Here is a 44,688-nt window from a genome sequence, read left to right on the forward strand (position 1 = left end):
TAGCGTTGCTGAAATGACGGTATTGGTGGGTGGATTACGCTCACTAAATGCTAATCATAACGGCGGCATGCACGGCGTGTTTACTGATAAACCGGGCACTCTAAACAATGACTTTTTTGTGCATTTGTTAGATATGTCGACAGTGTGGAACAAAGCGTCTGAGGCGGGCGTATATGAAGGTCTTGACCGCAAAACCGGAGAGAAAAAATGGACGGCAACCTCTGTGGATTTGATATTTGGTTCAAACTCAGAGCTGCGTGCAGTAAGTGAAGTATATGCGTACGACACGTCTAAAGATAAATTTGCCCAAGACTTTGTAAAAGCATGGGTAAAAGTGATGAACTTGGATAGATAATATCGAGCTTGATTATTCCATTGCTGGGGTTTGATGCCTCAGTGATGGGATAGTCTTTATTGCTACTCTCATCTTATCAAACCAAGTATGCTAATTAAGCGCTTGGTGTCTACAACCGCCATTTCGCTATCAATATTATTTGCTGAATCTACACATTGGGTATCTTGCGTTTAGTAAGATAATTATCACTGTTGGTATAGTACTTATTACAAAATCACCATTTACGTATGCTCAAAAAAGTGAAACTGAGTTAGGTAATATTGCCGAAAAACCCAGTAGTGCCGGTCAATTTGAAACCTTACTTATTGCAACAGAGGCCACAGGACTTGTACCCGCTCTAACAGACCCTAGTCTTTAACAAGCTCTGGATGCGCTAAACCCAGCTAAAATGAGCTAAGCAAAAGATACCTAAAAGGTTTACATGCATAATCACCTAACATTTGGGCTAGGTCATTAAAAAATCGAGGTTTTTGTGCTACATTGCGCAAAGATAATTAAGACAACTACTAATAATTCCCAAGGGGAGACTTTTAATGATTAATCTTAAAACTGCACTGCTACTAACCTCAGTTTGTACGCTAGCCGCATGTTCGCCTTCTACGCCTTATGAGACTTCTACCTCTTCTGCGCCAGATAGCACAAGTATAGAGCGTGATATTCTGACCGCCTCAGGCGACGTCTTGGGCACCCTAAGTCTCGTAGATTTAGGTGAAGAAGGAACACAGGTGACCGTTAGTATCAGTGGACTTGAAGGCGCTGGCACTCACGCTATGCATTTTCATGAGTTTGGTTTGTGCGAAGCGCCAGGTTTTACCTCGTCGGGCGGGCATAAAAATCCAATGAATATGGACCATGGTAAAATGTCGCCGAATGGCCCGCATGCCGGTGATATGATGAACATTGAAGTGGGCAGCGACGGTACAGGCTCGCTTACAGTTATCAACGAATTTGTATCAATTAATGGTGATCACGGTTTACCCGCTTTATTGGACGATGACGGCACTGCCCTTATTATTCATGAAAAAGCTGACGACTATATCACTCAGCCAACAGGCGCTGCGGGCGGACGTATTGGATGCACCGTTATTTAGAAAAATTAGCGACATTCTGTTGCTGAGGCGAAAGGAGTTTGACTGCCAAAGGTGTCGCGCACTGCAACATCAGTTGCAATGCGGCACATAAGATGTGTTGGTAACCACTGGTTTTTTGCAGGCGTGTTTTAAGCCTGACTAGCCACTAACGCCTGCTCAATATCAGCAAGAATATCGTCGATATGCTCAATACCTACTGAAATTCTTACCATTTCTTCTGATACGCCGGCGTTGGCAAGCTCTTCGGGGTTTAATTGGCGATGCGTGGTGCTAGCTGGGTGGCAGGCTAGGGACTTTGCGTCGCCGATGTTAACTAATCGCAAAATCAAATTCAGTGCGTCTATAAATTTGCCTCCCGCCTCAATCCCGCCTTTTATGCCAAAGCTAATGATGCCAGCCGCTTTTCCTTTGCATATTTTTTGGCAGGTTTCGTAGTAGGGGCTATCAGGAAGCGCCGCATAGTTCACCCAACTAACTGATTCATGCTGCTGAAGGTAGGTAGCAACTTTTTCAGCATTTTCACAGTGTCGTTCCATGCGCAAAGAGAGGGTTTCAAGGCCTTGCATAATTTGAAATGCACTAGTGGCCGATAACGAAGCGCCAGTGTTGCGAAGCGGTACTACGCGACAACGGCCAATATAGGCTGCCGGGCCTAAGGCTTCTGTGTACACGACGCCATGATATGATGGATCAGGTGTGGTCATCATCTTAAAGCGCTCTGCATTCGCCGCCCAGTCAAACTTACCTGAGTCGACAATAATCCCGCCAATAGTGGTGCCGTGACCGCCGATGTATTTAGTTAATGAATGAATGACGATGTCGGCGCCGTGATCAAATGCTCTGCATAGGATTGGGGTCGCAACGGTATTGTCAACAATAAGCGGAACGCCTGCAGCATGCGCAATTTCTGCCCAGCGTTCAATATCTACAATGTTGCCTGCCGGGTTGCCAATAGATTCACAAAACAGAGCGCGGGTGTTTTCATCAATCAACGCGGCCACTTTCTCGTAATCATCTGATTTGGCAAAGCGGGTTTCGATGCCCTGACGCGGAAAGGTATGCGCGAATAAATTATAAGTGCCGCCATATAGCTGGCTGGTGCTCACAATGTTGCTGCCTACATCTGCGATCGCTTCAATGGCGTAGCGAATAGCCGCCATTCCTGATGCCACTGCCAATGCGCCGATGCCGCCTTCAAGCTGAGCTATGCGTTCTTCTAATACCGCATTGGTTGGGTTCATAATCCGGCTGTAAATATTACCGGGTACCGCTAAATTAAACAGATCTGCCCCATGCTGGGTGTCGTCAAAGGTAAACGAAGTAGTTTGGTAAATGGGGACAGCGGCTGCTTTGGTGGTTGCTTCGCTGGTATAGCCCGCATGCAGGGCAATGGTTTCGGGTCTCATGTGTTCTCCATAGTGAGTGCGTGTATGTTGAATAAAATTGAAGAAACACTTTACCGATGATAGGCATAAGCGCAACGATTTGCCCATAAAAAGACACAAATAGTGATGGGTATCCTAAGAATTTGGTTTAAGGCTTGACTAATGCTGAAGTGAGCGCCTCCCGCAATTTGCCTGAGATTGGTTCTGGTTGCTGTGTTTTACGGTCCACAAACACGTGGGTTAGACTGCCTTGTGCGCAAGCCAATGCTTGGTTTTCAGCAAAAATGGCCACGCCGTACTCCACCGAGGTATTGCCCAAACGGTTGACGCGAAACGCCCCACTGATTTTATCTGGAAATGCGATGCTTGCATGATAATTACATTGCGACTGAACCATTAGACCGATGGTTGCGCCTTGATGTATATCTAGTTCACCGCGTTTGATTAAAAACGCATTTACGATGCTGTCGAAATAGCTGTAGTAAACTACGTTATTCACGTGCCCATAAATATCGTTGTCCATCCATCGGGTAGTGATTTCAAAGAACTCATAATAATCATCTTTGCTATGACGGGCTGGTTTGGTCATGGTGTCAATTTCTCTCGAGTAATAATGTTCGCCTGAACGAATATGGTGGATTAGAAACCTTTAAAATGCCCGCTTGTAGATGGCTAATGCGTCTACATACGTCATTTCTTTTGGGTTGTTTATGAGCAAGCGCGTTTGCAACATCGCGTCTTTTGCTAGCTTGGGCAGGTGTTTTTCTTTTACCCCTAACATATGTAATTTATTAGGTATTTTTAGTCGCGTGATTAAACTTTCAAGGTGTTCAATAAAAAGCTGACTCAGCGCATGCGGTGTTTGCTCTTGTTCAACACCCTTGATAACAAAGGGTGTAAGTTCTGCATATGCTTTAAACGCGATTTCTTCATTAAATTTTAATACATGTGGCAGCACTAGCGCATTACTTAAGCCGTGAGGAATATGAAAATGACCTCCTAATGGGTAGGCTAAAGCATGCACTGCAGCCACCGGAGCGTTAGCAAAGGCCTGACCTGCTAAACAGGCACCAAGCAACATATTTTGCCGAGCGTTAAGGTCGTGACCATTAAACGTAGCGGTTTCGATGTTCTGCGAGAGTAAGCGCAAGGCTTCTTTTGCGAGCATGTCAGAATAAACGTTCTTTTTTATTTTACTAGTATAAGCTTCAATAGCGTGAACCATCGCATCTATGCCGGTTGCAGCGGTAACATGTGCGGGTAAGCCGGTGGTTAATTCAGCATCTAGCAGCGCAATATCAGGCAGCAGTTGTTTTGAAACAATACCCGCTTTGGTGGTCTCTCCGGTAGTGACTATGGCAATTTGAGTGACTTCAGAGCCGGTGCCTGCGGTTGTGGGTATGAGTATTAGCGGTAGGCGTGTCCCCGCAACCTGATCAACGCCGTAAATATTTTGCAGTGTTTGTGGCGTGAGGTTTTGCTGCTGGCTTAAAATTGCCACGATTTTAGCGGTGTCCATGCTGCTACCACCGCCAAAACCGATGATTCCATCAGCGTTGTGAGCCTTGGCAAAGTCAACAGCATTTTGCACAATATCTTCGCTCGGATCGGCCTCCACTTTATCAAATACAGCAATAGCATCGTCAGTAAACAAATTGTGCAAATTATTCAAAAGCGTGGCTAATAAACCGCAAGCGACGATACCAGCGTCAGTAATAATGACTGGGCGCCCTATGTTAAGCGATTGACACTGTTGAGCTAGCAGCTTAATTGCGCCAATCTCACACAGTATTCGCTTGGTAGTATTAAATTCGAATCCTTGCATATATATTCTCGGTTATATGATTTTGCCAACCGCATGATACTAACGTGTTTAATGCTTAGTGTCAGCGTTCGTATTTTGGCTGGTTCATGGTCTATAATACGATTAACAACTTTAGTGTGTACTCGCGCTTATTTATTCAGTTTTGCTGAGGATCGCGAAAAACGCATATTTAGCTCCTTCGATAAAGAGGTCATAACTAAATGAAAGAAGATGAACTCCACGCATTAAAAATTGCATTTACATTTATGCCGCAAGCAATTGAGGTGAATAAGTATGAATATGGTGATGACTACAAGCGTATTCTTGAGCAAATTGACTTTGTTCGTGGCGTCCTGCTTGAGCTAGATGTCGACCCAGATGAAGTAGCTGGAGATATTAATCCAGATTCAACACCAAACTCTTGCTATTAACGCGATACTAAACTGACAGGCTCTTATCCAAATTCCTATATACAGGTGGATACGAGCCAAATTAATGCTTTTGTGGATAAGACGCTGAGGATAAAAATAGTCGACTCTTATAAAGAGCTGATGGATGTTTATAGGATCCGCGCATTAACCGCGTGTCTGCGGATTACAATGATATAAAAGCAGTGGCGTTAGATTATAATTGACTTGAAAAGCGTGAGTGCGGACGCGCTAGATAGCCACAACTCCCGACGCTAATATGTCTTAATCCTTGTAATACAATATCTTAATATAAATAAACATTTTACATTCTTCTAAATTGGGCGTATAGTGCTGTTCAGCTAGAGAGAAGTCTATTCTTGAACCTACATTACGCCGTTTTATTCGTACTACACGTCCTGCAGTAACAAAGTATCAGTCTCTAATTTCAGCTACAAATCGCCCTTTTGCGTTTTGCAAATTGGCACAATTAATTAATTTTTTAAAAACAGGATATTATTATGTCTAACAGAACTAACGGTACAGTAAAGTGGTTTAACGAATCTAAAGGCTTCGGCTTTATCGCTCAAGAATCTGGTCCTGACGTGTTTGCACACTTCAGCGCAATTTCTGGCGACGGTTTCAAAACCTTAGCAGAAGGTCAAAAAGTTGAGTTTACTGTTACTGACGGTCAGAAAGGACCTCAAGCAGAAAACATCGTTGCGGTATAATTACCCAATGAATTAATCGCCTGCTTTGCAGTGCGTTTAAACTTTTCGAAAAAGGCGACTACTAGTCGCCTTTTTTATTGCCTGTGATAAAGCTCTTAATAATTAATTGAGACTGCTACTCAATATGTGGCACTCTTGTACCTTATTTCATCTTCACATGCCTAGGTTGGCCTTCGTATTGAATAACCCACGAAGTAAAACTGCATTTTTTAGCATCAATGGACTTCGCATTTGTGGGAGCATTTTTGTGTGCTTGTTAATATTCGTATCTAACGCAAACAGCAAACAGCAATCTAACTACCAAGCTCTCCTTACCGTTGCCGTTGCCAGTAATTTTTATTACCCCTTAACGAGATTACTAGATACATCTAAAGATTGGGGGGCGCACAATATTAGATTGGTATCAGGCTCTTCTGGTGTGCTATACGCTCAAATTGTAAATGGTGCTCCGTACCATGTTTTTTTATCGGCAGATGCGATGCGTCCGCAAATACTTTATGAAAGCGGGAAAGGACTCAAACCGATAAGCTATGCAAAAGGACGCTTAGTGCTATGGCCCGCAGACCCTGCAAGCTCTGCAATAGAAAATCTGTCACAAAGCGCTGGGCGGATCGCTATAGCAAATCCACAAACTGCACCGTTTGGTGCAGCAGCATTAGACTATTTAAGTAAAATTCCTAAGTATGCACAGCTTAAATCTCGATTAGTGTATGGCAATAACATAGCTCAAGCTTTTCAGTTTGTTGATACCGGTAACGCCAGTATAGGACTAATTGCAAAATCGATGTTGATACAGGCCCAAGCAAAATTTCCAGACAAACAGGCACATTATGCAATGTACATAGCAATTGATGATGCTCTTTACCCAGAGATACTGCAGCAAGCTATTGTCTTAACATCGCCTAAGCAAGATGAGCATGCCCTTGCAGCCGCGTTTATGGCGTTTTTACTGTCTACTTCTACACAAGAGCAGCTCAGCTCGCTTGGATATCAAGGAGTAAGTCAGTGAGCGACTTTTCTTGGCTTAGCATTGAATGGCAAGCTATCGTGCTGACGCTTAAATTGGCGTTTTTTACCGTCTGTATTTTATTTTTAGTGGGCTTACCTTTAGCCTGGTGGTTATCTCGTTACCATGGCAAGTTTCAGGCGCTGTTTGAAGCCTTAATAACCTTGCCGTTAGTATTGCCGCCAACTGTGTTAGGGTTTTATCTATTGGTCGCGTTTTCGCCAAATACCGTGCTAGGTCAAAGTTGGCTTGCGCTAACCGGAACCCAATTTGTGTTTAGTTTTGCCGGTATTTTACTAGGCTCGGTCATTTACTCATTACCTTTTGTAGTACAGCCATTACTACAGGCCTTCCGGAGCCATGGCAATCAGGTCATGTTAAGCTGCGAAACCTTAGGGATGTCGCGCTTCAAAGCATTTATATTTGTGCTACTGCCAGCAATAAAACCCAGCATGATTAGTGCGGTAACCTTAGGTTTCGCTCACACATTGGGTGAGTTTGGCCTGATCCTCATGATTGGAGGTAATATTCCAGGCGAAACTCAAGTCGTTTCTATCGCCTTGTTCAATCAAGTGGAGATGCTTAACTATCAACAGGCACATGGTCTTGCTGGAGTGCTTCTCTTGTTTAGTTTGCTGAGTCTTATTCTGCTATATCGGTATAACGCTCAATACCGACCGAGGCTTTGGTAATGACAAGCAGAAAGAGTCTGAACACCTTAGTGTTCAATAGCAAAGCATTGATCCCGTCTTTAACGGAATCTGAAAAGCCACATCCAACAGAATATCCGGTAGCCCTCAACTGGCGTCTTGATCAGAACATTATCGGAATTCTAGGCAATTCGGGCTCCGGAAAAACGACGCTACTAAAACGCATCGCCGGTTTAAAACCTCAGATAGAGTCGGTACTCAGCATCAATGCTAAAAACATTAATCTGCGCAAGGCGAGCACTAATCCATGCGTATATGTCGGTGCTGACACCCCTTTGTTTGAGCATCTAAATTTGCGCGAAAATCTGCTGCTGACCGCATCAAGGTCGCAGTGGACGGATGCTGCAAAACGCACAGCTCTTGGCTTGTTATATGATATAGAGGCACCGCCCTTACTGACTTTAGAGCAGGTTGCTGAACTGTGCGAAATTGAGCATTTACTGGATCATCATGCTGCAACTCTATCGGGTGGAGAAAAGCAGCGGGGTCAATTAGCTAGAGCTTTACTTTCAGGTAAGCCGATACTGTTGTTAGATGAAGCGTTTTCAGCGATGGATTGGGCCCTACGAACCCGATTGCATCAACGTTTTATAGGTTTAACGCGAGAACAAACAAGAGGGATTGTTGTGGTGAGCCATTCCTTGCGTGAATTGGCATTGATGACCGATCATTTAGTACATATTCAGAGTGGTTTAGTTGTCAGTGAAGGCCCAACTCTTCAACAGGTCGAGTCTGTGCAGCATAGCCAAGGTATCGTGTTTTCAGCACTGCGAGTAAGGCATGTAAGAGACGATATTGACTACGATCTAAACGTCTTTGAGCTCCAAGGGAGTAAGCAAAGTGGCAAAATCTACGCAAAAAAAGCTGGATATTCAAACCTTACAGACAGATTGCTAGTGGATGCCAATACCGTCGTTTTATCAAAACAAAAAGAGCCATTTTCGAGTATGTTAAATCAGTTAGAGGCGCGAATTGACAGCATTATAGAAAGCTCTAATGTTGCGGTAGTATGTTTGGATATAGACGGTCAGTGTCTTTATTCTCACATATCAAAAAAATCACGCTTTGATATGAAGTTGTTCGCGGGTGAGACTATTTATGCGCTTTTCAAGGCGGTTTAAGCTAAAATAGTTAGTGCTTACTGTCTATTATCAAGCTGTTTGAAATCAATGTTCTTTATGAGAAGACTGCCAGTTTCCTGATTTACCGCCCAATTTTTGTAAAACCCTGACGTGTTCAAAATGCATTTCGGGGTCAGAAGCTTTACACATATCAAAAAGTGTTAGCAAAGCGACATTCACGGCGGTAAGCGCCTCCATTTCTACTCCTGTTTTACCGCTTAGTTTGCACGTCGATGTCACTCTGAAGCGCAGTTTTTCGGCCTCAGGGGTAATCTCTACTGCTACCTTCGATAACATCAACGGGTGACACAGAGGGATTAAATCTGCACATTTTTTTGCGGCCATGATCCCTGCTATCTTTGCTGTTGCGATAACATCTCCTTTTTTGTTGCTGTGTTCAATCACGGCATCAAAGGTCATTTTATTCATATAAATAAAACCCTCAGCCGAAGCGCTGCGTGACGTTACGCTTTTATTGTCGACATCTACCATATTGGCTGCGCCTGAGTCGTCTACGTGGGTAAGTGGATTCATAAATGTTACCTCATGATGATTGTTATTTTGTTAGCCTATTCGTATTCACTTATACATCTTTGTGCCGACTAATATAGTATTAATTAAACGATTAATTAAACGATTAATTATGACGAATAAAGATAGTGAGTGCTTACTGGGTGAGTGCTTTTTATATTCGAAACCGCAAGTTCAGCGTTTATCTTTAGTGAGTAATAGACAGGTATGTTACTGGCTATTGCAAGAAAAGACGAACAGATTTAGGTGGTACTGCCTTTTTATTAGTGGCTCGGTAATATGAGATTGAATCATTGTGTATATAGCTTCTGTGACTAAGCTCATAACGCATGCTTAGATAAAGCAATATACACTAGTTGCTTATTAAAACTCGGTCGCGTGTATTGTATTGAATCACGCCTATGCATCGTATACTCTCTCCTAACTCATCTAAAAGTCATTGATGTGATAGCTCCCATTGATAAAAATAATAACTGACCAAAGGCATATAGAGTTAGCCTTAAAGAGGACGATGATATGAGCACAAAAAAAACCGCTAATGCTTTGATATTAAGCATTAGTTTCGCGCTGGGCGCGTTATCTGCCCCAATATTCGCCGATGAACATTCTGCTGACGACAAACATGCTATGTCTTATCAGGATATTTTCAATCTAGAGTATGCTTCCAATCCTATTATCATGCCTGATGGCAAAACCGTTCTTTATGAACGCAACAGCATGGATATAATGGTTGACGCAAAGCGCACCAACTTGTGGACGGTTAGCCTCGATGGCAGTTCCCATATGCCTTTGTTGTCGAGTAAAGAGAGTCACTATGGCGCCACTTTCTCTCCAGACGGCTCTAAGATGGCTTATCTTTCGGGTAAGGAAGGTGCAACACAAATATATGTGCAGGACTTGCAAACTGGCAGAACTGCGCGAGTAACCGATGTTGCAATGCGGCCCAATGGTTTAAGTTTCTCGCCAGATGGAAAGCAATTAGCATTCGCTATGTTTACCCCGTCCAAACCAACATCCCTGTTTAAATTAGATTTTAAACCGGAAGGTGCTACTTGGGCTGAAGAAGCTCATTACATAGATCAAACGCTTTTTCAGCGAGATGGCGCTGGCATGAATCGACCAGGCAATTCACAGGTATACGTGGTGCCAGCTTTTGGCGGAACGCCTCGGCAGATCACCTCCGGTGATTTTAACTATGGCGGTAAGTTGATGTGGACCCAAAGCGGCACACACATTGTAATGTCAGCTAACATTCGAGAAGACAGTGAATTTGACGTCTTTAATAGTGATTTACTGTCTGTAAATATAGAAGACGGAAGTGTTAGCAAGTTAACCGATGCTACCGGACCTGAGAGTAATCCAACATTAAGCCCTAATGGCAAGTTGATTGCTTTTACGGGTTTTGATGACAACGGAAAATCAAACCAGATCAATCAATTGTTTGTCATGAATATTGATGGCTCGGATGTTAAAGGCTTAAGTGCTGACTTAGATCGCGATGTAAGTGACGTGCAGTGGGCAGACAACGGAAAAGGTTTATATTTTAGCTATGATGATCAAGGCAAAAAGCATGTTGCTTATGTGAGCTTGTCGGGCAAATTGACGGTTAAGACCGATGCATTAGGGGGCCTAAGTATTGGTCGCCCATATACTTCGGGTGATTACGATGTAAGTGATGATGGGCATCTAGTTTTTACTCTATCTACCGGTGACCGTCCTGCTGATTTAGCGGTCCTAGACAAGCGCGGAAAAATGCTAAAACTTACCGATCTTAATAGTGATATTTTCGCTCATAAAACCATTAACAAGCCAGAGTTGATAAGAGTAAAAAGCAGTTTTGACGAGCGTGAACTATTGGCTTGGGTAGTTAAACCACCACAATTTGACCCATCTAAAAAATATCCGCTTATTTTAGAAATTCATGGTGGTCCACATACCGCTTATGGCCCGGAGTTTTCCACAGAAGTACAAATGTTTGCTGCCGCTGGCTATGTGGTGGTGTATGGCAATCCTAGGGGATCAACGTCGATGGGTACAGAGTTTGCCAACTTAATTGACAAAAATTACCCATCGGAAGATTACAATGACCTTATGGATATGGTCGATGACGTTATAAATATGGGCTATATCGATGAAAGTAACCTATTTGTTACGGGTGGATCAGGTGGTGGTGTATTGACCGCGTGGATCATTGGTAACACAGACCGCTTCAAAGCTGCCGTAGTGGCGAAGCCCGTTATTAATTGGATCAGCATGATTGGGACCAGCGATATCTACACCTTTATGGCAAGATATTGGTTTACCGACCTGCCTTGGAACGATGTTGACCAATACTGGAAGCGCTCTCCTTTAAGTTTGGTCGGCAATGTGAATACGCCTACTATGGTGCTTACCGGCGAGTTAGATGTGCGCACGCCCATGGGCGAGAGTGAGCAATACTATGGAGCGTTGCGACTTGAGGGTGTTGAAAGCTCCTTAGTGCGCATTCAAGGTGCGTATCACGGCATCGCCGCCAAGCCTTCGAATTTAAGCCGTAAAATTGGCAACATTCTCGCCTGGTTTGATAAGTATAAAGCAATAGAAAGAGTTAACGTGAAAGACGAATAGTCCTTAGCGGTATTCAAAAATATCAGTCATGTTTTCATGTAGGGCACTTAAAAGTGCTCTGCATGAAAACGAAGATGGTCTTCGATAAAGGTCGCGATAAAGTAGTAGCTATGATCGTAGCCTTTTTGCATTCGCAACTGATAAGGATAGTTAACTTGCTCAGCAGCGGAGACAAATGCTTCAGGTTTAAGTTGTTCGCTTAAAAAATTATCACTCTCACCTTGGTCAATCAGCATTGGTAAGTGCTTACTTGCTCTTCCGAGCAATACTGACGAATCATAATCTTGCCAAGTTGTCGTGTCCTCTCCTAAGTAAGTTGAGAACGCTTTGACTCCCCAAGGACAACTCATAGGGTTACATATGGGCGAAAAGGCCGAAACTGATGAATATCTATCCGCATTTTTTAGCGCAATACTAAGCGCTCCATGACCACCCATCGAGTGGCCAGAAATTGCTCGTTGTTCACTGACCGGAAAATTAGCTTCGATAAAGGCCGGTAGCTCGCTTACTACATAGTCATACATCTTATAGTGCTTCGCCCACGGCATGCGTGTAGCATTAAGGTAAAAGCCTGCACCTTTACCTAAATCATAGCTGTCGGCGTCAGCAACATCATCGCCGCGCGGAGACGTGTCTGGGGCAACAATCGCAAGCCCTAACTTTGCGGCAATACCTAAGGCACCTGCTTTTTGCATGAAGTTCTCATCGGTACAAGTAAGTCCTGATAGCCAGTAAAGTACCGGTACTTTTTTGTCATTGCTTGCACCGGGAGGCAAATAGATTGCAAAACGCATGGTGCAATGATTGCTGTCGGATACATGAGAATATTGAAGATGCCGACCGCCAAAACACGCTGCGCTGCTAATTTCAGTTAGAGACATGTCTGGCTCCTATTTATCGTAATGAATAACAGTGCGAATAGACTCACCTTTATGCATCAGTTCAAAAGCATCGTTAATACGATCAAGGGCCATGGTGTGGGTAATAAAGTCGTCTAGTTTGAATTCACCTGCTAAATAACGCTCAACATAGTCCGGTAGCTCAGAACGACCTTTCACGCCGCCAAAAGCACTGCCTCGCCAAACGCGGCCAGTTACCAATTGAAATGGACGTGTGGATATTTCTTGGCCCGCTCCAGCTACGCCGATAATCACTGACTCTCCCCAGCCTTTGTGACAACATTCGAGAGCACTGCGCATCACATTTACATTCCCAATACACTCAAATGAATAGTCTACGCCGCCGTCGGTAAGCTCGACAATTAACTCATGTATGGGTTGCTCATAATCGTTTGGATTGATGCAGTCTGTGGCACCTAACTGACGGGCTAAATCAAACTTACGTTCGTTGATATCGATTGCAATGATGCGTTTAGCTTTTGCCATCGTTGCACCGATGATAGCTGATAAGCCAATTCCGCCCAGACCAAAAATAGCGACGGTTGCCCCCGCCTCTACTTGGGCTGTGTTCATTACCGCGCCCATACCGGTCGTCACTCCGCAACCAAGCAAGCAGACTTCATCTAATGGTGCACTTGGGTTGACTTTGGCGATCGCGATTTCTGGTAAAACCGTGTATTCCGAAAAGGTAGAGGTACCCATGTAATGGTAAATAGTTTCACCATTTATTGAAAATCTCGAAGTACCGTCGGGCATAAGGCCTTTGCCTTGCGTACCTCTAATTTTTTGACACAGATTCGTCTTACCAGATTGACAAAATTTGCACTCTCCGCATTCTGGTGTGTAAAGGGGAATTACATGATCACCTATGGCTACACTGGTTACACCTTCGCCAATAGATTCGACTATACCGCCACCTTCATGACCCAAAATGCTCGGAAAGACACCCTCTGGGTCGTCACCTGAGAGTGTGTAGGCGTCGGTATGGCAAACGCCTGTAGCAACCAGCTTTACACGAACCTCGCCGGCTTTTGGTGGTGCAACATCAATGGTTTCTATTTTAAGCGCTTGCCCTGGGCCCCACGCAACTGCCGCTTGGCATTGAATTGTTTTTGCTATCATTATTTCCAACACTATTGTCTACAATAGAGTTAGTGTTGTCGAAATAGGCCTAAATATCAATGATGTTTGTAAAGAAGACTCCAATTACCTCAGTAAGTACATGGTATTCAAGCCGATGCGCTAAATTTTGAACAAAACAATATCGGCGCTGAAGCTACGCCATGGTTATTAACGCAGGGTAGACAATAACTGACCCGATTACCTTTGTGCACTTATTAGGTAATCGGGTTGCAGGCTTACTGTAATCAATAGCGACGCTCGACTTTATCTAGCATAGCGCTGTCGGCAAAATCGAATTCAACTTCTTTAAATATGATAATTTTGCCCTTGATGTCAGAATTCGCATCTACCTTCAGAACGGGGGGGCGATTCCGCCAGTTATTTTTCTTTGCTTTGCCTTCGAAAATAACATCGCCATTTACCACGGAGCCATCGTTTAGATAAACGCTACCGTTAGTTGTTTCTACATCCTGACCCACGCTTACTCCTGTGAGCTCTATATTACCGTTTACAGTCTCTATATTTTGCGCAACGCTGCTCTTTTTGCCTATCGTAATATTGCCGTTCACCGTTTCAACAGACTCAGCAGCACTAAAGTTTTCACCGATACTTACTTTACCATTTACTAGCTCAACACTGCTGACAGTAACATTGTCGCCTATTTTGACCCTGCCATTAACACTGCTCACTTCTTTTGCGATTACGCTGTTGCTGAGGGTGACCGATCCGTTCACAGATGATACATCGCCAACATTTAAACCTTCGCCCACAGATACGCTTTTATTTGTTGAAGAATAGCTAGAGTTGTTACCTGAAGAATAACCGCCGTTGCCATCGCTTGCGCCTACATGGATCACGCAACCTGCTAGCAACACGCTAGTCACAATCAGCCCCATAAATGTATAAACTGGTAGTAATGTGTATTTTGTCATTTCGTTTGTCCTTTTTAGTAAGGTGCCGCTTTTGTCAAATCGTGCAAAAACGTGTTGATTAACATAGATTTGCACACGGCGTGCCAAAGCATTAAATGTATATAAATCAATGTTATAAATTATTTTTAAGAAAGACAAAAATGCAATTGTGGCGAAATGCCCTAACATATCGTAATTTTCATCACTGTTGTTATGTCGCAGATAAGCCCTAAAAGGTTTAGCGGTATGTTTATGCGCGCCGAGATGCTGAATAATGCGAAGTCCTAGAAGTCCTAACAGCAAGCCAGAGACCTTTCTGCCGCTTTATGCTACAAATTCACATAGCGGTGCTGTACCATTAAGAAAACATGAAAAACAAACGCACACTTTTTAAAACCGCTGCCTAGGAGCCGTTTTGCAATCACCCGACACCGCCTTAGTATTGATTCAACATGCGCTCACGCCCGTATTTTTGATAGTAGGCATTGGCACCTTATTAAATTCCCTTACCGCGCGTTTGGCACGAATCGTCGATAGAGTGAGGTGGTTTGACATGCCTGAGGCTATCGGCTGTAAATTTGATCGTGAAGTCGAATTAACCGCGCTTGCAAGGCGCATGAAGTGGGCTAACGCTGCGATTAACTTCTTAACTGGGGCCGCTGTAGTCGTTTGTATCAATATCTTTCTGCTGGTAATTGAAGGGTATTATGACCTTCCTTTGAATCCATATATTATGCTGAGCTTTGTTACATCAGTGGGTCTATTATCCCTTGGTATGGTCTGCTTTTTTGTTGAGGTAAGTATTGCCACAGCTTCATTAAAAGTAACTAAAACTACTAATAATGATGATGCACAAAACAGTCAAAATGGTCGAGTTGGCACACAAGATTTATGAATCAAATTATCAAGCAACTGGTTATTCCAGAATCGGAGTATGAGTTAAGTGCGATTCGTTCGGCGGGCAATGGTGGTCAGAATGTCAATAAAGTCGCCACCGCTATTCACCTGCGCTACAACATTAACGATTGCTCACTTGCCGAAAAATACAAATACCGCTTACTGCACCTGCAAGACAGTCGTATTACTAAAGACGGCGTCATCATAATTAAAGCGCAATCGTATCGCACGCAGGAGCTAAATAAAGACGACGCTATAGGGCGTTTAAAGGCCTTAATTGCGTCGGTGATGGTGGAGCAAAAGCCGCGTCGGGCAACTCGTCCAAGTTTAAACGCAAAAAAGAAACGTGTGGATAGTAAAAAACGGACCGGTACTAAAAAAGTCTTGCGTGGCAAAATTGATTTTTAAGCCAGACCCAGCAGGCGCCATTCTCTATAAAGCTTATCTGTTGAAAAAACCTATGAAAAAGCACCTATGAAAAAAACCATTAAAAAACTCGATAGTCAGGTGGTGAAAGCGTTAACGATTGCCTGCGAAATTGCCAAGCAAAAAGTAAAGGGCTTTGAGTGGCTGACTCATACTGCCGACTATTCAAATTTTCCTGGGAGTCTACTGGTGCGCTGTGTGTTTGACACTCAAGCCTCCCTAGCTGAGGTTAAAAGTGACGCTCAAGATGAGCTGTTTGTAAAGCTGATACATGCCGAACTATTGAGAGTAGGGATATTATTAAAATCCCCCAAACGTCATGTTGTGTTTGATACTGAAGAGGCATGCACTCGCGATAACAACGGAAGTTGGAAGCAACGCCTTGGCAATCTGCACTAGCGCTGTAATCAAAGGCGTAAATACTCTTAAACTTTCGTGGTTGCCGAGCTTCCTATTGAAGCGACAATTACTAATAAAACCGCTAACCATTGCCAAAAACTGAGCAGTTCACCCAAGATCATAAAGGCAGCTAGTGCGCCTATTGCTGGCTCTACGCTCATCATTACACTGAATCCTTGCGCGGGCATTTTGCGTAAAGCAACCATCTCTAAGCTATAAGGAAGCGCGCTAGAGAGCACGCCAATCGCAATGCCGATAGGAATGAGCGACCAATTTAATAGCGCCATCCCCTGAGATATTACACCAACAGGCACAATCGCAATTGCCGCGATGCTCATGCCGATGGCAACGATGACGCCAGACGATCCGGCTGAGCCAGTTCGCTTCCCATAGAGGATATAGCCTGCCCAGCATGCCCCTGCAAATAAGGCTAAGCCAACACCAACCGGGTCTAGACCATTTACATCGCTGATATCGGGTAACAATATCAGCACGCCAGTAATTGCCAAGCCCACCCATATTAAATCGAAGCGATTCTTAGATGAAAATACCGCCACACTCAAAGGCCCTAAAAATTCTAGAGCAACCGCTAGGCCAATAGGGATCCGTTCTATTGAGTAATAAAAAGACAAATTCATGCCGCCTAAGCACAAGCCATAAACGATTAATGAAGACCAATTGCTGGGCAGTCGACGCCAAGGCTTAAAAATTAAACAAAGAATAATGGCTGAAAAGCCGATGCGATAAGCGGTAGTGCCTTCAGGACCGATATAGGGAAATATCGTTTTTGAAATAGACGCGCCGACCTGAATCGCCACCATGGCGATGATTACGCAAGCAACGGCAATAATGAAATCACGATTGATAAATGGCATAAGGGCCTTAACGAGCGACTTGTTTGGCAGTTAATACCGCCAAATGTACGCGTAAATTTGATTCTGAACTATACATTTAAAATCTGCATAAGGCAGATGGCGATACTGCCTTATTATTAAAGATTGCTGATCTTACAGTTGAACTCGCCTCTCAGCACAGTGTGTATGTAAAAAGTCATACAAATAACGCCAAAGGTTGAGCAATTACTTGGGGCGATTCTTGCTCAATACATGGCCTAGGCTCGCGTATTGATTTGCGCCTAACCTTGCCAAAGGGTCAACTTTTAGTGCATCGATTTGCACCCGACCGTTTACCTCAGTCACGGCGTTATCGTCAACAAACAGCTCTAAGGCTTCTACAAATACTATTTGCTGAGGAGTATTGCCTATAAGCTGCACGCTGTGGACTTTGCATAAATACGCAATCGGGCAGGCGCTAATGCGCTGTAAAGGCCAGTTCTCATGCGCAGTTAAGGCAATGTTGTTGCAGTCTACTTCACTCACACCATAGTCTAAAGTGGCGGCGGTATTAGTGACCTGCTCAGATTGAGCCACATGAGCAATATGGACGACACAATGTGCACCCACCATGAGATTTGCCGCTGTGTCTTTGATATTACCATCGGGCTTTTTCCCCATCGACAGCATCAGCAGCGGCGGGTCGCTGCATACCGCGTTAAAGTACGAAAACGGTGCAAGGTTAACGCTATCATCGCGGTTGCTCGACAACACCCAAGCAATTGGGCGAGGAATGACCGTTTGCGTCATCAGGTGATATATCCCGTTAGCAGATATATTCGACAAATCAATATTCAAATTATTTTCGTCCTCTTATTTTATTGCCCGTAATTTTGGTGCTACTGGCCTTATTTGTTTTGCTAGGCCGCCCTTTGGCTGAAATGCTTTTTAGCAAACTTCTGCGGTCGCTGACTTCAAAGCCCTCTTTAACCACGCGCTTTATAGATGTGCCGATAAGGGTTTCGATACGATGCACCGTGCGCTCTTCTTCGCGACTAACAAACGACAGCGCATTGCCCAATTTGCCTGCACGACCGGTGCGGCCGATACGATGCACGTAATCTTCAGGTAAATAAGGTAGGTTGTAATTGACCACGTAGTCAAGGCCTTCAATGTCGAGGCCGCGAGCGGCTACTTCAGTGGCGATCAATACCTGCAATTTGGCTGATTTAAAATCAGCGAGGGCGCGCCGGCGAGATCCTTGACTTTTATCGCCGTGACACACTGCCGCCTCAATCTTACTTTGCTTCAATGCCGCCATGAGCTTGTCGGCTTGCTCTTTGGTGCCTGTAAAGACTAGTACTTGAAACCAGTTATGCTCTGCTAATAAGGCTTTGAACAAATCAATTTTGCGCGACTCTTCAACCGGATACATAATATGATTCACGGTATCTGCGGCAGTATTTATTTTGCTTACGCGGACTTCACGATGGTTTTTCAGTATTTTATGGCACAGCTCATTTACCGCGGGTGAGCTAGTTGCAGAGTAGAGTAGGGTTTGGCGCTGTTTAGAGGTGTGTGCCATGATATTGGTCACGTCGTCAATAAAGCCCATATCCAACATCCGGTCGGCTTCATCAAGGACAACAAATTCAGCGTTCGCTAAGGTGAGGTTGTTTAGCGCCATGTGCTCTAACAAACGGCCCGGTGTGGCAATAAGTATGTCGGTGCCAGCTTTGAGCTTGTTGCTTTGCCCACCCATTTTTACGCCGCCATACATCGCGGTGACCGATATCTCAGTAAACTGCGCATAGCGACCAAACGCATTTGCCAGTTGTTCAGCAAGCTCTCTCGTAGGCGTTAATATAAGCGCTCTTGGGCTGCCACTAATAGTGTCTTTTGGTTTGTCGAGTATTTGTTGCAAAATAGGCAAGGCAAAGGCAGCTGTTTTTCCGGTACCGGTTTGTGCATGCACCAATAGGTCTTGACCTTTGCGGGCGCTAGGAATGGTTTTCTCTTGGACGCCGGTCATTACACTGTATCCACAGGCATCGATGGCCTGTTGAATCGGTTCTGCTAAATCTAAGGTTGAAAATTTCACTTGGGTACCCTCTGCAACTGCTTTGCTCAAATTAAGTAATTTAATGGCGTGCTTGCCTTGTCGGTAAGAGCATCACTCAAAAAATGAACGCGGAATATACAGTATTTTACCTCACTGCGTTCGAATTTCTGATGTTTTTATGTGCAAATGACCAGTGAATGCCTTGCTTAGCCGTGCAAGCAAAGCACAAAGTAACAATCGTTCAGCAACACCATGTAGTACACTGTCTGCTCTGTCTTTACTGGTCACATTAAATAAGAGTTGCTCAATGGCGCTTAAACCCACAATTTATAAATTTAACATCGCGTTAGCAGATCTGAATCATCACCATTATCCCAACCTTCAGCTCACGCTTGCTCAGCATCCGTCTGAGACCGTCGAGAGAATGCTGGTGAGGTTGCTCGCCTATTGCCTACACTCTCATGAGAACGCCGATGAGCGGATGGCCTTTACCAAAGGTTTGAGCGCTATAGAAGAACCCGATATTTGGCACAAAGGCTATGATGATCAGATTAATATGTGGATTGATATTGGCGAGCCCAGTTTCGATAGAATGAAAAAGGCATGCCGCTTGGCTAAAAAAACAATTATTTATAGCTTTAACAGCAAATCTGATGTGTGGTGGAAGCAAGGTCAGGAGCAGTTCTCTGGATTACCCATTTCAGTCATTGGCTTTAATTGGCTGCAAATACAGGATTTAGCGGCGCAAATTGAGCGCACTGCAACGTGGTCTATTACGATTAGCGATGAATCGCTATTTATCAGCACAAAGGCTATGCAGGTAGAGACGGCATGGCGCATATTACAGTAGTTATCTATTGGGCCCGCGTGCAGGGCCCAATAGATAAGGTTTTGCTTTTACTGGTTCGCAAAATCACCAATGACCTGTTTTGCAGTGCGATCTGAACGATAAATACCCCAATTCTTTTCTGCGATGCCGTCTGGCTGATCTTCTCCGCCTTTCCACTTTTCGTCAAAGGCCTCGAAATAGAATGACACAATTTTATTGTCGTCTAACCACTGATAATAGTCTTTAAAAAATATCGACTGCGCGTTTTCGCTGGCCTCACCAATGATCAAGCTTTCATCGCCATTATCGCTCATCGAGCTAGTAGCCCAGCCAGATTCACCCAGTACAATTTGCTTTGTCGGGTGCAGTTGGTCTATATCTTTATATACTTGCTCGGTCCAAGCTACCGCATTCTCTAGGGTTTGCGAGTTCCACATTGCATAAGCGTGCAATACTATAAAGTCTAGTTGCTCTGCGATGGCTTGGCTCCATGCTTTGTTCCAAAAGTTGTAATCGTCGGCGAGTGTTACCGGCACGTTCACGGCACGTTTAACGCGTTCAACCCACTCCAAGTACATCGGGATTTCGTCGACTTCAAATTTATGCGCCGACCAATCAACAAAAATTTCGTTGCCTAAATTCACCGCAACAATAATATCGCTGTATTCATTCGCCATGCGAATAAGCTCGTCTATTTGTTGATCGTTTTCTTGAAAAGAATCTTGACCGTTAAGCCATGCGCCTTGCATGACTTTGACGGGCAGCTTATGCTTTCTAATTGTTTTTAGTACTTGCTCGCTAGCACCATCGGCCGCGTACATTCTAATTAGGTTAAAACGCAAATCTTCAGATTCGGTCAAGATGCGCATGTCCTCTAAAATGTCCTCTTCAGAGCTTACGCTGTCTTTGTCGGGGCTTTCGCCATCACGATAGCTGCCATAGGAAATACCCAAACCAATCCATTCGTCGTTGATAAGGGGGTTAAATGCTGCTTTCATATCTACCTCGGCCTCTTTATTTGGCTCTGCTTGTGTACATCCATAGAGGCTCATCATTATAAAACTAAAAAATATAATACTGAAAATCGATTTCATACAATGCTCTAGCGAAATTTTTTTTGACAAACTAGACACGTCATCACGCATTCGCAATGATTTATCGACATAACGGACTTTTAGCGCGATTACACCAATCCTGCTTTTTGTAGAGTGTCGTGCACTGCTTTGATGTGTGCTGGCCCAATTTCGCAGCAGCCACCAATAATTGAAGCCCCTTTTGTTGCCCAAGCTAAAGCATGCTCTGCGTATCGCTGCGGATTAAGGTCTTGACGTGCTTCGAGTGCCTCCACTGTGCCGCCCGGGTGCAACTTCGCCACCGACACAAAGCCATTGGCGTAGGCACCTAATTTTTGATTGATATGACGCAGTTGTGACCATGAGCTGTTGATCGCCTCGGGTTGACTACAGTTAAGCAAAACTGCTTCAGCGCCAAGTGCAATTACTGCATTGGCGACTTCGGCAATTGCTTCTTTGCTTCGCAATACACCCGGCTCGCTATCGCTTACGGTGAGCGCTACCCATACTGGTTTGCCGCTCTCTAACGCCGCTGTGCAAGCAGCGGTTGCCTCTGTCATAGACGCCATCGTTTCACACAGAAATATATCACTGGCGGGCGCTTGTAACTCAACTAAACGGCGATAGCTTATCAGAGACTCTTTAAACGAGCGCGATACATCAGGTCTATAGCTAGCGACAAGCGGCGGCAGGCATCCAGCGATACTTACGCCTTCAATCTCTGCCAAGTCAATTGCGGTTTTGGCTGCATGCATGGCCGAACGGTGCAGCCCTGGGAGTTTATCTAACTGGTTCTCATGACCCAAACGCTCAGGGGTCGCAGTATAGCTATTAAGTGTGATTACCCGAGCCCCGCTAAGAATAAAATCACGATGCAAGTCGCGCACAAGTTCGGGCTCATTAAGCATGATGTCTGCAGACCATAGACGTGTTATTGGTCTGGCGCTTCGGCTTAACAATTCTTGCCCCATGCCACCGTCTAAAATGGTCACTGCATTCATGTATTTATTCGCTTCGTATAAAAGTGTTCACGAGGATAAAAGCTCTGCCTAAACAATGCAACTAACGCAGAAAGTACAGCAAATTAATTGTGTATGAATAATGCGTATATACTCAGATTCAAGGAAAGGCTATATTACAAATCGCACTTGACCCTGATTTACAGAGTTTAAGAGCTTATTAGCGCTTCGATGCCCCGCTCCCCGAGGCAGAATATTCATTAAATAAAGTCTCAACAATTCATTTAATAAAGTGTTGGCTTGGCCAACAAGTCTCTACATTAGGCTCATACAATTATTAAGGAATGAATATGTCTATCGATTTCACGAATAAAACAGCGATTATTTCAGGTGCTGCCGGTGGTATTGGGCTTGCTATGGCTCGCGAGCTGGGTCAGTTAGGAATGCGCATTGTGATGGCGGATATAGATGAGCCAGCGTTGCAAGCTTCTGCACAAACCCTTAGCAAAGAGGGCATCAGTGTTCTGGCTTGCCAACTCGATGTGACCAATTTTGCGCAATGGCAAGCAGTCGTCACAGAGGCAAAAGAGGCCTTTGGCGGTATACATATGTTGATCAACAATGCCGGTGTTGGCGGGATACCGGCAAGTATCGACCAATCTGATAACGCTATTTGGCAGTGGGTCGTCGATGTTAACCTAATGGGCGTAATGTACGGTGCGCAAGTTGTGACGCCTGCGATCAAAGAAACTGGTGAAGGCGGCTGGATAATCAACGTCGCTTCGATGGCAGGCATGAACGGTGTGCCTTATTCATCAGCCTATGCCGCAACCAAAGCCGCAGTAGTCTCAATGACCGAGAGCTGGGCGGTTGAGCTCAAAAAGCACAATATTCATGTGTCAGCGCTGTGCCCCGCCTTTGTTAAAACCAGAATTCATGAATCGTTGCGCACCAAGCAAGAAAAGTATGGAACCGACCGACCAAAGGGCGATCCTGAAAAACTGAAAAAGGGCTTTGGACAAGCCGCCGCGTTAGTTGAAGCCGGCATCGCTCCTGAGCTATTAGCCAAACGTGTGATTGAGGCCTTAAACAGTAAACAGCTATATATCTTTACCCATCCGAACTTCCGTGACGCTATTGCCACAAGAGGTAAGTTTATTGATAAGGCGTTTGAAGATGCGGCACATAGCCCCTTAGTAAAGCATTTAATAAACGATGAAATTCAATCTCTTTAGGCAACATCAACGTTTATATAAAATAGGGTAACGCATCCAGATAGTAATCATCTTGCATGCGTTACTCTTATTTGCACGTTCACTTGGGCTGTGGTGCGTGCCGCAAAACACTATTAAGTAAGAAGCAATATAAATGTCAGACACCGTCCCAAACAGTTTTAAATCACCTAGATTCTTGCAGTCGCTCATATGCTTTAGCGTGATCATCATGCTCATTGCAGGCGGGCTTTTTGGCCTTGGCATTAGCTTGCACACGCTAATGTTTTTATGTCTATTATGGGCGGGTGCTCATGCATATAGTTTGGGTTATCGCTATTTGCAAATCCGAGAGTTGATGAGTAATGCACTTTATAGAGCGATGCCCGCTATTTATATATTCATACTTATTGGCATGGTTATTTCAAGCTTTATGCATAGCGGCACCATTGCCACGCTCATGTATTACGGACTAAGTTGGCTAAGCCCAACCCTGTTTTTAGCGATAGGCTTAGTGCTCTGCGCGATAATGTCGGTAGCCACAGGCACTTCTTGGGGCACAGTGGGCACTCTCGGCGTGGTGTTTATGGGTATCGGTGCAGCAATGGGTATTCCGCTTCCTATAGTGGCAGGGATGGTAGTGTGCGGCGCTACCTTTGGCGACAAACTTTCGCCCATTTCAGATACCACAAATTTAGCAGCAATGAGCGCTGGCACAGATCTATATCGGCACATTTATGCCATGCTGTTCACTACGATCCCAAGTTTTATAATCGCCTTTGTGATTTTTTTAGTGCTCGGATATCACTATGCCAACAATAATCCAGTATTGCTTGAGGTTAGCTCAATCCAAATCGCGCTTGACAGCACTTACCGTCTCAGCCCTTTGATTACGCTTCTGCCGTTGGTATTGCTTGGAGTATTAAGCATTCGTAAAGTACCAGCTGAAGTGACCATGTCGTGCAGTATTATACTTGCCGTGTTAATTGCTATTGTTTATCAGGGTCAAAGCAGTATTGCCGTGCTGAATGCACTATGGGAAAACACCCCAGCGTCAACCGGGATTGCAAATTTAGATGCTCTGCTGGGCCGCGGGGGAATAAGCAGCATGAGTTGGACGCTGTTGTTGGCTTTGATGGCAATTGCATTGGGCGGCATTTTGCACGGTGCGGGCTTTTTAGCCACCTTGCTTGCGGGCATTATCACCAGAGTAAAGCGCACTGCTAGCTTGGTAGCCACCACCATTGTTTCGGGATTTTTAGGCAACTTAGCGATGGGCGAGGCCTATATTTCGATCATACTAAATTGCCAGCTATTTAAGCCAAAATATGAACAACAACAGATAGACAATGCAGTGCTTTCTCGCTCTGTAGAAGAAGGTTCAACGATGACAACAGGATTAATTCCGTGGACGACCGCCGGCGCATTTTACGCAGCGACACTGGGCGTAGACGTGCTTGACTACGCACCTTATGCGTTTTTTAATTATATGAATGCTATTGTTGCGGTCATTATGGCTAGTCTTGGTGTTGGTCTGCTTAGTGCTAAGGCTCATCAAAAAGAAATATCCGTTTAGCTGAGTCTATAGTGCATCGCGTTTTGCCTAAGCGCTCAGCATCATTTTATACAGGAAATAAACTATAAATCTATTATATGCAGTATTTGCGGCTTTCCATGAGCTTTGGATGTAAGCAATGATTTTCTGAAAAACGGCAACGGCGGCTTAGGGCCATTTTATGACGAGCATTTATGAAAATGAAAACAGTATTCTTTGTAGCGTGTCTAACACTAATGCAGGCCTGTAATAATCTTAACGATCAAAACATTGACTATTTATATTCGAAAGGAAGGGCGTTGTTAAAAAGTGACAAGCCTAAAGCAGGCTTTCCTTATTTGTTAAATTGCGCTGCTAGAGGTCATGGAGGCTGTGCCGAAATTATAGCTTACGAATACTATGGAGCTGAACATATAGATGAAGATCTTGATGAGGCTTTAAAGTGGTTTAAAGTTGCAGCTTCAACAAAGTTATATTATGGGTTTGCTGGAATATCGGGGGCCCTAACTATCGCCGAAATGTATTGTGATGGAACATATTTTTCGGAAAGCTATACATCTGTAAATCAATGGGTTGAGGAAGCGAATAGCATGCATGCGGACTTGACTCAAATTTTTGTACAGCAAAATGTACCTGAACATTTTTATCAGATATTAGAAGGTATCCGTCAAAGAATTACGGAGCTTGAAAGGTCGATAGCACAAAGAGGCTGTCGTACTTCTGAATGAGAATTATAAAGAAGTAAACTACATGTACGGTATGTACGCGCAGATCTAAACTAGTTATTCGATACCACTAGCCAGAGTCGTCGATATGCAAAGAGCACAGACTCGCTCAGTGGCGCAAATGCTTACCCTGCCCATTTAAAAGTAGCTGGGCAGGACGATTTTGAAGGTGTTTATCCCGACGGTTCAAAGCCATGTTTTTACTTTCATAAATATTGCTTAGCTAGTCTTTCGATTTTGCAGCCAGTTGTCGAGGCTAAACTGCCCACTACCTCTCGCTGACAATATCAACAAACCCGCGATGATTCCTGTGTTTTTCACAAAATTTTGGGTTTCGTGGGCAAGGTTTGCGCCATCGGGTAGGTTCCAAAAGCTATGCATAAATAGATTAATCATCAGGGTTAATCCAGCTAATATAAACGCAGCATATTTGGCTTTAAAGCCAACAATCAAACAGATACCAAATAGCACTTGAATCAAGATAGTCAGTGGCAATAGCACGGCAACAAAGGGCACATCGTAATTATCCATATACTGCGTCATTGCTTCATAAGATGAAATTTTACGCATGCCAAAAAACGCAAAATACAGACCCAATAGCGTTCTTCCCAATAGTAGGCTGGGTGTTTCAAGGTGCTTAAATAGTTTATCCACTGGTGTCTCCAATTTGGCAAGTTTCAAACATCAATAACAAAGATAACGCTTTTAAGCACAGATGACAGATTTATTTTTTATCGTTATTTTTAATGAGCTTAGTTTTTATCTAAACCTATACTTCAGTTATGATAGTGTTTGATTTTTAAAGAGTCTTAGGAAACCAAATGAGAGCAATACGATTATTGATAGTCTCACTTTTTTTATGCGCATTGGCCGCTTGCTCTAAGCAAAGTGAACAAACAAGTTGCTACGAAGCTGACCTCGTCCTACATAACACTACTATTTACACCGCAAATGACCAGCAGTGGAAAGCGGAGGCTGTGGCTAGCCTTGCAGATAAGATTGTGTTTGTGGGAAGCAACGCCGATGCAAAAAAATATATGTGCGGCAGCGCTAAAATTTTGGACATGAAGGGCAAAACCGTTTATGCAGGTTTTACCGATAGTCACCAACATATTGAAGGCGTTGGCCGGCGAACAAAAACCCTAAGCTTGTTTGGCATTCCGACACTGCAAGAAACAGTGCAAAGCATCGCTGACTGGGCAGAAAATGTCCCAGAAGGTGAGTGGGTGTTAGGAAGGGGGTGGATTGAGCGCGAATGGACTGACGAAGAACGCTTTTTGAACAAAAGCGATGTCGATGGGTTTACGGCAAATAAGCCTTTATTTATGCCAAGAGCAGACGGCGTATCAGCCTTGGTCAATTCTAAAGCCTTAGAATTAGCAGGTATAACCCGCGATACTCCCGATCCTGAAGGCGGCAAGTTTGAAAGAAACTCTGACGGTACCCCAAATGGTTATGTGCTGGCCAATGCGATGAATGTATTTAGAGCTATTATTCCTGAAGAAACCGATGAGTACCTGAAAGACAACCTATTGCGCGGCCTACAGGCAAATGCAGCAATGGGATGGACGCAGACTCAAGATGCTGGAATGCCGTACCGTTTAGTGGATTTAATGAAGGATATTCATAGTCAAGGCGATATGCTACACCGTGTATACGCTGCAATCCCGGTGTTGGAAGCTGAACAAATGGTCAGCCGAGGCCGAGAAACCACAAACGACGATATGTTCGATGTCCGCGGCATCAAAGTGTTTATCGACGGAACATTGGGCTCAAGGGGTGCGGCGCTAATTGAAAACTATTCTGACGCAGATCATAACGGTTTTATGAACCGCATTACTAAAGAAGATTTGGTGCCAGTGTTGCATGAAGCGCTGCGTCAAGGCATACAAGTCCAAACCCATGTGATTGGCGATAGAGCGGTGCAATCCTTGCTTAATTGGTATGAGGAAGCCTATGAAGCTGTGCCGCGCACTGAATGGGCGAGTGAGGACTTACGCTGGCGCATGGAGCATGCTCAAGTGATTGTGCCTGAAGACCAACAGCGCTTTGTTGACTTAAAGGTTCTGCCCTCCATGCAGCCGAGTCATGGCATAGGTGATCTAAATTTTGCGGGAGACAGGCTAGGCCCAGATCGTCTGGCTTATGCTTATCCTTGGCAGGCATTAGTTGATAAAGGCTTAATGATTTTGGCTGGCTCTGATGCTCCTGTTGAGGTAGGAGACCCAAGAATTGAGTTTTATGCAGCAGTAGCACGGAAACGGCTCGATGGCACTTCGGGACCGGGCTGGCATCCTGAGCTAGCAGTCTCAAGAGAGACGGCGCTAAAAATGCTGACTATCTGGCCAGCCTATGGCGCCTTTCAAGAAAACCTAAGAGGCTCCATTGAAGTGGGCAAGTATGCCGATTTTACCGTATTTGACCGTGACTTAATGACCATTCCAGAAGCAGATATTCTTAGTAGTGAAAACCTTATGACCATTGTTGGTGGGCGTATCACCTATGAGAAACTGCAGTAGGTACACATTCAAATGCAGAATAAATAGCTAAATACTGAGTCAAGAGATGATTCATGCGCTGTTGAATAACCTCGATTGAGAGAGTGAGTAAAGTCGAAAAAAGACCTAAAAAAAGCCATTCAGATGAATGGCTTTTTTGTGCTAAGTGTAGTTTAAGCAGTTGTTTAGTAGACTAAACGTGCTTGTACATACCAAGTGCCACCATTGAAACCAAAAGGACTGGCCTCAGAGTAAAGCTGACCTAGGCTACCTGCGCCTGGGTTTTCGTCTGGGTAAGCATCTAACAAGTTGTCGACACCTACTACAAACTCTAGGTTATCAGAATACTGATAGGCGACCTGCGCATCGATTAATACCGTTGCGCCAATACCGTTAACACCGTTGCCCGTATCATCCCATTCGCCATAGTAATTAGCGCGTAGCAATGTTCTGATAGCGCCATCTGTATGGCTCCAAGACACGTTAGCTCGGGTATTTGGCAGCAAATCTTCGATAGCGTTTACACGACCATCGCTGATAGGGTTAACTGTACCAACACTATCTACCTCAGTTTTGTTGTAGTTTGCTGCAACCGTTAAGCGGGATTCACCGCCCATAAAGTCAAAGCTGTAGTTACCTACAATGTCGATACCGGTAGTGGTGGTATCAAAACTATTTGAGAAGAATCTGAACTGCGACAAATCATCTAAACCGATAAAGTCTTGGCGATTAATTACGCCTGATGCATCTAAGGATGTCAGTGCCTCAGAGACCGAACCGAAGTTAGAGCCAGCTCCGCCCGCAAAGTTAAGCGCTGATAAGAAATCAACGTTTGCGCCCAGTGCTACTCGGTCAGTCAGTTCAATGTTGTAGTAATCGATTGTCCAAGTTGAACCCGCGATGTCAAAACCGACACCAAACGAGAAGTTAACCGCTTCTTCAGGACCAAGCTGAGGACGACCGTTACCCGCGCTCTCAACAAAGTCAGCTGCTAGCTGACCGGCGACAGATGACAATGGCAAAGTACCTTGGTCGATAAGCACACCGTTAACGTTTTGTGTGGTTACGTTAGTGATATTGGCTTGTCCGGCTGTTGGCGCATGGAAACCAGTCGAATATGCAGCACGAAGTCTTACTTCGTCAGATACGTGATAAATACCGGCTATTTTAAAGTCGGTGGTGCTTCCAAATTCGCTAAAGTTTTCGGTTCTAACAGCTACCTGCATAGTCAAATGCTCGGTAACATCGGCTTCTAGGTCGACATAAAATGCCGTACTGTCTTGAGTTGCCGAAGTATCGTTAGGAAAACCGCCAAATCCGTTTGAGCTAGATGCAAAACCTTGGCTAGCCAAAGGTCCTAGCGCAAACGATGCAGCATCGCCTGCATAAAGATTAAATTCTTCTTCTCTATACTCAGCACCAAAAGCGATGCTTAGTTCAGAGTAAAGGCCTACCTCTACTGGATATACAAAGTTTGCATTGAACAAGGTTTCGGTTTGTTCTTGGCCACCCGGTACAAAGTTACGAGGAGTATTTGGACCAAGCGAGGCGTTAATTGTGTTGTTGATAAAGAAATCAGTTCTGTTTGAACCACGCTGAGCACTTACGTCATATGTTAAGCCGCTACCAACATTGAGATCACCACGGATACCTGCGGTAAACGACATATCTTCGTTAGTGCCGCCAAATCGTGGTACGAATCCGGCTGGAATGGTCTCAAGGAACGAGAAGCAGTTGGCATCAGCAGATACCTGTGCAAAAAGACCTGCGTCAGGAATTACGCCACCCGAACCACCAAGTGGAATACCGGCGATACATGAGCCGCCCTGACCTAGCCCGTCTAAGTCACCTACCAATACTGATGGAACACCGTTTTCATCGGCTAAGCCAGTAGCTGGATCGACCAATGGACCACGATATACACCGCCACGTTGGCCAGATGGGCCGCCTACAACGTTACGATAGAAGAAACCACCGGTGACCTGTCTCTCACCATAGTTACCAAACAAATAAGCTTCGGCATGTTCATTAATTTCAAAGCCAGAGTTGATAAATAACTTTATGTCATCTTCAACATCAGGTTGTCCCCAATACTGAGGAACTTCGCTGGTGTAGCTGTTAATTAGTTGGAAATCAGATACCGGCGTGTAGCCATTAGCAATCTGAAAGGCTACGTCATCACGCACTACCGAGCGAATGGTGCCGTCTACCTCGCGCACTTCGGCCGTCACGTTCACAAAACCAGATTCACCTAATGCGAAACCTGCATTTGCAGAAATAACAAAGTTATCCCCGTCGCCTTCGTAAGTAGAGCCATATCGCGCTTGAAATTCGAAGCCTTCGGCGTCGTCTCTAAGAATGAAGTTAATTACACCCGCTATGGCGTCTGAGCCATATTGTGATGATGCGCCGTCTCTTAACACTTCAACGCGGCTCAATGCCATAGAAGGGATAGCTGATATATCAACACCTTGAGCACCGTCTGATATACCGCCGCCAAGGAAGGAAATGATAGAACCACGATGACGTCTCTTGCCGTTAACGAGCACTAATACGTTATCGGGTGATAAACCACGTAAGTTAGCGGGTCTAACAATCGTAGCAGCGTCACTGATGGGTTGAGAGTTAATGTCGAAAGAAGGCACCTGTGTGCGCAGCATGTCTTGAACATCTGCTGATGAGTTTTGACGGAACTCTTCACCGCTAATAACATCGATAGGTACGGTCGAATCAGCCGCAGAGCGGTTAGTCATACGCGTACCGGTTACGATGATTTTTTCTGCGGTATCATCGGCTACAACTTCTTGTGCGATGGTTTGGAACGGCAATGTTGCCGCAAGTGGCAGTGCGCATGCTATTGCGATTGCCGTTTTTTTAAACGTGTGTCTATTGTAAGACTGTGTTTTCATGTCTTTCCCCTGTAAATAGTATTTGTAACCTAAAGAGCCCAGCGAGCGACTCATAGTATTATTATTGTTTTAGGTAACGGTTAAGATTCTACCAAAGGCTAATTAATATAGCGTTTTCTATAATTTAGCTTCTATTTGCGTAGTATCTCACACAAAACTAAGTGGTATGCACAGGCTTGTCAAGTTACATGCGATCCTAATTGATAATAATAACAATATGTTAACAATCGGAAAGCGTGAGTTGAGCGCTGTTTTCAAGAAGCAAAGTACTAAATGTCTGCTAATGTTACGCCTAAATATTTTGCCAATTCAAGCATTGCAAAGGTTCCCGCTATCGCTTCGGCGTCGAAGTTGTAGTTAGTATTGGTATTCACATCGTAGGCGTAGCTATTGCCTTGAGCATCTTGAATCGCTTCTATTCCGGCTACTTGGACATTATTAGCGGCTAGAAATGCCTCGTACTTATCGATAAATTCAGGTCGATAGTCGCTAAGGATCTCAAACTTGGCTTTCGGTTTGGCAGTGTCGGCATCCGTCGGACAAAACATATCTTCTATTGAACAGGCATCCGCAGGGCATAGCTCAAAGCCTTCGGAAGTATCCACTTTTACGCCGTATAAAAATTTACCATTTATAAACTCGTGACGAATAATGTGGGGCTCGTTAGCTTGTATATACTGCTGCACGAGGGTAATGCCATCGACGGGTGCATCAAAATTGGGCCCCTCAACATAGACGCGTAAAGCCTCAATCGATTCAAATAAAAACACCCCCTGACCTTTACCTGCGCGATTATGCTTGGTTATGAACGGCGTCATGTTTAGGCGCTCAGCAGCTTCCATAATTTGTTTTTTACCGACTGCAGCGAGCGTCTTGGGGGTGGCAATGCCGGCATGATTTAATGCCATATACTGATTCGCTTTACTCAGTTCAAGACGAAGTGCACGCGAGCCATTCACAACTGTGCGCCCGTGGCACTCCAGCCAGGCCAACACTGCTTCGGTAAATTCAGGTGCAAATCGATGGTCGCGGGTATGCGAAGAGGCGCTAATGCGGTTATAAAAAACGCCCTGAGGCGGCTCGCCGCTTAAATCGAGCACGCCCTCGTCTAGGTGCCACATCTCGAAAGGCAACTGAAGCTCTTCAAGGCGATGCTGCAAGTGTACAGTCCATTCGTTGTTTTCGTGCAGCACATAGATTTTCTTCATTGTCTGAGGTCTCTGCCAGTTTAGCGTTTTTCTTGAATGAATAAGATAACGTAAACGGGAATGTAAAGTTCAAAATGAAGCAATTTAAACTATGCACGGCAACAGCACCTAATTAAGTACATTGAGCCAATCTGCCTCATTTGACTCCCGAGATTTTGCTCAGTTCGCTGACATTGTATGTTTCGGCTTTATCTCGCATTGGGTTTACTTTCCTTGGTAAAGGGGCTCGGTTGAAATTTACTATGTGCTATTACCTTAGGTGAGGGTCAACTAAAAGATTAATCCGTAGAAGAACGTTTGGTTTATTCAATTTAGTTATCATCTGTCTTGGTTAAAGCCTTTCCACCAAAGTCGTAAACAAATTAGACATAAGTGATTGCAAGAAGACATTAATTTTACTATATTGTCGACAATCCATGCACACTTAGGTCTTTATGTCTCCGTTTTCTGAGTCTCCAATAACCTCTTCAGATAAGATATTCATTGCTATACGCTCTGATATTGTTGCGGGTGTCATTGAAGCGGGCTCAAAACTCAGTGAGGCGGAATTGTCGACAATACATGGCGTGAGTCGTGCTGTTGTACGAGAAGCCATCAATCGATTAGAAAATGTCAGCTTGGTAGAGCGCAAACCCAACATTGGCGCGCGCGTGGTCACATTAACCCATCAAGGTCTCATTCAACTGTATCAGGTGCGCGAAGCATTAGAGGGTATGGCGGCGCGTCTGGCCGCGCAGAATATGAGTGACAAAGAGATTGCCCAACTCAATAAATTGTTAGCTAACCATTTTGAAGAAGTAAAAGACGGCGAGTCATACTATCAAGAGGCGGGAGACGTTGATTTTCACTATCGAATTTTATTGGGTAGTCATAACCAACAGCTGATTTCGATGCTCAGCAACAACATTTATCACTTAGTGAGAATGTACCGAGTGCAGCTGGGTATGGCAGGCCCTCGGGTAACCACCGCATTTGTCGAACATAAGAACATCGTGCAAGCAATATCAAATCGAGATGGGGAATTGGCGGAGTTATTGATGCGTCGGCATATTCTTTATTCAAAAAACAACATTGAAGCAAAATTAAAGCAAAATTGAGGACAGCTGATGAGTGAAGCAAACATAAGTGCAGGCAAAAAATTCAGAAACGCACTAGCAAACAACAAACCACTGCAGGTGGTAGGCACCATTAATGCGTATACCGCGATCATGGCTGAAAAAATAGGCCACAAAGCCATTTATTTGTCAGGCGGTGGTGTTGCAAATGCCTCTTACGGTTTGCCTGATTTAGGCATGACCTCACTAAACGATGTGTTGGCGGATGTACTGCGCATTACCTCAGCAAGCAGCTTGCCCTTATTAGTCGATATTGATACCGGCTGGGGCGGCGCATTCAACATTGCTAAAACGATTCGCGACATGGAGAAAGCGGGCGCAGCGGCGGTGCATATGGAAGATCAGGTTGCTCAAAAGCGCTGCGGCCATCGCCCTAATAAAGAAATTGTTAGCACCGAAGAAATGGTCGACCGCATTAAATCAGCGGTTGATGCCCGCACCGATCCTGACTTTTTCATCATGGCTCGCACCGACGCCTTTGCCCAAGAAGGCTTAGAAAAGGCTATTGAGCGCGCAAAGGCATACGTTGCTGCCGGTGCAGACGGCATATTTGCTGAAGCTATTCAAACCGAAGCGCATTATCGAGCTTTTACAGAAGCCTTAGACGTGCCGGTGTTAGCCAACATCACTGAGTTTGGCCAAACCGAACTGTGGAATAAAGAGGTCCTAGGTGAGTGGGGCGCCGCGATGGTGCTATATCCGCTCAGCGCATTCCGTGCAATGAACAAAGCCGCTGAGAATGTCTATCAATCAATCTTAGCAACCGGTGATCAAAAGGCAGTTATCGATACCATGCAGACGCGTATGGAGCTTTACGAGTACTTGGGATATCACGACTACGAGCAAAAATTAGATAGCTTGTTTGCTCAAAAGAAATAAATTTAAAGAAAGTAAGTACTTACATTTAATTTAAATCGAAAGCTGGTAAATTCTATCAGCCCCGAAAAGCAGTAGGAGTCAACACATGGCAAAGGTACTAAGCGGCGCAGGTTTGCGCGGACAAGTGGCAGGTAAAACCGCATTATCAACAGTAGGTGTTTCAGGCTCAGGCCTAACTTACAGAGGCTATGACGTAAAAGATTTGGCAGAAACCTGTCAGTTTGAAGAAGTCGCTTATCTCATACTCAAGGGAAATTTACCTCAGCAGGCTGAGTTAGACGCCTACAAAACAAAGTTAAAAGGATTGCGTGGATTACCTCAAGCACTAAAAGAGGTCTTAGAGCGGATTCCTGCTGACGCACATCCGATGGATGTGTTGCGTACCGGTTGCTCAATGCTTGGCAACCTTGAAACAGAAACCGATTTTGAACAGCAGCAGGATGCTGCCGATCGCATGTTAGCATGCTTCCCATCTATTATTTGTTACTGGTACCGCTTTAGTCACGACGGCGTGCGCATTGATGTTGAGACCGATGATGACTCAATTGGTGCACACTTTTTACATTTGCTACACGGCGAAAAGCCAAAGGCACTGTTTGAGCAAGTGATGCATGTGTCTCTAATTTTATATGCAGAGCATGAGTTTAATGCTTCTACCTTTACCGCCAGAGTGTGTGCATCTACCTTGTCTGATTTACATTCGTGCATCACTGGTGCGATTGGCTCACTGCGCGGCCCGCTGCACGGCGGTGCAAATGAAGCCGCAATGGAATTGATTGAGAGTTTCACCTCAGTTGAAGACGCCGAACAAGGCATGATGGGCAAGTTAGCTCGCAAAGAAAAAATAATGGGTTTTGGGCACGCGATTTACTCTGAGTCTGATCCACGCAATGCGATTATTAAGGCTTGGTCTGAAAAGCTCGCAGCTGAAGTTGGCGATACCCTGTTGTATCCGGTTTCGGTAAAGTGCGAAGAAGTGATGTGGCGCGAAAAGAAACTCTTTTGTAACGCCGACTTTTTCCATGCCTCTGCTTACAACTTTATGAAGATCCCTACCAAGTTATTTACCCCTATTTTTGTGATGTCACGCCTGACGGGCTGGGCTGCGCATGTTATGGAGCAGCGCGCAGATAATCGAATTATTCGTCCGTCGGCTGACTACAATGGGGAAGATTTCAGACCGGTACCTAGTATAGATGAGCGCGGATAAGCGCCCAGCTAGTATTTAATGGTCTGAGTAAACAGATGAGCACCACAACACGCATTAGTATGAGAGGATAGTATGAATTACGAATATCGTAAGCCTTTGCCCAATAGTCGCCTTGACTATTTTGATACCGAAGCCGCCGTCAACGCAATTAAGCCTGACGCCTACAAAGGCTTGCCATACACGTCAAAGGTACTGGCTGAAAACTTGGTGCGTAAATGCCCACCAGCCGACTTGAAAACTGCATTAGAGCAGCTTATTTATCGTCGTCGTAATTCAGACTTTCCTTGGTTCCCGGCTCGCGTAGTGTGCCATGATATTCTTGGTCAAACCGCTTTGGTTGATCTTGCTGGCTTGCGCGACGCCATCGCTTTAAAAGGCGGTGATCCAGCAAAAGTGAATCCAGTGGTACCTACTCAGCTAGTGGTTGATCACTCGCTTGCAGTGGAACATGCAGGATTTGAAGAAGGTGCGTTTCAAAAAAACCGTGACATAGAAGACCGTCGTAACGAAGACCGTTTTCACTTTATCAACTGGACCAAAACCGCTTTTAAAAATGTTGACGTGATCCCTCAGGGCAACGGTATTTTGCATCAAATTAACCTTGAGCGCATGTCGCCGGTGGTGCAAAAACGGGATGGTGTCGCTTTTCCGGATACTCTAGTGGGCACCGATAGTCACACTCCAATGGTAGATGCATTAGGCGTAATTGCGATTGGTGTGGGCGGCCTTGAAGCTGAAAGCGTAATGTTAGGACGCGCCTCTTACTTACGACTCCCCGATATCATCGGCGTTGAGATGAGCGGCAAGCCACAACCTGGGATCACTGCGACCGATATCGTGTTGGCCATTACTGAGTTTTTACGCAAAGAGCGTGTAGTGTCTTCATACCTTGAGTTTTATGGTGAAGGAACCAAGCACCTTACCCTTGGCGACAGAGCTACCATTTCAAATATGACGCCCGAATATGGCGCCACCGCTGCGATGTTTTATATTGACGAACAAACCACTGAGTACTTAACTTTAACCGGCCGTGAAGACGAGCAGGTCAAGCTTGTTGAAAACTATGCCAAACATACCGGTTTATGGGCCGACGGCATGGTTGACGCTGAATATGAGCGTGTGTTGCACTTTGATTTATCAAGCGTTGTGCGCAATATGGCTGGCCCCTCGAACCCCCATGCGCGGGTGGCTACGACCGATTTGGTAAGTAAAGGTATTGCTGGCAAATACGAAGTAGATGGCGACCTTATGCCAGATGGCGCGGTGATTATTGCGGCTATTACCTCTTGCACCAACACCAGTAACCCGCGCAACATGATTGCGGCAGGCTTAATTGCTCGCAATGCCAATAAACTTGGCTTAACCCGTAAACCTTGGGTGAAAACCTCGCTAGCACCGGGTTCAAAAGCTGTACAGCTGTATTTAGAAGAATCAGAGCTGTTGCCAGAGCTGCAAAGTTTAGGTTTTGATGTAGTCGGCTTTGCCTGTACTTCGTGTAATGGTATGAGCGGTCGATTAGATCCTAAAATTGAGAAAGAAATTATAGACCGAGACTTATATTCGACCGCGGTACTTTCCGGTAATCGTAATTTTGACGGACGTATTCACCCGCACGCCGATCAAGCCTTTCTAGCCTCGCCTCCGCTAGTGGTGGCGTATGCCATAGCTGGCAGCATTCGTTTTGACATTGAACGCGATCCCCTAGGGTTTGATGAGAGCGGAACGCCCATTTTATTAAAAGACATTTGGCCAAGTGACGAAGAAATTAATGCCGTGGTAAAAGCCTCGGTTAAACCAGAGCAGTTCCGTAAAGTCTATGAGCCGATGTTTGATATCAAAGTCGAGGCGCAAAACTTAAACCCGCTTTACGACTGGCGCGAAATGTCGACGTATATTCGTCGTCCGCCATATTGGGAAGGTGCTTTAGCTGGTAAGCGTTTACTTACCGGATTACGGCCGCTAGCGATATTAGGTGACAATATTACGACCGACCATTTATCGCCCTCTAATGCGATTCAGATGAACAGCGCCGCCGGCGAATATCTTCATAAAATGGGGCTGCCTGAAGAAGACTTTAACTCTTATGCAACCCATCGCGGCGACCACCTAACCGCTCAGCGAGCTACTTTTGCTAATCCAAAACTATTAAATGAAATGGTCACAGAAAACGGCAAAGTAAAACAGGGTTCATACGCAAGAGTGGAGCCTGAAGGTAAGGTTTTACGCATGTGGGAAGCGATTGAAACCTATATGGAGCGCAAGCAGCCCTTGATCATTGTGGCTGGCGCAGACTACGGCCAAGGTAGTTCTCGTGATTGGGCTGCTAAGGGCGTTAGATTAGCGGGTGTTGAAGTAATAGTGGCAGAAGGCTTTGAGCGAATTCATCGTCAGAACTTAATTGGTATGGGGGTGCTTCCTTTAGAGTTTAAAGAAGGCGTAACCCGACTCACATTAGGCTTAGACGGTACCGAAATCTTTGATATTAAGGGTGACTGTCAACCTGGAACAAATTTGTCGTTGGTTATTACTAAGGCTACTGGCGAGCAGATGACCGTGCCGGTAACCTGCAGATTAGACACCGCTGAAGAACTATCCATTTATGAAGCTGGTGGTGTATTACAACGTTTTGCTGAAGACTTTTTAGCCTCGGCAAGTTAGTGTTTAGTATCATTTTTTAAGGTATTTACAATAAATAGTGGTAAGTAATGATGCCGCGTTATTGAGGTTTAGTATGAGTATGTATGCACCGCAACAAAAAATAGCCGCAACTTACATGCGTGGCGGTACCAGTAAAGGTTTGTTTTTTGCGCTAGAAGATTTACCAGAAGCTGCCCAAGTGCCCGGCGAAGCCAGAGATAAACTGCTGTTGCGCGCCATTGGTAGCCCTGACCCTTATGCTAAGCATACCGACGGCATGGGCGGTGCTACTTCAAGTACAAGTAAGACCGTGATATTAAGCAAAAGCGATAAGTCAGGCCACGATGTTAATTATCTATTTGGACAAGTTGCCATCGACAAGCCGCACATTGATTGGAGTGGTAACTGCGGTAACCTAACTGCGGCAGTGGGTTCATTTGCTATCGAAAATGGGTTAGTCAATGCGATAAAACTCCCTGAAAACGGCATTGCCGAGGTGATGATTTGGCAAGAAAACATTCAAAAAACGATTATTGCCCACGTACCTATGACCAACGGCAAAGTACAAGAAACCGGTGACTTTGAGCTAGATGGGGTGACCTTTCCGGCGGCAGAAGTCAAAGTCGAATTTGTCGACCCCGCCGACGGCGAAGGCGCGCTGTTTCCTACCGGGCATTTAATCGATAAATTAGTGGTGCCCGGCGTAGGTGAGTTTGACGCGACTTTTATTAATGCGGGGATCCCTACTATCTTTTTAAATGCTGCTGACATTGGTTATACCGGCGTTGAACAGCAAGAAGCGATTAACGGTGACCCCGAAGCGCTCAGCCGATTTGAAACCATGCGTGCGTACGGGGCATTGCAAATGGGTTTGATAAAGAATTTGGGCGAGGCTGCAGATCGTCAACATACCCCTAAAATTGCCTTTGTTGCGCCTCCTGCTAATTACGTGAGTTCAAGTGGAAAGCACATTGAAGCTAGTGATATTGATTTGTCGGTGCGCGCGCTGTCGATGGGTAAACTGCATCATGCCATGATGGGCACAGCTGCCGTTGCAATTGGCACCGCAGGCTCTATTCCAGGCACCTTAGTGAACTTAGCGGCCGGCGGTGGTGAACGTAAGCAAGTCACCTTTGGGCATCCATCTGGCACGCTTTGCGTGGGTGCGACTTCTGCATGCGTCGATGGGCAATGGCAGGTTGAAAAAGTGTCGATGAGCAGAAGCGCTCGAATATTGATGGAAGGGTTTATCAGGGTGCCAAAGGTTTAGAGCACTTATTTACTCGCTAAAATGTGAGCAAAGACCTCTGTATTATCGGCGTTAACCTTCGGAGTTTACAGCTCATTATTGCTTTGCGTCTATTTGTAATTGGTCTCGTCCGTTGTCTTTTGCAACGTAGAGCTTTTTGTCGGCTCTTGTGATGACATCATTTACTTCGTTGTCTTGCTTGCTGTCATACTGCGCGGCGCCTAAACAAAATGTTATTTCATAATCATCAGGAATGCCCGCAATGGTCTTTTCGTTAACATAAGCCCTCACGCATTTAAATATTCTAGCGATATCGGCTTCACTGCTATTCGGCAATACCAGTAGCCACTCCTCACCGCCATAGCGACCAAAAAACTCGCCCTCTTTTACGTTTTTCTTACAAGCTTTAGCGAAGGTAAACAATACATTGTCGCCTACGTCGTGTCCAAAACGGTCGTTAATCCGCTTAAAATAGTCGATATCAATCACGCCTATGAAAAAGCGACTATTCGCACTATCTTTTGCTTCATTAAAGACATTTTCGGCGGTGTTCAGAATCGCTCTACGATTTGGCGAATTGGTAAGTGCATCGATGAATGCCAGTTGTTTGAACTTATCTCGTACTCTTATTTGCTTGATTAAAATCCAGCCTATAAGCAAAAAACAACAGATGGTGAGCCCAATTACTAAACTTAAAAAACGTTCTTTTTGCAGCTGTTCTGTAATGACAGATTGACTAAGTTTTTCACGTGCGGTTAAGGCTTCGTTTTGGCTTAGAACTAGTGCGGTATCAAACTCAATCTTATGTTTTTGCGCCTGCTTTTCTTGTTTGTCATCAAAAGTACTTTGCTGCAGTTGAAAATTGTCTTTAAGCACATCGTAGGCTTTTTGATATTGTCCTTGCTGATAGTAGACGTCCGCAGCTAAGCTATTGAATTCGATTTGCCGGTCTGGCACGTTGAGTATGCTTACCAGCTCTGAGCTTGTTTGCAGATAGCGAGTTGCTGCGTCAAAGTCCTTCATACCTAATGCAGCTTGAGCCATGGTATTTACTGAAAAAAACTGCCTAACGGTATCGCCAACTTTTTCATAAAAATCAAAAGCTAGTTGATTCAATTCAATGGTTTCTTCCCACTCTTGACTTTGTAGCTTTAAGACGCCTATCTGCTGTCGAGCATAGACCCCGATTGCTTCAAAGTTGGCTTCTTTGCCAGAGGCAATCGCTCTAAGATAGTAGATCTCTGCTTCTTCGAAATTCCCCTCACGGTATTGGTTGTAGCCGATATTGTATTCAATGATTGACCGAAAATGTGCGCTATTGAGTTTTTGAACTTGTTCATAAGCAAGAGTGTAATAGCGAATGGCCGTTTTATAATCTTTTTCAATAGTGTAAATGGCGGCCAATGAATTGAGCTGATTTGCCATGCCGCGCACATCATCGATGTTTTTAGAGATGTTGTAAGCTGAGCTTAAGTACCTTATCGCAGCACCATATTCTTCGAGCCTAGTATGACTGTCTCCAACATGTTGATACACCCTCGACTGCAAATCTTCTGAGGCTAAAATATCCACGCTTGCTAATAACTCTTCATGCAAGCGTTCGATGTCATTAATGCTTTTTGAATTATCAAAAATTTTAAGGCGAATTAGCTGTATCTTGACTTTATTCTCTAATTCAAGGGACCTGTCGCTTGTTCTCTCAAGCTCGTCAATAATTTTTTCAGCTGTGGGTAGGTCGCGCATTTCAACCTGCAGTTGCGCCTCAAGTATCTTCAACTTTAACAATGCATTTTGCCAATTGTTGTTACGCGCAAGTACTTCTAATTCTTTGGTAGTGGTTAGTTTTGAGGAGGGTGAGTTAGTGTCGCGATGGTATAATTCACTGATTTTATCAAGCATTTGATCTTCTTGAATCATCTCGTCAGCAGCATAAGCGTCTTTAAAAATTAAAGATGCTAAGAGCACAATGAGGATGAGCAAAGAAATCTGATTCATTAATCGCAAAGGTCACAATATATTCGTTATCCATATTATCGGTTGTATTTACTATTTCTGAAATTTTCTGCTGCTCTTAAAAAGCCCGTTCAGAGACTCTTAGTGTGTAAGCGGTTTGCACAGGTCAAAGTCGCTAAGTTCTTGTTGTTCATATTTACAATATGGTGATCACAACACTAATATCGGCTCTTACCATAATCTATGCTCAGACTAAATCAGCTCAGTTGATCTTGTGCTGAGTTGATTTATTACATAGAGTGAAGTTTCTGATTTCTATTTGCAGGGCATACTATTGAAAGCACATATTGATTTACGTTCACGCCGTAACTTTTTATTGAAACTCGGATATGGCGCGACATTAGCTGCCGTTGCCAGTTATGCGCCGTCAATTTTTGCTGAGACCGCAGCAAAATTTTTAATTCGACAAAGCACTGAGATGTTACCGCTGCACTTCAATGAAAACTCTCTAGGTATGTCCGTCAAGGCAATGAATGCGGCAAAACAGGCTTTAATACAGTTTGGGAATCGATACGCGGTTGAGCATTACAACGGCTTTGTCAGCGAACTCGCAGCGCATCACAAGGTAAGTGAGCAACAGTTGATCCTAGGCAATGGCTCAACTGAAATACTGAGCGCTGTAGTCACCTATGCGGCGACGCAAAACGCTGTGGTGATTGAACCCACACCTACCTTTGGTGCTCTCAAAGGTTATAGTGAAAACCACGGTATGAAAGTCATTGGTGTGCCGGTAGATGACGAATTTATTATCGACATTGCTGCTATGAAAGCCATTGCACTGAAACAGAATACGCCGGTTCTTATCAATCTGTGTAACCCTAATAACCCAACTGGCAACATCGTTAAGCATCAAGCCCTAGTCAATTGGATATCAAATGCGCCCGACAATCATATCTTTTTAATTGATGAAGCCTATTATGATTATGCAGTCGGCATAGATGATTACCAAAGCATGCTGTCGATGATTCAAGCAGGTAACGACAAGGTAGTCGTCAGCAGAACCTTTTCAAAGATATACGGTATGGCAGGTATGCGTATGGGCTATGGATTGGCGACAGAAAAAATGGCCGCGCTTATTAAGCCCTTTGCGGCCGGGTTTAACATCAATGTAGCCGGCATTGCTGCTGCGTCTGCATCGCTGACCGACACCGAATATTATGCCCGAAGCTTAGCTTCAAACGCACACTCAAAGAAAATTTTGACAGCAGCCTTGGATGAACTTTCATTAGATTATGTGCCAAGCCACACCAACTTTATCTTGCATCGTCTCGGCAAACCCCTAGAAAGCTATACCAGCAAAATGCTTGAAAACAATATTAAGGTGGGACGTAAAATGACCGAAAGCCCATATTGGAATCGAATCTCTTTAGGCACGCCCGACCAGACCCAACAATTTGTTGAAACCTTACGGGCATTCCGAGAGCGTGATTGGGTATAGAGCCAATGTGAAAATCAGCACACATAATTGTGGTAAGGACTCAATAGTTTTGAAGTGTTACAAGCAAATACTCAGTACCAAGAGTAAATAGCATATGCGAGAAAGCATCAAAAAAGACAGATTTATTCCGGTCAGAAAATCAGATTTACTGCAGGCCTGCGTGAATGAAGGCAGCTTAAGTGAGCAAGACAAACCTTCATTTGAGCGACTCTGCAAGCTGATGGTAAGTACTTTACATTTTCAGTACCACCAAACACTAGAGAGATTAAAAGACAACTATGCGCCCTTTGATCCGAATGCTGATACGCTCGCCTTAGAAAAGCCGAGTATGGCAACCCTAGATGCTAAACAAACAATCTTTTCGCAAACATTTTCTGAGGTTTTAAACGCCGCTAATTTTGAAAAAGTAACTGATCAAGACTTGCTCGATGCCTTAAAAGAGGAGTCTCTATTTAAAGTGCGCCTAGCGGTTGAATTTGAAGACTTTTCTAAGGTGGTGTTTTATCGGCGCGGCGAGCATCAAAAAACCGAAACTATTGTGAAGTTTTGGGGACTGAAAAAACAAAAGGTTAGCTTTACTAATTACGATAAAGTTGCCATTTACATCAAATTTAAAGACGCCAAATATTTCCAAAATAGGAAGCGCAGTGTGAGTCATTTTGAGCCCAGCTCAACGATTATCAAACTTTTTCAAAATGTACCTAAAGCCGACTTAGAAATGCTGTTTCCAAACAGTGAAGTTCGTATGCGTAATATCGATAAAGCGATCATTGGCGGTTCAGCCCTTGTCGGAGGTACAGTTGTATTGGTTACTAAATTGGGAGCTTCAATCTTATTGCTGGCAGGCGTGTTCAGCTTCTGGTTTGGTTTGTCAGACAAAGAAGTAAATATCGGCACTCAAGAACTTCTTGCTTTAGGCATTGGCTTTGGGGTGTTGGGCGGATTTATTTTTAAAGAGTGGAGTAAATTTAAAAACCGAAAGCTCAAATTTATGAAAGCATTGGCAGACAATCTCTATTTCAAAAATTTAGACAATAATGCCGGAGTGTTTCACCACTTGGTTGATGCGGCCGAAGAAGAAGAATGCAAAGAAGCAATACTTGCCTACTATTTTTTGCTGATAGATAAACAGCCTCTATCAAGTCAGCAGTTAGATGAAAAAATTGAAGACTGGTTCAAGACAAGATTTGAGTATCAGATTGATTTTGAAATTGAGGACGCGTTGACGAAATTAACCTGATTCGGCATTGTCAGTTGCAACAACGGAAAGTACACAGCGAATCCAATCAAAGATGCTCACCAACACCTAGATGCGCAATGGGATGCATTGTTTACATAAATTGCAAAAGCTAGAAATTAGTCAATTGAACACTGTAGATTAGGAAAAGGGCATCGTACCTTGATGCATAAAGGGCAGTTTTGGGCAGTTTCCTGCCGTTGATGTTTTTTTGTATTTGGCATCATTAGAGTGAAAAGGTGATTTTAGCTCTAATGATATGTGAGGTGAATTTACGATTGTTTAGAACTTGATAATGAGACTATCTTTTCCCGATAGCTGACGTTCATGAGTACCCCAATAAAAAGCAGACCAAATACTAGAGGGTTCTTCCCCGCCAATGGCATGACACAGTGTGTGGCTCTTAATTCAGTTGCTTGTTATGTATCAATTTCACAACACTCACGAGCAAGGTATGATCTTATCTGTGACAATATCGAAACCTTTTGCTGCTGGTAGTGAATATGAAAAATGTAACCGTTCTCAAGCTGAATTGTTGCTTTGTTTTGACCTATTTTGTAAGACACTACATTCACCCCTCCATCCACCTCATCACCGTCAAACCATTCGGCTTGAGGAGTGTTGATTTGCACCCTAAAGGCACCAC

General features: G+C 44.4%; 38 protein-coding genes and 2 pseudogenes. 23 read left to right on the plus strand and 17 right to left on the minus strand.

Annotated elements, in window-relative coordinates; translation table 11 throughout:
* Both AB9H30_RS18450 and AB9H30_RS18455 read left to right on the plus strand, forming a co-directional pair.
* Positions 1 to 355 (plus strand): annotated as a pseudogene (locus tag AB9H30_RS18450) (catalase-peroxidase); the annotation flags it as partial.
* A gap of 533 nt (positions 356 to 888) precedes the next feature.
* On the plus strand, positions 889 to 1,446 hold the full coding sequence (locus AB9H30_RS18455; RefSeq protein WP_371196257.1) for a superoxide dismutase family protein: 558 nt from the start codon (positions 889 to 891) through the stop codon (positions 1,444 to 1,446).
* Positions 1,447 to 1,574: 128 nt separating this feature from the next.
* Here the strand turns inward: AB9H30_RS18455 and AB9H30_RS18460 are convergent, their stop codons facing one another.
* The 3 genes from AB9H30_RS18460 to AB9H30_RS18470 form a co-directional block, all read right to left on the minus strand.
* Positions 1,575 to 2,852, minus strand: a complete 1,278-nt coding sequence (locus AB9H30_RS18460; protein WP_371196259.1) for an O-acetylhomoserine aminocarboxypropyltransferase/cysteine synthase family protein — start codon at positions 2,850 to 2,852, stop codon at positions 1,575 to 1,577.
* Positions 2,853 to 2,979: 127 nt separating this feature from the next.
* Positions 2,980 to 3,420 carry an acyl-CoA thioesterase gene (locus tag AB9H30_RS18465; protein WP_371196261.1) on the minus strand — a complete coding sequence of 147 codons (441 nt, stop codon included), beginning with the start codon at positions 3,418 to 3,420 and terminating at the stop codon, positions 2,980 to 2,982.
* Positions 3,421 to 3,480: 60 nt separating this feature from the next.
* A complete protein-coding gene (locus AB9H30_RS18470) occupies positions 3,481 to 4,656 on the minus strand; it encodes an iron-containing alcohol dehydrogenase (RefSeq protein ID WP_371196262.1) in 1,176 nt (391 codons plus the stop codon).
* A gap of 200 nt (positions 4,657 to 4,856) precedes the next feature.
* On the opposite strand from AB9H30_RS18470, the gene AB9H30_RS18475 reads away from it, so the two are divergent.
* The 5 genes from AB9H30_RS18475 (at position 4,857) to AB9H30_RS18495 (ending at position 8,610) form a co-directional block, all read left to right on the plus strand.
* A complete protein-coding gene (locus tag AB9H30_RS18475; RefSeq protein ID WP_371196263.1) occupies positions 4,857 to 5,066 on the plus strand; it encodes a penicillin-binding protein in 210 nt (69 codons plus the stop codon).
* A gap of 497 nt (positions 5,067 to 5,563) precedes the next feature.
* Entirely contained in the window at positions 5,564 to 5,773 is a 210-nt protein-coding gene (locus AB9H30_RS18480) for a cold-shock protein (protein WP_371196264.1), read from the plus strand.
* A gap of 253 nt (positions 5,774 to 6,026) precedes the next feature.
* The gene (gene modA / locus AB9H30_RS18485; protein WP_371196265.1) at positions 6,027 to 6,782 is read left to right on the plus strand and encodes a molybdate ABC transporter substrate-binding protein; all 756 of its coding nucleotides are present in this window, start codon (positions 6,027 to 6,029) and stop codon (positions 6,780 to 6,782) included.
* On the plus strand, positions 6,779 to 7,471 hold the full coding sequence (gene modB, locus AB9H30_RS18490; RefSeq protein WP_371196266.1) for a molybdate ABC transporter permease subunit: 693 nt from the start codon (positions 6,779 to 6,781) through the stop codon (positions 7,469 to 7,471). The genes modA and modB overlap by 4 nt, the downstream gene beginning before the upstream one ends.
* Positions 7,471 to 8,610 carry an ATP-binding cassette domain-containing protein gene (locus AB9H30_RS18495; RefSeq protein WP_371196267.1) on the plus strand — a complete coding sequence of 380 codons (1,140 nt, stop codon included), beginning with the start codon at positions 7,471 to 7,473 and terminating at the stop codon, positions 8,608 to 8,610. Before modB ends, AB9H30_RS18495 begins: the two co-directional genes overlap by 1 nt.
* Positions 8,611 to 8,655: 45 nt before the next feature.
* Here the strand turns inward: AB9H30_RS18495 and moaC are convergent, their stop codons facing one another.
* Positions 8,656 to 9,144, minus strand: coding sequence for a cyclic pyranopterin monophosphate synthase MoaC (gene moaC / locus AB9H30_RS18500; RefSeq protein ID WP_371196268.1), 489 nt, complete (start codon positions 9,142 to 9,144; stop codon positions 8,656 to 8,658).
* A 513-nt stretch (positions 9,145 to 9,657) separates the two neighbouring features.
* On the opposite strand from moaC, the gene AB9H30_RS18505 reads away from it, so the two are divergent.
* On the plus strand, positions 9,658 to 11,748 hold the full coding sequence (locus AB9H30_RS18505) for a prolyl oligopeptidase family serine peptidase (protein WP_371196270.1): 2,091 nt from the start codon (positions 9,658 to 9,660) through the stop codon (positions 11,746 to 11,748).
* 47 nt (positions 11,749 to 11,795) lie between these two features.
* Here the strand turns inward: AB9H30_RS18505 and fghA are convergent, their stop codons facing one another.
* From fghA to AB9H30_RS18520, 3 genes are all read right to left on the minus strand, one after another.
* Entirely contained in the window at positions 11,796 to 12,629 is an 834-nt protein-coding gene (gene fghA, locus AB9H30_RS18510) for an S-formylglutathione hydrolase (protein WP_371196272.1), read from the minus strand.
* 9 nt (positions 12,630 to 12,638) lie between these two features.
* On the minus strand, positions 12,639 to 13,769 hold the full coding sequence (locus tag AB9H30_RS18515) for an S-(hydroxymethyl)glutathione dehydrogenase/class III alcohol dehydrogenase (RefSeq protein ID WP_371196274.1): 1,131 nt from the start codon (positions 13,767 to 13,769) through the stop codon (positions 12,639 to 12,641).
* Positions 13,770 to 14,014: 245 nt separating this feature from the next.
* Positions 14,015 to 14,701 carry a hypothetical protein gene (locus AB9H30_RS18520; protein ID WP_371196276.1) on the minus strand — a complete coding sequence of 229 codons (687 nt, stop codon included), beginning with the start codon at positions 14,699 to 14,701 and terminating at the stop codon, positions 14,015 to 14,017.
* A 394-nt stretch (positions 14,702 to 15,095) separates the two neighbouring features.
* On the opposite strand from AB9H30_RS18520, the gene AB9H30_RS18525 reads away from it, so the two are divergent.
* From AB9H30_RS18525 to AB9H30_RS18535, 3 genes are all read left to right on the plus strand, one after another.
* Complete coding sequence (locus tag AB9H30_RS18525) at positions 15,096 to 15,575, plus strand: DUF2721 domain-containing protein (protein WP_371196278.1); 480 nt, start codon at positions 15,096 to 15,098, stop codon at positions 15,573 to 15,575.
* Complete coding sequence (gene arfB / locus AB9H30_RS18530; protein WP_371196280.1) at positions 15,572 to 15,985, plus strand: alternative ribosome rescue aminoacyl-tRNA hydrolase ArfB; 414 nt, start codon at positions 15,572 to 15,574, stop codon at positions 15,983 to 15,985. The genes AB9H30_RS18525 and arfB overlap by 4 nt, the downstream gene beginning before the upstream one ends.
* Positions 15,986 to 16,051: 66 nt before the next feature.
* Complete coding sequence (locus AB9H30_RS18535) at positions 16,052 to 16,402, plus strand: Fis family transcriptional regulator (RefSeq protein WP_371196282.1); 351 nt, start codon at positions 16,052 to 16,054, stop codon at positions 16,400 to 16,402.
* A gap of 26 nt (positions 16,403 to 16,428) precedes the next feature.
* Here AB9H30_RS18535 and AB9H30_RS18540 read toward each other — a convergent pair whose 3' ends face one another.
* The 3 genes from AB9H30_RS18540 to AB9H30_RS18550 form a co-directional block, all read right to left on the minus strand.
* Complete coding sequence (locus tag AB9H30_RS18540; RefSeq protein WP_371196284.1) at positions 16,429 to 17,277, minus strand: DMT family transporter; 849 nt, start codon at positions 17,275 to 17,277, stop codon at positions 16,429 to 16,431.
* 204 nt (positions 17,278 to 17,481) lie between these two features.
* Positions 17,482 to 18,093, minus strand: a complete 612-nt coding sequence (locus AB9H30_RS18545) for a flavin reductase family protein (protein ID WP_371196286.1) — start codon at positions 18,091 to 18,093, stop codon at positions 17,482 to 17,484.
* A gap of 1 nt (position 18,094) precedes the next feature.
* Positions 18,095 to 19,336 carry a DEAD/DEAH box helicase gene (locus AB9H30_RS18550; protein WP_371196288.1) on the minus strand — a complete coding sequence of 414 codons (1,242 nt, stop codon included), beginning with the start codon at positions 19,334 to 19,336 and terminating at the stop codon, positions 18,095 to 18,097.
* A gap of 268 nt (positions 19,337 to 19,604) precedes the next feature.
* On the opposite strand from AB9H30_RS18550, the gene AB9H30_RS18555 reads away from it, so the two are divergent.
* Complete coding sequence (locus AB9H30_RS18555) at positions 19,605 to 20,147, plus strand: YaeQ family protein (protein ID WP_371196289.1); 543 nt, start codon at positions 19,605 to 19,607, stop codon at positions 20,145 to 20,147.
* Between the two features lie 47 nt (positions 20,148 to 20,194).
* On the opposite strand, the gene AB9H30_RS18560 is transcribed toward AB9H30_RS18555, so the two are convergent.
* Positions 20,195 to 21,124, minus strand: a complete 930-nt coding sequence (locus tag AB9H30_RS18560; protein WP_371196290.1) for a glycosyl hydrolase family 17 — start codon at positions 21,122 to 21,124, stop codon at positions 20,195 to 20,197.
* A gap of 185 nt (positions 21,125 to 21,309) precedes the next feature.
* Positions 21,310 to 22,200, minus strand: coding sequence for a homocysteine S-methyltransferase family protein (locus tag AB9H30_RS18565; protein ID WP_371196291.1), 891 nt, complete (start codon positions 22,198 to 22,200; stop codon positions 21,310 to 21,312).
* A gap of 308 nt (positions 22,201 to 22,508) precedes the next feature.
* Here AB9H30_RS18565 and AB9H30_RS18570 point away from each other — a divergent pair, with 308 nt between their 5' ends.
* The 3 genes from AB9H30_RS18570 to AB9H30_RS18580 all read left to right on the plus strand — a co-directional run bounded on the left by AB9H30_RS18570 (position 22,509) and on the right by AB9H30_RS18580 (position 25,652).
* Complete coding sequence (locus tag AB9H30_RS18570; protein ID WP_371196292.1) at positions 22,509 to 23,393, plus strand: SDR family NAD(P)-dependent oxidoreductase; 885 nt, start codon at positions 22,509 to 22,511, stop codon at positions 23,391 to 23,393.
* Positions 23,394 to 23,526: 133 nt separating this feature from the next.
* The gene (gene nhaC, locus AB9H30_RS18575; protein ID WP_371196293.1) at positions 23,527 to 24,945 is read left to right on the plus strand and encodes a Na+/H+ antiporter NhaC; all 1,419 of its coding nucleotides are present in this window, start codon (positions 23,527 to 23,529) and stop codon (positions 24,943 to 24,945) included.
* A gap of 173 nt (positions 24,946 to 25,118) precedes the next feature.
* Positions 25,119 to 25,652: a hypothetical protein gene (locus AB9H30_RS18580; protein ID WP_371196294.1), complete on the plus strand. Its 534-nt coding sequence runs from the start codon at positions 25,119 to 25,121 to the stop codon at positions 25,650 to 25,652.
* 216 nt (positions 25,653 to 25,868) lie between these two features.
* Here the strand turns inward: AB9H30_RS18580 and AB9H30_RS18585 are convergent, their stop codons facing one another.
* Positions 25,869 to 26,303 carry a DoxX family protein gene (locus AB9H30_RS18585; protein WP_371196295.1) on the minus strand — a complete coding sequence of 145 codons (435 nt, stop codon included), beginning with the start codon at positions 26,301 to 26,303 and terminating at the stop codon, positions 25,869 to 25,871.
* 167 nt (positions 26,304 to 26,470) lie between these two features.
* Between AB9H30_RS18585 and AB9H30_RS18590 the strand changes: the two genes are divergently transcribed.
* On the plus strand, positions 26,471 to 28,168 hold the full coding sequence (locus AB9H30_RS18590; protein WP_371196296.1) for an amidohydrolase: 1,698 nt from the start codon (positions 26,471 to 26,473) through the stop codon (positions 28,166 to 28,168).
* 164 nt (positions 28,169 to 28,332) lie between these two features.
* On the opposite strand, the gene AB9H30_RS18595 is transcribed toward AB9H30_RS18590, so the two are convergent.
* On the minus strand, positions 28,333 to 31,056 hold the full coding sequence (locus tag AB9H30_RS18595) for a TonB-dependent receptor plug domain-containing protein (protein WP_371196297.1): 2,724 nt from the start codon (positions 31,054 to 31,056) through the stop codon (positions 28,333 to 28,335).
* Between the two features lie 269 nt (positions 31,057 to 31,325).
* Positions 31,326 to 32,264 carry a RimK family alpha-L-glutamate ligase gene (locus tag AB9H30_RS18600; RefSeq protein WP_371196298.1) on the minus strand — a complete coding sequence of 313 codons (939 nt, stop codon included), beginning with the start codon at positions 32,262 to 32,264 and terminating at the stop codon, positions 31,326 to 31,328.
* A 434-nt stretch (positions 32,265 to 32,698) separates the two neighbouring features.
* Here AB9H30_RS18600 and AB9H30_RS18605 point away from each other — a divergent pair, with 434 nt between their 5' ends.
* The 5 genes from AB9H30_RS18605 (at position 32,699) to prpF (ending at position 39,375) form a co-directional block, all read left to right on the plus strand.
* Positions 32,699 to 33,361 (plus strand): GntR family transcriptional regulator, encoded by a 663-nt coding sequence (locus tag AB9H30_RS18605; protein ID WP_371196299.1) that lies wholly within the window; start codon positions 32,699 to 32,701, stop codon positions 33,359 to 33,361.
* Between the two features lie 24 nt (positions 33,362 to 33,385).
* Positions 33,386 to 34,258, plus strand: coding sequence for a methylisocitrate lyase (gene prpB, locus AB9H30_RS18610; protein WP_371196306.1), 873 nt, complete (start codon positions 33,386 to 33,388; stop codon positions 34,256 to 34,258).
* 85 nt (positions 34,259 to 34,343) lie between these two features.
* Entirely contained in the window at positions 34,344 to 35,468 is a 1,125-nt protein-coding gene (gene prpC / locus AB9H30_RS18615) for a 2-methylcitrate synthase (RefSeq protein ID WP_371196300.1), read from the plus strand.
* 72 nt (positions 35,469 to 35,540) lie between these two features.
* Positions 35,541 to 38,126, plus strand: coding sequence for a Fe/S-dependent 2-methylisocitrate dehydratase AcnD (gene acnD, locus AB9H30_RS18620; protein WP_371196301.1), 2,586 nt, complete (start codon positions 35,541 to 35,543; stop codon positions 38,124 to 38,126).
* 73 nt (positions 38,127 to 38,199) lie between these two features.
* Positions 38,200 to 39,375, plus strand: coding sequence for a 2-methylaconitate cis-trans isomerase PrpF (prpF, locus tag AB9H30_RS18625; RefSeq protein ID WP_371196302.1), 1,176 nt, complete (start codon positions 38,200 to 38,202; stop codon positions 39,373 to 39,375).
* A gap of 75 nt (positions 39,376 to 39,450) precedes the next feature.
* Here the strand turns inward: prpF and AB9H30_RS18630 are convergent, their stop codons facing one another.
* The gene (locus AB9H30_RS18630; protein WP_371196303.1) at positions 39,451 to 41,349 is read right to left on the minus strand and encodes a diguanylate cyclase; all 1,899 of its coding nucleotides are present in this window, start codon (positions 41,347 to 41,349) and stop codon (positions 39,451 to 39,453) included.
* A 292-nt stretch (positions 41,350 to 41,641) separates the two neighbouring features.
* Here AB9H30_RS18630 and AB9H30_RS18635 point away from each other — a divergent pair, with 292 nt between their 5' ends.
* Positions 41,642 to 42,805 (plus strand): histidinol-phosphate transaminase, encoded by a 1,164-nt coding sequence (locus AB9H30_RS18635; RefSeq protein ID WP_371196304.1) that lies wholly within the window; start codon positions 41,642 to 41,644, stop codon positions 42,803 to 42,805.
* A 106-nt stretch (positions 42,806 to 42,911) separates the two neighbouring features.
* A pseudogene (locus AB9H30_RS18640) lies at positions 42,912 to 44,144 on the plus strand (TMEM143 family protein).
* A gap of 317 nt (positions 44,145 to 44,461) precedes the next feature.
* On the opposite strand, the gene AB9H30_RS18645 reads toward AB9H30_RS18640, so the two are convergent.
* A partial coding sequence (locus tag AB9H30_RS18645) for a hypothetical protein (protein WP_371196305.1) occupies positions 44,462 to 44,688 on the minus strand: 227 nt, incomplete at its 5' end.

It is taken from the genome of Glaciecola sp. SC05, assembly GCF_041380235.1.
GTDB lineage: Bacteria > Pseudomonadota > Gammaproteobacteria > Enterobacterales > Alteromonadaceae > Glaciecola.

Coding starts and splice junctions, on each gene's coding strand:
- AB9H30_RS18540 (WP_371196284.1), bottom strand. CDS start 17,277: ATGCCATTTATCAATCGTGATTTCATTATTGCCGTTGCTTGCGTAATC.
- AB9H30_RS18570 (WP_371196292.1), top strand. CDS start 22,509: ATGTCTATCGATTTCACGAATAAAACAGCGATTATTTCAGGTGCTGCC.
- AB9H30_RS18520 (WP_371196276.1), bottom strand. CDS start 14,701: ATGACAAAATACACATTACTACCAGTTTATACATTTATGGGGCTGATT.
- AB9H30_RS18535 (WP_371196282.1), top strand. CDS start 16,052: ATGAAAAAAACCATTAAAAAACTCGATAGTCAGGTGGTGAAAGCGTTA.
- nhaC (WP_371196293.1), top strand. CDS start 23,527: ATGTCAGACACCGTCCCAAACAGTTTTAAATCACCTAGATTCTTGCAG.
- AB9H30_RS18595 (WP_371196297.1), bottom strand. CDS start 31,056: ATGAAAACACAGTCTTACAATAGACACACGTTTAAAAAAACGGCAATC.
- AB9H30_RS18460 (WP_371196259.1), bottom strand. CDS start 2,852: ATGAGACCCGAAACCATTGCCCTGCATGCGGGCTATACCAGCGAAGCA.
- AB9H30_RS18555 (WP_371196289.1), top strand. CDS start 19,605: ATGGCGCTTAAACCCACAATTTATAAATTTAACATCGCGTTAGCAGAT.
- AB9H30_RS18455 (WP_371196257.1), top strand. CDS start 889: ATGATTAATCTTAAAACTGCACTGCTACTAACCTCAGTTTGTACGCTA.
- AB9H30_RS18480 (WP_371196264.1), top strand. CDS start 5,564: ATGTCTAACAGAACTAACGGTACAGTAAAGTGGTTTAACGAATCTAAA.
- moaC (WP_371196268.1), bottom strand. CDS start 9,144: ATGAATCCACTTACCCACGTAGACGACTCAGGCGCAGCCAATATGGTA.
- AB9H30_RS18495 (WP_371196267.1), top strand. CDS start 7,471: ATGACAAGCAGAAAGAGTCTGAACACCTTAGTGTTCAATAGCAAAGCA.
- AB9H30_RS18515 (WP_371196274.1), bottom strand. CDS start 13,769: ATGATAGCAAAAACAATTCAATGCCAAGCGGCAGTTGCGTGGGGCCCA.
- AB9H30_RS18470 (WP_371196262.1), bottom strand. CDS start 4,656: ATGCAAGGATTCGAATTTAATACTACCAAGCGAATACTGTGTGAGATT.
- AB9H30_RS18475 (WP_371196263.1), top strand. CDS start 4,857: ATGAAAGAAGATGAACTCCACGCATTAAAAATTGCATTTACATTTATG.
- AB9H30_RS18465 (WP_371196261.1), bottom strand. CDS start 3,420: ATGACCAAACCAGCCCGTCATAGCAAAGATGATTATTATGAGTTCTTT.
- AB9H30_RS18580 (WP_371196294.1), top strand. CDS start 25,119: ATGAAAATGAAAACAGTATTCTTTGTAGCGTGTCTAACACTAATGCAG.
- AB9H30_RS18590 (WP_371196296.1), top strand. CDS start 26,471: ATGAGAGCAATACGATTATTGATAGTCTCACTTTTTTTATGCGCATTG.
- AB9H30_RS18565 (WP_371196291.1), bottom strand. CDS start 22,200: ATGAATGCAGTGACCATTTTAGACGGTGGCATGGGGCAAGAATTGTTA.
- AB9H30_RS18560 (WP_371196290.1), bottom strand. CDS start 21,124: ATGAAAGCAGCATTTAACCCCCTTATCAACGACGAATGGATTGGTTTG.
- prpF (WP_371196302.1), top strand. CDS start 38,200: ATGAGTATGTATGCACCGCAACAAAAAATAGCCGCAACTTACATGCGT.
- AB9H30_RS18605 (WP_371196299.1), top strand. CDS start 32,699: ATGTCTCCGTTTTCTGAGTCTCCAATAACCTCTTCAGATAAGATATTC.
- prpC (WP_371196300.1), top strand. CDS start 34,344: ATGGCAAAGGTACTAAGCGGCGCAGGTTTGCGCGGACAAGTGGCAGGT.
- arfB (WP_371196280.1), top strand. CDS start 15,572: ATGAATCAAATTATCAAGCAACTGGTTATTCCAGAATCGGAGTATGAG.
- AB9H30_RS18600 (WP_371196298.1), bottom strand. CDS start 32,264: ATGAAGAAAATCTATGTGCTGCACGAAAACAACGAATGGACTGTACAC.
- AB9H30_RS18630 (WP_371196303.1), bottom strand. CDS start 41,349: ATGAATCAGATTTCTTTGCTCATCCTCATTGTGCTCTTAGCATCTTTA.
- acnD (WP_371196301.1), top strand. CDS start 35,541: ATGAATTACGAATATCGTAAGCCTTTGCCCAATAGTCGCCTTGACTAT.
- fghA (WP_371196272.1), bottom strand. CDS start 12,629: ATGTCTCTAACTGAAATTAGCAGCGCAGCGTGTTTTGGCGGTCGGCAT.
- AB9H30_RS18505 (WP_371196270.1), top strand. CDS start 9,658: ATGAGCACAAAAAAAACCGCTAATGCTTTGATATTAAGCATTAGTTTC.